This is a genomic window from Caulobacter sp. X, assembly GCF_002742635.1.
GTDB lineage: Bacteria > Pseudomonadota > Alphaproteobacteria > Caulobacterales > Caulobacteraceae > Caulobacter.
Genome location: NZ_PEGF01000002.1, coordinates 1894273 through 1948715, shown reverse-complemented (window position 1 = coordinate 1948715; position 54443 = coordinate 1894273). Strand labels below are relative to the sequence as shown.

General features: G+C 67.1%; 58 protein-coding genes, 5 tRNA genes and 1 pseudogene (1 of these 64 running past the window's edge). 19 read left to right on the top strand and 45 right to left on the bottom strand.

What is annotated here, in order from left to right; all coding sequences use genetic code 11:
- Positions 1–30 precede the first annotated feature (30 nt).
- The 4 genes from CSW60_RS21745 to CSW60_RS21735 form a co-directional block, all read right to left on the bottom strand.
- Positions 31–363 carry a DUF3768 domain-containing protein gene (locus tag CSW60_RS21745; protein ID WP_096034751.1) on the bottom strand — a complete coding sequence of 111 codons (333 nt, stop codon included), beginning with the start codon at positions 361–363 and terminating at the stop codon, positions 31–33.
- Positions 364–892: 529 nt separating this feature from the next.
- A complete protein-coding gene (locus tag CSW60_RS23320; RefSeq protein ID WP_125469919.1) occupies positions 893–1204 on the bottom strand; it encodes a hypothetical protein in 312 nt (103 codons plus the stop codon).
- 78 nt (positions 1205–1282) lie between these two features.
- Positions 1283–2401, bottom strand: coding sequence for a helix-turn-helix domain-containing protein (locus tag CSW60_RS21740; RefSeq protein ID WP_062094543.1), 1119 nt, complete (start codon positions 2399–2401; stop codon positions 1283–1285).
- Positions 2402–2435: 34 nt separating this feature from the next.
- Positions 2436–2810: an MmcQ/YjbR family DNA-binding protein gene (locus tag CSW60_RS21735; protein WP_096033003.1), complete on the bottom strand. Its 375-nt coding sequence runs from the start codon at positions 2808–2810 to the stop codon at positions 2436–2438.
- A 390-nt stretch (positions 2811–3200) separates the two neighbouring features.
- On the opposite strand from CSW60_RS21735, the gene CSW60_RS21730 reads away from it, so the two are divergent.
- From CSW60_RS21730 to CSW60_RS21715, 4 genes are all read left to right on the top strand, one after another.
- The gene (locus CSW60_RS21730; RefSeq protein ID WP_062093957.1) at positions 3201–3521 is read left to right on the top strand and encodes a hypothetical protein; all 321 of its coding nucleotides are present in this window, start codon (positions 3201–3203) and stop codon (positions 3519–3521) included.
- A gap of 182 nt (positions 3522–3703) precedes the next feature.
- Positions 3704–3997 carry a hypothetical protein gene (locus CSW60_RS21725; protein WP_062093956.1) on the top strand — a complete coding sequence of 98 codons (294 nt, stop codon included), beginning with the start codon at positions 3704–3706 and terminating at the stop codon, positions 3995–3997.
- Between the two features lie 240 nt (positions 3998–4237).
- Positions 4238–4441 carry a hypothetical protein gene (locus tag CSW60_RS21720; protein ID WP_062093955.1) on the top strand — a complete coding sequence of 68 codons (204 nt, stop codon included), beginning with the start codon at positions 4238–4240 and terminating at the stop codon, positions 4439–4441.
- A gap of 89 nt (positions 4442–4530) precedes the next feature.
- Positions 4531–5124: a hypothetical protein gene (locus CSW60_RS21715; protein ID WP_062093954.1), complete on the top strand. Its 594-nt coding sequence runs from the start codon at positions 4531–4533 to the stop codon at positions 5122–5124.
- Here CSW60_RS21715 and CSW60_RS21710 read toward each other — a convergent pair.
- Entirely contained in the window at positions 5121–6113 is a 993-nt protein-coding gene (locus tag CSW60_RS21710; RefSeq protein WP_231737306.1) for a glycosyl hydrolase, read from the bottom strand. The genes CSW60_RS21715 and CSW60_RS21710 overlap by 4 nt on opposite strands.
- Positions 6114–6486: 373 nt before the next feature.
- Between CSW60_RS21710 and CSW60_RS21700 the strand changes: the two genes are divergently transcribed.
- A complete protein-coding gene (locus tag CSW60_RS21700) occupies positions 6487–8157 on the top strand; it encodes a recombinase family protein (protein ID WP_099539213.1) in 1671 nt (556 codons plus the stop codon).
- Here CSW60_RS21700 and CSW60_RS21695 read toward each other — a convergent pair.
- The 13 genes and pseudogenes from CSW60_RS21695 to CSW60_RS21635 form a co-directional block, all read right to left on the bottom strand.
- Positions 8116–8192, bottom strand: a tRNA-Arg gene (locus CSW60_RS21695). The genes CSW60_RS21700 and CSW60_RS21695 overlap by 42 nt on opposite strands.
- 28 nt (positions 8193–8220) lie before the next feature.
- Positions 8221–8526 (bottom strand): ETC complex I subunit, encoded by a 306-nt coding sequence (locus CSW60_RS21690; protein WP_013078830.1) that lies wholly within the window; start codon positions 8524–8526, stop codon positions 8221–8223.
- 26 nt (positions 8527–8552) lie between these two features.
- Positions 8553–8629 (bottom strand) — tRNA-Pro (locus CSW60_RS21685).
- Between the two features lie 59 nt (positions 8630–8688).
- A pseudogene (locus tag CSW60_RS21680) lies at positions 8689–9292 on the bottom strand (DUF192 domain-containing protein).
- On the bottom strand, positions 9222–9815 hold the full coding sequence (cspD, locus tag CSW60_RS21675; RefSeq protein ID WP_099539104.1) for a stationary phase survival cold shock domain protein CspD: 594 nt from the start codon (positions 9813–9815) through the stop codon (positions 9222–9224). Before cspD ends, CSW60_RS21680 begins: the two are co-directional and overlap by 71 nt.
- Before the next feature lie 171 nt (positions 9816–9986).
- Positions 9987–10061, bottom strand: a tRNA-Glu gene (locus tag CSW60_RS21670).
- A gap of 47 nt (positions 10062–10108) precedes the next feature.
- Positions 10109–10183: transfer RNA gene (locus tag CSW60_RS21665), tRNA-Glu, on the bottom strand.
- A gap of 135 nt (positions 10184–10318) precedes the next feature.
- Positions 10319–12133 carry a single-stranded-DNA-specific exonuclease RecJ gene (recJ, locus tag CSW60_RS21660; protein ID WP_099539103.1) on the bottom strand — a complete coding sequence of 605 codons (1815 nt, stop codon included), beginning with the start codon at positions 12131–12133 and terminating at the stop codon, positions 10319–10321.
- A gap of 67 nt (positions 12134–12200) precedes the next feature.
- The gene (locus tag CSW60_RS21655; protein ID WP_099539102.1) at positions 12201–13178 is read right to left on the bottom strand and encodes a class 1 fructose-bisphosphatase; all 978 of its coding nucleotides are present in this window, start codon (positions 13176–13178) and stop codon (positions 12201–12203) included.
- A gap of 61 nt (positions 13179–13239) precedes the next feature.
- Complete coding sequence (glpX, locus tag CSW60_RS21650) at positions 13240–14193, bottom strand: class II fructose-bisphosphatase (RefSeq protein ID WP_099539101.1); 954 nt, start codon at positions 14191–14193, stop codon at positions 13240–13242.
- 74 nt (positions 14194–14267) lie between these two features.
- On the bottom strand, positions 14268–15557 hold the full coding sequence (locus CSW60_RS21645; RefSeq protein ID WP_099539100.1) for a homoserine dehydrogenase: 1290 nt from the start codon (positions 15555–15557) through the stop codon (positions 14268–14270).
- A gap of 37 nt (positions 15558–15594) precedes the next feature.
- A complete protein-coding gene (locus CSW60_RS21640; RefSeq protein ID WP_099539099.1) occupies positions 15595–16815 on the bottom strand; it encodes an LL-diaminopimelate aminotransferase in 1221 nt (406 codons plus the stop codon).
- A gap of 109 nt (positions 16816–16924) precedes the next feature.
- Positions 16925–17365 carry a hypothetical protein gene (locus tag CSW60_RS21635; protein ID WP_099539098.1) on the bottom strand — a complete coding sequence of 147 codons (441 nt, stop codon included), beginning with the start codon at positions 17363–17365 and terminating at the stop codon, positions 16925–16927.
- A gap of 90 nt (positions 17366–17455) precedes the next feature.
- Between CSW60_RS21635 and CSW60_RS21630 the strand changes: the two genes are divergently transcribed.
- Together CSW60_RS21630 and CSW60_RS21625 are read left to right on the top strand one after the other, a co-directional pair.
- Positions 17456–19411 carry a class I poly(R)-hydroxyalkanoic acid synthase gene (locus CSW60_RS21630; RefSeq protein ID WP_201723099.1) on the top strand — a complete coding sequence of 652 codons (1956 nt, stop codon included), beginning with the start codon at positions 17456–17458 and terminating at the stop codon, positions 19409–19411.
- The gene (locus CSW60_RS21625; RefSeq protein WP_236634327.1) at positions 19408–20310 is read left to right on the top strand and encodes an alpha/beta hydrolase; all 903 of its coding nucleotides are present in this window, start codon (positions 19408–19410) and stop codon (positions 20308–20310) included. The genes CSW60_RS21630 and CSW60_RS21625 overlap by 4 nt, the downstream gene beginning before the upstream one ends.
- Before the next feature lie 4 nt (positions 20311–20314).
- Here the strand turns inward: CSW60_RS21625 and argC are convergent, their stop codons facing one another.
- The 3 genes from argC to rplM form a co-directional block, all read right to left on the bottom strand.
- Positions 20315–21265, bottom strand: a complete 951-nt coding sequence (gene argC, locus CSW60_RS21620) for an N-acetyl-gamma-glutamyl-phosphate reductase (protein ID WP_099539096.1) — start codon at positions 21263–21265, stop codon at positions 20315–20317.
- A 97-nt stretch (positions 21266–21362) separates the two neighbouring features.
- Positions 21363–21836, bottom strand: a complete 474-nt coding sequence (gene rpsI / locus CSW60_RS21615; RefSeq protein WP_099539095.1) for a 30S ribosomal protein S9 — start codon at positions 21834–21836, stop codon at positions 21363–21365.
- A 3-nt stretch (positions 21837–21839) separates the two neighbouring features.
- On the bottom strand, positions 21840–22313 hold the full coding sequence (rplM, locus tag CSW60_RS21610; protein WP_013078819.1) for a 50S ribosomal protein L13: 474 nt from the start codon (positions 22311–22313) through the stop codon (positions 21840–21842).
- Between the two features lie 235 nt (positions 22314–22548).
- Between rplM and CSW60_RS21605 the strand changes: the two genes are divergently transcribed.
- Entirely contained in the window at positions 22549–23949 is a 1401-nt protein-coding gene (locus tag CSW60_RS21605; RefSeq protein WP_099539094.1) for an alkaline phosphatase PhoX, read from the top strand.
- Between the two features lie 721 nt (positions 23950–24670).
- Here the strand turns inward: CSW60_RS21605 and CSW60_RS21600 are convergent.
- Both CSW60_RS21600 and CSW60_RS21595 read right to left on the bottom strand, forming a co-directional pair.
- Positions 24671–26167: an alkaline phosphatase gene (locus tag CSW60_RS21600; RefSeq protein ID WP_099539093.1), complete on the bottom strand. Its 1497-nt coding sequence runs from the start codon at positions 26165–26167 to the stop codon at positions 24671–24673.
- 78 nt (positions 26168–26245) lie between these two features.
- Complete coding sequence (locus CSW60_RS21595; protein ID WP_099539092.1) at positions 26246–27277, bottom strand: COX15/CtaA family protein; 1032 nt, start codon at positions 27275–27277, stop codon at positions 26246–26248.
- 141 nt (positions 27278–27418) lie between these two features.
- On the opposite strand from CSW60_RS21595, the gene CSW60_RS21590 reads away from it, so the two are divergent.
- On the top strand, positions 27419–27670 hold the full coding sequence (locus CSW60_RS21590; RefSeq protein ID WP_099539091.1) for a GlsB/YeaQ/YmgE family stress response membrane protein: 252 nt from the start codon (positions 27419–27421) through the stop codon (positions 27668–27670).
- Complete coding sequence (locus CSW60_RS21585; protein ID WP_099539090.1) at positions 27667–27894, top strand: DUF2842 domain-containing protein; 228 nt, start codon at positions 27667–27669, stop codon at positions 27892–27894. Before CSW60_RS21590 ends, CSW60_RS21585 begins: the two co-directional genes overlap by 4 nt.
- Before the next feature lie 65 nt (positions 27895–27959).
- Here CSW60_RS21585 and CSW60_RS21580 read toward each other — a convergent pair.
- From CSW60_RS21580 to CSW60_RS21550, 7 genes are all read right to left on the bottom strand, one after another.
- Positions 27960–28036, bottom strand: a tRNA-Pro gene (locus CSW60_RS21580).
- 83 nt (positions 28037–28119) lie between these two features.
- A complete protein-coding gene (locus CSW60_RS21575) occupies positions 28120–28545 on the bottom strand; it encodes a MerR family transcriptional regulator (RefSeq protein ID WP_099539089.1) in 426 nt (141 codons plus the stop codon).
- 10 nt (positions 28546–28555) lie between these two features.
- A complete protein-coding gene (locus tag CSW60_RS21570) occupies positions 28556–28858 on the bottom strand; it encodes an integration host factor subunit alpha (protein ID WP_066686891.1) in 303 nt (100 codons plus the stop codon).
- A 199-nt stretch (positions 28859–29057) separates the two neighbouring features.
- Positions 29058–30035, bottom strand: coding sequence for a beta-ketoacyl-ACP synthase III (locus CSW60_RS21565; RefSeq protein ID WP_099539088.1), 978 nt, complete (start codon positions 30033–30035; stop codon positions 29058–29060).
- Positions 30032–31117, bottom strand: coding sequence for a phosphate acyltransferase PlsX (gene plsX, locus CSW60_RS21560; RefSeq protein WP_099539087.1), 1086 nt, complete (start codon positions 31115–31117; stop codon positions 30032–30034). The genes CSW60_RS21565 and plsX overlap by 4 nt, the downstream gene beginning before the upstream one ends.
- Positions 31118–31212: 95 nt before the next feature.
- Positions 31213–31752, bottom strand: a complete 540-nt coding sequence (locus CSW60_RS21555) for a DUF177 domain-containing protein (RefSeq protein ID WP_099539086.1) — start codon at positions 31750–31752, stop codon at positions 31213–31215.
- Positions 31737–32267, bottom strand: a complete 531-nt coding sequence (locus CSW60_RS21550; RefSeq protein ID WP_099539085.1) for a ubiquinol-cytochrome C chaperone family protein — start codon at positions 32265–32267, stop codon at positions 31737–31739. Before CSW60_RS21550 ends, CSW60_RS21555 begins: the two co-directional genes overlap by 16 nt.
- Before the next feature lie 121 nt (positions 32268–32388).
- On the opposite strand from CSW60_RS21550, the gene CSW60_RS21545 reads away from it, so the two are divergent.
- Positions 32389–32874 carry an outer membrane protein assembly factor BamE gene (locus tag CSW60_RS21545; protein ID WP_099539084.1) on the top strand — a complete coding sequence of 162 codons (486 nt, stop codon included), beginning with the start codon at positions 32389–32391 and terminating at the stop codon, positions 32872–32874.
- Between the two features lie 250 nt (positions 32875–33124).
- Positions 33125–33679, top strand: coding sequence for a response regulator (locus tag CSW60_RS21540; RefSeq protein WP_099539083.1), 555 nt, complete (start codon positions 33125–33127; stop codon positions 33677–33679).
- A 65-nt stretch (positions 33680–33744) separates the two neighbouring features.
- Here the strand turns inward: CSW60_RS21540 and CSW60_RS21535 are convergent, their stop codons facing one another.
- The 7 genes from CSW60_RS21535 to glyA all read right to left on the bottom strand — a co-directional run bounded on the left by CSW60_RS21535 (position 33745) and on the right by glyA (position 40462).
- Positions 33745–35883: a sodium-translocating pyrophosphatase gene (locus CSW60_RS21535; RefSeq protein WP_099539082.1), complete on the bottom strand. Its 2139-nt coding sequence runs from the start codon at positions 35881–35883 to the stop codon at positions 33745–33747.
- Between the two features lie 259 nt (positions 35884–36142).
- Complete coding sequence (locus CSW60_RS21530) at positions 36143–36631, bottom strand: hypothetical protein (RefSeq protein ID WP_099539081.1); 489 nt, start codon at positions 36629–36631, stop codon at positions 36143–36145.
- Positions 36632–36679: 48 nt separating this feature from the next.
- Entirely contained in the window at positions 36680–37738 is a 1059-nt protein-coding gene (gene thiL, locus CSW60_RS21525) for a thiamine-phosphate kinase (RefSeq protein ID WP_099539080.1), read from the bottom strand.
- A complete protein-coding gene (nusB, locus tag CSW60_RS21520) occupies positions 37698–38147 on the bottom strand; it encodes a transcription antitermination factor NusB (protein WP_099539079.1) in 450 nt (149 codons plus the stop codon). The genes thiL and nusB overlap by 41 nt, the downstream gene beginning before the upstream one ends.
- On the bottom strand, positions 38144–38608 hold the full coding sequence (gene ribH / locus CSW60_RS21515) for a 6,7-dimethyl-8-ribityllumazine synthase (RefSeq protein ID WP_099539078.1): 465 nt from the start codon (positions 38606–38608) through the stop codon (positions 38144–38146). The genes nusB and ribH overlap by 4 nt, the downstream gene beginning before the upstream one ends.
- Before the next feature lie 61 nt (positions 38609–38669).
- On the bottom strand, positions 38670–39143 hold the full coding sequence (gene nrdR / locus CSW60_RS21510; protein ID WP_099539077.1) for a transcriptional regulator NrdR: 474 nt from the start codon (positions 39141–39143) through the stop codon (positions 38670–38672).
- Positions 39144–39175: 32 nt separating this feature from the next.
- Complete coding sequence (glyA, locus tag CSW60_RS21505) at positions 39176–40462, bottom strand: serine hydroxymethyltransferase (protein WP_099539076.1); 1287 nt, start codon at positions 40460–40462, stop codon at positions 39176–39178.
- 164 nt (positions 40463–40626) lie between these two features.
- On the opposite strand from glyA, the gene CSW60_RS21500 reads away from it, so the two are divergent.
- Complete coding sequence (locus tag CSW60_RS21500; protein ID WP_099539075.1) at positions 40627–41073, top strand: MucR family transcriptional regulator; 447 nt, start codon at positions 40627–40629, stop codon at positions 41071–41073.
- A 115-nt stretch (positions 41074–41188) separates the two neighbouring features.
- On the opposite strand, the gene hemA is transcribed toward CSW60_RS21500, so the two are convergent.
- The 6 genes from hemA to CSW60_RS21470 all read right to left on the bottom strand — a co-directional run bounded on the left by hemA (position 41189) and on the right by CSW60_RS21470 (position 47238).
- A complete protein-coding gene (hemA, locus tag CSW60_RS21495; RefSeq protein ID WP_099539074.1) occupies positions 41189–42415 on the bottom strand; it encodes a 5-aminolevulinate synthase in 1227 nt (408 codons plus the stop codon).
- 172 nt (positions 42416–42587) lie between these two features.
- Positions 42588–43484 carry a 3-hydroxyisobutyrate dehydrogenase gene (gene mmsB, locus CSW60_RS21490; RefSeq protein WP_099539073.1) on the bottom strand — a complete coding sequence of 299 codons (897 nt, stop codon included), beginning with the start codon at positions 43482–43484 and terminating at the stop codon, positions 42588–42590.
- Positions 43485–43552: 68 nt separating this feature from the next.
- Positions 43553–44362 carry a class I SAM-dependent methyltransferase gene (locus CSW60_RS21485; RefSeq protein WP_099539072.1) on the bottom strand — a complete coding sequence of 270 codons (810 nt, stop codon included), beginning with the start codon at positions 44360–44362 and terminating at the stop codon, positions 43553–43555.
- A 58-nt stretch (positions 44363–44420) separates the two neighbouring features.
- Positions 44421–45473, bottom strand: a complete 1053-nt coding sequence (locus CSW60_RS21480) for an enoyl-CoA hydratase/isomerase family protein (RefSeq protein ID WP_099539071.1) — start codon at positions 45471–45473, stop codon at positions 44421–44423.
- Positions 45474–45482: 9 nt separating this feature from the next.
- The gene (locus CSW60_RS21475; protein WP_099539070.1) at positions 45483–46091 is read right to left on the bottom strand and encodes a histidine phosphatase family protein; all 609 of its coding nucleotides are present in this window, start codon (positions 46089–46091) and stop codon (positions 45483–45485) included.
- 7 nt (positions 46092–46098) lie between these two features.
- A complete protein-coding gene (locus tag CSW60_RS21470) occupies positions 46099–47238 on the bottom strand; it encodes an isobutyryl-CoA dehydrogenase (RefSeq protein WP_099539069.1) in 1140 nt (379 codons plus the stop codon).
- Between the two features lie 257 nt (positions 47239–47495).
- Between CSW60_RS21470 and CSW60_RS21465 the strand changes: the two genes are divergently transcribed.
- From CSW60_RS21465 to CSW60_RS21450, 4 genes are all read left to right on the top strand, one after another.
- On the top strand, positions 47496–47960 hold the full coding sequence (locus CSW60_RS21465; RefSeq protein WP_099539068.1) for a DUF2147 domain-containing protein: 465 nt from the start codon (positions 47496–47498) through the stop codon (positions 47958–47960).
- A 134-nt stretch (positions 47961–48094) separates the two neighbouring features.
- Complete coding sequence (locus CSW60_RS21460) at positions 48095–49594, top strand: NAD(P)/FAD-dependent oxidoreductase (protein ID WP_099539067.1); 1500 nt, start codon at positions 48095–48097, stop codon at positions 49592–49594.
- A 78-nt stretch (positions 49595–49672) separates the two neighbouring features.
- Complete coding sequence (gene hemB / locus CSW60_RS21455) at positions 49673–50677, top strand: porphobilinogen synthase (RefSeq protein WP_099539066.1); 1005 nt, start codon at positions 49673–49675, stop codon at positions 50675–50677.
- Between the two features lie 10 nt (positions 50678–50687).
- Positions 50688–51083, top strand: coding sequence for an NUDIX domain-containing protein (locus tag CSW60_RS21450; RefSeq protein WP_099539065.1), 396 nt, complete (start codon positions 50688–50690; stop codon positions 51081–51083).
- Here CSW60_RS21450 and CSW60_RS21445 read toward each other — a convergent pair.
- Positions 51080–51706 carry a TetR/AcrR family transcriptional regulator gene (locus CSW60_RS21445; RefSeq protein ID WP_099539064.1) on the bottom strand — a complete coding sequence of 209 codons (627 nt, stop codon included), beginning with the start codon at positions 51704–51706 and terminating at the stop codon, positions 51080–51082. The genes CSW60_RS21450 and CSW60_RS21445 overlap by 4 nt on opposite strands.
- Positions 51707–51760: 54 nt before the next feature.
- On the opposite strand from CSW60_RS21445, the gene CSW60_RS21440 reads away from it, so the two are divergent.
- The gene (locus CSW60_RS21440) at positions 51761–52603 is read left to right on the top strand and encodes a metal-dependent hydrolase (protein ID WP_099539063.1); all 843 of its coding nucleotides are present in this window, start codon (positions 51761–51763) and stop codon (positions 52601–52603) included.
- A gap of 117 nt (positions 52604–52720) precedes the next feature.
- Positions 52721–53698 (top strand): c-type cytochrome, encoded by a 978-nt coding sequence (locus CSW60_RS21435; RefSeq protein ID WP_099539062.1) that lies wholly within the window; start codon positions 52721–52723, stop codon positions 53696–53698.
- 67 nt (positions 53699–53765) lie between these two features.
- On the opposite strand, the gene glyS is transcribed toward CSW60_RS21435, so the two are convergent.
- Positions 53766–54443, bottom strand: the 3' end of a protein-coding gene (glyS, locus tag CSW60_RS21430) for a glycine--tRNA ligase subunit beta (RefSeq protein ID WP_099539061.1). 1521 nt of this gene lie beyond the right edge of the window; the window shows 678 of its 2199 coding nt (coding positions 1522–2199); its start codon lies beyond the right edge, outside the window; its stop codon occupies positions 53766–53768.

Below are 54443 nucleotides of genomic sequence, written 5' to 3'. Positions count from 1 at the left end.
GGCGGCCAGGCCGCCCCAGCCCCGGCCCCGTCAGTATTCCTCGGCCAGCATCAGGGTCAGGACCCGCTTGGTCACGGCCGGGTCGGCCGGATCGGGCGAGGCCATACAGAGGTCGAGGTCGTAGTAGTCGATCTTCCAGAACAGGCGCGCGCCCCCGACCTCGAAGGCGCCGAAGTCGCGCTCGCCGTGGGGGTCGTTGTCCTCGGAAAAGTCAGCGAAGGCGGTGACCCCGGCCAGGGCCTGGGCCAGCTTGGCCTCGGGCAGGGTTCGCACCCCAGGGGTCAGGGTCCAGCCCGCGCCGGGCTCGGCGCGGCAGGCGTCGTTCAGGGCCGCGATGGCGGCGGCGTGGTCTTCCTCGGTCATGAAAGCCTCCTTGGGCTGACGGGTTCGAGCGCAAAAGGCGCGCTCGAACCCGGCGCCCGTCGGCGAGACCGGGGGCAAACGGAGGGGCGGCTTCGCGGGGACCCGGCTGCAGGGCGCGCCTGTCCGGATGCCCGATCGCCGTCTCACGCCCGAAGCTGGGCGGAAGCCGATCCGAAGTGCGCTAGGGGCAGAGCCCCAGCACGCGGCCGGCCGCCAGGCCGGCGCCCTAGCAAAGATGAAGCCTGCAAGGAGCCCGCGTCCGGCGCGGGCGGGAAGCGGCGTCGAGCGGCCGGCGGCGGCGCCAGCCGCCCGAAGGGGCGCGCCCGAGGGAGCGGCGAAAGCCGCGGGACCGAGCGTGCCCGCCGGTCGCTCTCCGTAGAGGGGGAAGCCCGGCGCGAAAGCGCCGGGCGGAACCCTATCTGGCCCGTTCCCACGCCTGATCGAGCGAACGCCAACTCGGCGAACGGCGTTAACCAAGCTTGACAAGGGGCAAGTTATGTGATAGTATATAGGTACGGTTGGAATTCCTCTACCCGTTTTCAGCGCCCTTCAAACCGACGGCTGAGAAAGAAATCAAATGAACTGAAATCAATAAGGACAAAATAGATTGTATAATCCATTCATTCAACAAATTTTCCGCTCTCGACAAGCTCGCAACGGCGGGCTCGTCCGCCGCAATATCGGCTGGGTCAATTTCCACGCTTCTATGGCGCTGCTGGAGGCCGAGGTCCGTCGCCGAGGCTTCCACATGTTCGTTGTGGGCGACCAAGCGTTGATCCTCTGCAATAGCGGAGGCCTCGCCGTGGTCTGCTAAGGTACTGAAGGGCGTCTTGGGCTTCACTCCAAGACGCCCGTCGCCTAGCCGCCCAGCGCCCTGCCGAGGACAGCGCGCTCACGAGCACCAAGTCGAACCGCCCAGCTAGTCGACCTTCCACATCCGTGGATCCTCGACCCCGAATAAGCGCAGGAACGCAGCCCACAGGGGTTCGAGGCTGTCATTCGCCAGCGTGTCGTCCAGGACCTCGCCCAGATAGGCGATATTCTGGAAGGCGGGTCCGGCGGAGAAGTCGTAGCCACCGATCAACATGAAGTCGCGCACGCCCAACACCGTGGCCATGAGTGTCCAGGGGCCCTCGACCCCATGATTCCGGAGCCGCGTCAGGCCATGGCGCACGGTCCCGAACAGGGCCTCACGAAAGCGCTGAGGCCAGACGCGCCCCTGCCCCTCCCGCGTGGCGCCGATGACCGTCGCCACATCGATGTAGCCGCGACGATGGTTCACAGCCCAGCCGGTGGTCGCCTCCTCAGTGTGCCCGAGGGGAACGAAGGCGATCACCCCATCGAGCCCCACCGCCATGTCGTAACCCCGACCGTGCAGCGGCGGCAGCAGCGCATTTTCCGCCAGATCGCGGGGTTCGCGTAGGATCGACAGGGGCGCCAGGGTCAGGACCAAGGCCGGACCAGCCTCCAGCCGACAAGGCATGTTCTCGCCAGAGATCGCCTGAACCGCCGCTGTGTGCAGGTCGCGCAGCTTGCGGGGCGTCTGGTCCGAGGCCGCAAAGGCCAGACGCAGCTCACCGGTGTCCATCTCGTATTTCCCCCGGCTGTTTCGCGCGAAGAAGCGGCTCGTGCCCTTGAGGGTGACGCGATGCGGCGCCACCAGGCTCGCCCCGACCCGAGCGATCAGCGCCACGCGATCACCTTCCAACGGCGTTACGTGGAAGCGCACCCGTGGCACGCGCGGATCCATGCCATCGCGCACCAGGCTCTCCAGCCGCAGGATCTCGCCATCCAGACCCTCGGTCGGCAGGCCCACCAGTTCCGCGGCGACGCCTTCAACGTCACGCATGCCGTAGATCAGATCGCCGCCATCGGTATTGGCCAGGGCGGTGATGTCGGCCAGGAACTCCTTGGTGTCGGCGTCGCCCCGTCCAGGTAGCGTCAGCTTGTAGTCGAGCCGCCGACCTTCAGGTCGTCCAGCTTCGATCAGACGAGCCAGATCCGCCGCGTCGATGTCGTCCAGGGTCCGTTCGATCATGCCATCCCCCTGTGCTGCGTGACCTGCGCCGCGCCTATCCCCGCCCGGCCAGGACAACACCCTCTTCGCCGGTCCGCCGCCCCCGCCCCCGCCCAGCCTGGCGGTAGACCTCGCCGAACGCGGCGACCAGCATCTCGGCCATCAGGTCCTCGTCCACGCCCTGCAGCCGCACCAGGGTCACGCCGGTGTTGCGCCGCCGGCCTGGCTCGACGGTGACCGCGTCACTGCGACCCAGGACGCGGGCCTGGTCCTTGCGGCTGAGTTTGATCACCGCCCAGCCCGCCGCGGGCCATCCCAACGTCGCGAAAGCCTTGTCGCCGATCCGGAATTGAACCGCGTCGAGGATCGGACGGACCTGAACACCGGAGCCCAGGCGGCAGGCGAGATCGGAGAAGGCTTCAGGCGTCATAACCATCCTCGCACGGAGCGACGCCCTTCATGGCCATGAGTCGCGTCCTGGTCGCAAAGCTGACGGCGCTCTGCGTCAGAAACGGTCGCCAGGGTCGAGCGCCGTCGGCCCTGCGCGCGCGCGACAGCGAGCGCCCATGACAATGGAGACTGCAAGGAGACCGCGCAAAGCGCGGTCGGGAAGCGGCGCCGAGCCGCCGGCGGCCGGCCAAGGCCGGCCCGCAGGGGCGCGCCCGTAGGAGCCGCGAGCGGAGGCGGCGCCCGCCAGGGCGCGCGGCGGGACCGAGCGTGCCCGCCGGTGGCTCACCATCCAGGTCGCTGGTCCCGATTTCGGCAAACGCTGCCGTTGCGGAAACTTGGCCTTAAGCCGGAGCCACCTAGAGCCTCGCCGATGTCCAAGGATCTGGAGACCTTCATCCGGGCGGCCCACGCCGCGGGGGTCGGGCGGCGCCTCGCCGACCTGGCGCAGGAGGTCGACGCGGTCATCGCCAGCTATCCACGCTACGGCGGCGCCCGGTACCTAACTCGGCTGACAGAGCAACGCCGTCGCCTCGCTGAACCGGATCTGCCGCTGATCGCGCACCTGACCGCCGAACTCTGCGGCCAGGACGCGCGGGTCCTGGCCGCCCTGTTGCCGCTGGCCCATCGCCTGGCGCCCGGTCACGCCTGCCTGCGCCGGGTCATCGCCTTGGCCGGCGCCCCGCGACACTAGCCCCTACGCCCAACCTGGCCGGAAAACTGTGCGCGGCCTGTGGACGTCGTCGTCGGCTCGACTTGCGGACGATTGACGCGCCGCCCTGGCGAAACGAGAACATTTAAAGAACACACAACCCCATCGCTTGCCTCGGCGGATCGTCCTTCGCCGGGATCGAGCCCCTGCGTCCGGATCTCGCCATGCTGCAAGCCCAGCCCGCCTCGCCCAAGGCGCCCCGCATCCACCGCCAGGCCATCGAGAAGCTCACGCGCCGGACCTGCCAGGATGTCATCGACGGCAAGCTCGTCCGCCGCACCCTGCATTTCACCTTTCCCGGCGGCCGCAAGAACCGGCGCTCCAGCGTCAGCTTCATCGATCCCGAGCAGGTGCCGCCGTTCGAGGGCGATGAGGCCTGGTTCCTGATCGAGCTGGTGATCGCCAAGCCCTGGTCCTACTGGCGCGCGGTGCGTCAGGTCGAGCCACCCCAGGCTTGACCCCCGCGCCACCGACCACCGCAAGACCGAAGCGGCTCGACCTGGGAAGCTGAATGTAACGGTGGTCGAAACGCACAAGGTCGAGAGCGGGGACGAGGGACAATTCCGGCGCCACGAGACCGGCGTGCGCGATTCAAGAGAAATATCCGGAATCGGACGCAAGTTTTCCGTTTGACGCGCCCCCGGAACAGCCCGACAAAACCTTCGGTCTTTCGTTTCCTTAAATGAAAGGCTGTGTCGATGACCTCCCAACAATCCAAAGACGACAAACCGGCGCACGCCATCACTGTGCGCGCCTGGCCGCTCGAAGTCAGCGGTCAAGGCCTGGGCATTATTGGAGTTCTGGCGGTGATCGCGTTGGTCCTGTGGTTCTTCAAGCCCGATATCACGACGGCGCTTCAACACATCAAGGACAGGCCGGCTGCTGTGGAGACCCGGCCATGACCCTTGGCTCCGACTTACCGATCATGGGCGAACTTGGGGCGGTCGCTGCTCCATTGGCCGTCGCGCAACAGCCTGGCTAGGGTGCGGCCATGGACACCAAAACCATCATCGGCCTGATCCTGGGCTCATCGGTCATCGGCGGCGTCATCAGCGGCCTGATCGCCCAGGGCGCGCCGTGGTTGCGCGAGAAGATGGCCAACGACAAGACGGCGGCGTTCTCGGCGCTGCGCCTGGCGCTGCTGCTGGAGGAGTTCGCGGGCGACTGCGCGAGCGTCTATGGCGATCACGATACCCATCGCTCTTCGCGCGGTGGCGCGGGCGAGCTGGCGACACGGCTGCCGGCGCTCAAGGACTATCCCGACGATATCGCCTGGCAGGCGCTGGGCACGAAGCTGGCCACCAAGGTCCTGCATTTTCGCGTCGCCCGCTCGGACGCCGGCGCCGAGATCACCGCTGACGCCGAATTCGCCGACCAGTGGGACCATTCCCAGCTCATCGCCGAAACCGCCCTGAAGCTGGGCCTTCAGGCGCTAGGCGTCGCCCATACCCTTCGAACAGAACGGAAGTTGGACCCCGCCCACAGCTCGCCGGATCATTCGACGGAAGACTACCTGACCCGCTCACTGGCCGCCGTGGCGGACCGAAAAGCCAAGCTGGCGCTCCAGAGCCACGACGAGATCTAGACGCCGGACCTCAACTCGTCCTTCGTCAGATAGCGGTCCGACGCATAGAACGCCTTCAGCCGCTCCGGATCGTTCTGGCCAGGATCCATCAGCCAGCGCGTGTGCCAGGTCATGAACCAGAGCCAGTCGGCCTGCGGACCAAGAAGCGCCGGATCCGGGATCGGCCCGTTCTCGTGCAGGCAGATCGGGATAGTGTCGCCGACGATAGCCTTCATCGCTCCGAACATCGGCGCCAGCGCGCCGTGGTCGTCAGCGTAGATGTCGGCGCCGGCGATATCGACCTGGCCGCGCCCAGGATGCCAGGCTGGATCGACGTTCTGCCCGGCCCAGCCCGCCACCCAGATCAGGTTGTCGAGACCGCGGCGATGGGTGAACTCGTCGTACATCAGCGCCCAGAGCGCCTTGAACGCGGCCGGGCCGTGCTTGCCCCACCAGAACCAGTCGCCGCTGAACTCATGAAGCGGTCGCCACAGCACAGGCACCTTGTGATCGCGAAGCTCGGTCAGCAGATCACCGATTCGCGCAAGATCACGATGCAGAGCCAGGTTCTGGGCCGTGCCGGGCTGCAGGGCCGCGGTGAGGTCGAAGTCCTTCTTGGAATTCTCGTAGCCCGGACCGATGTCCGGCGCCCCCCAGTGCCAGCAGATCGTGACGATGCCGCCAGAACGGCTCCAGGCCGTGGCGCGATCATTGACCCCGGCGTTCAGGCGCGGCTCGATGTAGTCCAGGCCCAGTATCGCCGGCAACCGACCCGTTGCCTTCTCGATATAGTCCAACTCGACGTCGGGCCTCGCCACGCCCTCTTGCTGACCGGTCAGGGTCTTTCGGCCGTAGAACCGCCAGAGCAGAGTATAAAGCGCCCGAGCTTCGGCCGATGCGTTCGGATTGCTCAGCTGACGCGACGACGGCGTGGACCGCGCCATGCCCGGCGCCATCGCGAACGCCAGACCCGCCGTCATCGCCGCCCTTCGCGTGCTCTGCCCGCTCATCGCCACCCTCTCACACGACGTCGATCGCGACGCCCCGCCGATTTCCGCCGATCGCCAGTCTCTCTACGCCCCGACCGCGCCGCCTCTTGTTCCATGCGCCCAGCTGGCGCGTCCATGCGTCATGTCCCGCCGAAAGCCCAAGCTGAACCGTAGCGCCGTGGGCGACCTCTACGATTATTTGTCTCCGGAACTACCAACCCCTGCCCGTCCGAACGTCTCACCCAAACGCAGGGTGATCCGGCTTCCCTCTGTTTCCGACGATTGGCCCGACGTGGTGCCGATCTCCGAAGCGGAGTTGCGGATCACCGAGGCGTATTTGGAGAAGGTGCTGGCCGAACTGCTCGGACCCCTGCCCTGATCCACAGGGAAAACGATGGCCAAGCGTAAGACACCTCCCCCGCCCACCGCACCGAGCGCGGCGCTTTATCTCCGGGTCTCGACCGGCCGGCAGGCCGAAAGCGACCTTTCCATTCCCGATCAGGGCCGACAACTTCGAGCCTACTGCCAGGCCAAGGGCTGGCCCGTCGCCGAAGAGTTTGTCGAACCGGGCAACTCGGCCACCGACGACCGCCGCCCGGCGTTCCAGCAGATGATCGACACGGCGACCGCCAAGCCGCCGCCGTTCAACGTCATCCTGGTCCACTCGTTCTCGCGCTTCTTCCGTGACCAGTTCCTCTTCGAGTTCTACGCCCGCAAGCTGGCCAAAAACGGGGTCCGCATCGTCTCGATCACCCAGGAGGTTGGCGACGATCCGATGGGGATCATGGTGCGCCAGATGATGAACCTCTTCGACGAGTACCAATCGCGCGAGAACGCCAAGCACACCTTGCGCGCGATGAAGGAAAACGCGCGCCAGGGCTTCTGGAACGGCTCCCACCCGCCGCTCGGCTATCGGGTCATCACGGCCGAACAACGCGGTGAGCGGATCAAGAAGAAGCTCGAGATCGACCCCATCGGCGCCGAGACCGTGCGCCAGATCTTCCGCCTGGCGCTGCACGGTGTCGAAAACAGCGGCCCCATGGGTTTGAAGTCGATCGCCACCTATCTCAACGACAAGGGCATCACCACGCGCGGCGGCGGCCGATGGGGCGTAGGCACCGTCCACCATACCCTGACGCGGACGACTTATATCGGCGAGCACGTCTTCAACAGCCGCAACTGGGCCAGCCAGGAACCCAAGGACGACACCGAGCATGTCGTGATGGCCGTGCCGCCGCTGATCGAGCGCGACACGTTCGAGGCCGTGCAGCGCGCCATGTCGCTGCGCAATCCCAGGGCCATGGCCCCACGCTTCGTGAACAGCTCGATCCTGCTGGGCGGCATCTGCTTTTGCGGGCTCTGCGGCAAGGCGATGACGCTGCGGACCGGCAAGGGCGGCGCCTATCGCTACTACACCTGCTGCACCAACGCGCGTCAGGGTCCGGTCGGTTGCGAAGGCATGGCCGTGCGGATGGATCTGCTGGACGCCTCGGTGATCGACCACCTGGAGAACCGTCTGCTCAATCCCGAACGACTGGCCACGATGATGGACAACATCATCGACCGCCGGTCGGAGTGGATTGAACGCCGGCATCGGCACGTCGCCGACCTGCGCAAGCGCGCCACCGAAGCCGACCAGCGGCTTCAGCGTCTCTACCTTTCGATCGAGCAAGGGATCATCGATCCAGGCGATCCATCGCTCAAGCAACGGGTCACAACCCTGAAGGCCCAGCGCGACAAAGCCGACGGCGACGCCCAGCGCGCGGCTAAGGCCATCGACGGGATCACGCCCGCGCTGACGCCGGACTTGCTGCGCCGGTTCTCTGAAGCGACGCGGGAAATGTTCAGGGACGAAGCCGGCGCCTATCGCCGGGATCTCATCCGGGCCGTTGCCCAGAAGGTGGAATTGCTGTCCCCGCATGAGGCGAGGATCTGTGGCTCAAGGGTGGAATTGCTCCGAACCCTGGCGAGCAACAATGGCGTACAATCGGCGGCGTTAGCGCTGCCGGGTTTTGCACCAGGGTGGCGCGCCCTGCAGGATTCGAACCTGCGACCGCTCGCTTAGAAGGCGAGTGCTCTATCCAGCTGAGCTAAGGGCGCGCGCTGGCCGGCTTATTCCGCGAGCGCCCTAGTGCGTCCAGGGCTGCTTGCGGTTGGCGGCGAAGTTGTCGGCGTAGGCCTTGATGATCCGCTTGGGCGTCTTCGGCTCGAACAGCTGGAACGCGATCTCGTGCCGCTGCGCATAGGCCACGGCCTCGTCCCGGGTGTCGAAGGTCAGGCGGATCTGGCCGTTCATGTCGCTGGACTGGGTCCAGCCCATCAGCGGGTCGGGCTTGCGGGCCGAGGCCGGTTCGAACTCCAGCACCCAGTCCTTGGTCTTGGCCTTGCCGGACTGCATGGCGTTCTTGGCGGGGCGATAGATGCGGGCCAGCATGGACCTCTCCCAAAGTGCCTTACCGATGGTCGGAGCGGCAGGATTTGAACCTGCGACCCTCTGCTCCCAAAACAGATGCGCTACCAGGCTGCGCTACGCTCCGAAACATCGGCAGGCGGCTGCTCTACAGGGGTTCGGCGCGCGGATCAACGGACGCGAGCCTTATCCTTTCGGGAAGATCCTGTGCAAAACCCGGTCGCCCGGCAATATGCCGAGCTGCGCGGCCCGCCCGCCGGCGATTTCGAGCACGCCAAGGACGAGGCCGCCGGACGGCAGAGGCGTCTCGTCGTGGGGACGCGCGTTGCGGACGATCGACAGAATGCGCCCGTCTGGCTGGATGAAGATGATGTCCAGCGGGATCAGCGTGTTCTTCATCCAGTAGGCGGCTGGTTGCGGCCGTTTGTAGGTGAAGAGCATGCCGCGGTCGGGAGCCAGCGCCTTGCGGAACATCAGCCCCCTCGCCTGCTCGGCCTGGGTGGCGGCGATCTCGACCTGAAAGCGTGCGCGGCCACGGCTGGTGACGACCTCGACCGTCTCCAGCCTGGTTCCCGCCGCCCGCGCCTGGTCAAGGCCAAGCGCCCACGCGCCTCCCGCCAAGGCGAGAATCGCGCGCCTATCGATCATACGCTCCGCCACACGTCACCTCGTCCGAAAGCTCGCCAAGAAGACTAGCTTCCGGATCAGGGCGGCGAAAGTCAGGCGTCCCCGGCGGTGATCTCGGCCACCACCAGCCCCTTAGGACCGCGGGCGAACCGAACCAAGACATCGTCGCCGGGCTGGAGATCTTCCAAGCCCCCGCGCCGCAGCGTCTCGATATGGACGAAGATATCGCCCGGCTCGGCGTCGCGCACCACGAAGCCGTAGCCCTTGGTCCTGTTGAACCACTTGACCTTGGCGTGCTCGGCCGGCCCCTCCGGGACCAGCGCGCCACGGCCATGGCCGTCCGGGCGCGGACCGTCACGCCGCGGCGGACCGTCGGCGAAGGTTCGCCTCTGCCGTTCGATCGGCATGGGCGCTGAGCTTTCGTCGAGATTGACGACCTCGCTGACCTGCCAGCCCTTGGGCCTTCGAACCACGTCGCAAACGATGACCGCGCCTTCCATGGCGGTTTCGCGTCCGCAATTGCGTAGCGACGTCACATGCAGAAGCACGTCCTTCAGCCCAGTCTGGCCTGGATCATCGGGTATGATGAACCCATAGCCCTTGCCGGCGTCGAACCACTTCACCTTGCCGCTGATGCGCACGAACTCCTCGTGCGCCGCGGCGTCCTCGAAATCGTAACCAGACATCCCACCCCTCTGGCTCGCTTGATCAGCCCATCGGAGCGAGCACACGAGAACAGTGTTCTCGCGTAAGGAGAACCGTCAATGACGAAATCGCGTCAAACGGCCACGCAAGCGTCATCCGCGACATTTCGCCGCAGACACAATCCAGAAACACTCTGAAATACAACCGAGGAATGGCAGTCCCTAGGGGAGTCGAACCCCTCTCTCCAGATTGAAAATCTGGCGTCCTAACCGATAGACGAAGGGACCACGTAACCGCCCTGGGCGGGAACATCGTCGAGATATGGCCTCGCGGGTGGCAGTCCCTAGGGGAGTCGAACCCCTCTCTCCAGATTGAAAATCTGGCGTCCTAACCGATAGACGAAGGGACCACGGCCCCGCGAGGAAGCGGGTGTATAGCCGCGCCTCTTGGGCCGCGCAACCCGCTGGAAATCATTTTTTCGCTCCGTCCACATCCTCTGGCGCGGCCCAGGGGGGATGGACGCGCGAGGCCGTCGGACATGCGATCAGGCGTAGCGCGCCCGCGGGTCATGAGCGTCTTCGATCTCGAACTGCACGCCGTTACGGCCCATGTAATCGTCCGGCTTGAGTCGACCTGCGACATCCAGCGCGCCGCCGCCGGCGAGCAGCCGCCGCCCCAGCGGCGTTTCGGCGCTGCGCCAGCTGACGGCCTTGATTCGATCGCCGGTGGGTCCGACGAGATCCAGCCTCACATGTCCGCCCTTCAAGGCCGTCACGCGATCGGGCCGCACCTGGGTCATGGCGAACATGGGCTCGGGGTTGCCGGGACCGAAGGGCGCGAGGCGCTGGAAGTCGTCGTGCAACGCCCGACTCGCGGCGCGGGGCTGGAGCAGGACGTCGATCTCGACCGCCTCGGCGCCCGCCGCCTCCATCTCGCCTGCCAGTCGCTCCTCGAGGAAGGCGCGAAACTCGGGAATCATCTCGGGACGAATCGACAGCCCCGCCGCCATCGCGTGCCCGCCACCGGCCATCAAGAGCCCCGCCTCGAAGGCGGCCTGGATCGCGCGCCCCAGATTCACACCCGGCTGCGAGCGGCCAGAGCCTTTGCCGACATTGGCCGCGCGGTCGATCCCGATCACCACCACCGGCTTGCGATAGCGCTCGCGCAGGCGGCCGGCGACGATGCCGATCACGCCAGGATGCCAGTCCTCACCGGCGACAACGATGACCGGCGCGCCGGGGTTGAGATTGCCGCGCTCCAGCATGGCGGCGGCTTCCTCGACCACAGCCGCCTCGACGGCCTTGCGCTCGGTATTGAGGCCGTCCAGCTCTTCCGCCAGGGCCCGAGCCTCGATCGGATCGTCCGTGGACAACAGGCGCGCGCCCAGGTCCGAGCGGCCGATGCGGCCGCCGGCGTTGATCCTGGGGCCCAGGATGAACCCCGCGTGGAACACCGACGGCGGCCCAGAGCCCTTGCCCACCTCGAACAGCGCCTTGAGCCCGGGGTTGGCCCAGGCGCCCATGGTCCGCAGGCCCAGCGCCGTCAGGGCGCGGTTGAAGCCGACCAGCTGGGTCACGTCGCAGACCTCGCCCAGGGCGACGAGGTCCAGCCACTGGCGCGGGTCCGGTTGGGGCCGTTCTTCGGTGAACAAGCCCCGCTTGCGCGCTTCGCGATTGAGAGCGGCCAGCAGCACGAAGGTGACTCCGGCGGCGGCCAAGACGCCCTGGCCGCTCTGGCAGCCCGGACGGTTCGGATTGACGACGGCGGCCGCGGCGGGCGGATCCTCGCGCATCAGGTGGTGGTCGATGACCACGACCTCGAGTCCGATCTCCCCGGCGCTGGCGATGGCGTCATAGGCGGCCGCGCCGCAGTCCAGCGTCACGACCAACTCCGCGCCGCTCTCGCGGATCTTGCGGAAGGCGGCGGGACTGGGTCCGTAGCCCTCGGTCAGGCGGTCGGGGATGTAGATCGGCAGCTCGACGCCCATGTAGCGGAACCACCGGACAAGCTGGGCGGCGCTGGTCGCGCCATCGACGTCATAGTCCGCGAAGACCATGGTCGGCCGCCCCTGTTCCAGGGCGTCGATCAGGATCTCGGCGGCCCGGTCCATGTCGGTGAAGCTGGACGGATCGGGAAACAGCGCCTTCAGGGTCGGGCGCAGATAGTGCTCGGACTGCTCAAGAGAGACGCCGCGCGCCGCCAGGGCGCGCGCCAAGGGCTCGATCAGGCCGTGCCGCTGCTGGATGTCGCGCACCACCAGCGGATCGGCGGCGCGCTCGCGCCAGGCCCGACCGCTGAGGGAGCGTTCAACGCCAAGGAAGGCGCTGGGAACGAGATTCGAGACACCGTCGGCGGCCATGGCGGCAGAGTATCCGGTCATGCGGATTCGCTCCATGCGACACCGCTATGACAGTCGCGGACGCAGCTCAGCCCCGCAGCGTCTCCGCGCGGACCTCTTCGACCTCGTTGGCCGAGCCCAGGACCACCGGCACGCGCTGGTGCAGCTTGGTCGGCTGGATGTCGAGGATGCGCTCGACGCCGTCGGTCGCCTTGCCGCCGGCGCGCTCGACCACGAGCCCCATGGGGTTGGCTTCGTACATCAGGCGCAGCTTGCCGGGCTTGCCGGGCTCGCGGGCGTCCCAGGGGTACATGAAGATCCCGCCGCGCATCATGATGCGGTGGACGTCGGCCACCATCGAGGCGATCCAGCGCATGTTGAAGTTCTTGGCCCGAGGACCTTCCTTGCCCCTCAGGCAGCCGTCGATGTAGCGGCGCACCGGCTCGGCCCAGTGGCGCTGGTTCGACATGTTGATCGCGAACTCGGCGGTGTCGGGCTTGATGCTCAGATCGGGATGGGTCAGCAGCCACTGGCCGTCGGCGCTGAGCGTAAAGGCGTTGACCCCGCTCGACAGCGTCAGGACCAGCATGGTCTGCGGACCATAGACCGCGTAGCCGGCGGCGACCTGGTTGCGGCCGGGCTGCAGGAAATCGGCTTCGGTCGGCGCATGGCCGGTCGGCGCCGGCAGCACCGAGAAGATCGTGCCGACCGAGACATTGACGTCGATATTGCTGGAGCCGTCCAGCGGATCGAAGGTGACGAGATAGCCGCCGACACGGCCGGTCGGCTCGACCTCTTCTAGCTCTTCCGAGGCGAGGCCCGCGACGGGGCCGCAGGCCTTCAGGGCGTCGCTCAGCATGTCGTTGGTGATGACGTCGAGCTTCTTCTGTTCTTCGTCCTGCACGTTGGTGCTGCCCGCGGCGCCCAGGCTGCCGGACAGCGCGCCAGAGGCCACCACGCGGCTGATCTGCGCGCAGGTCGCCGCAACGGTCTGGACGACTTCCTTCAGGGCGGCGTCCGCCGGCTCCGCCGCGAGCCAGGCGGCCAAGTCGACAAAGGTGGTCATGGGCAACCTCTAAACCAGAGCAGGACGGCCGCCTCTAGCGGACGACCGTGACAGGAAGGTTTCAGACCTTCCGCTTCATGCGGACCTCGCGGACCGTGCCCGTCGAGGAGTTCATCACCAGGGTGTGGGTGTGGACGCAGCCGTCACGGAAGACGACGCCGTCGACCAGCCCGCCGCGCGTGACGCCGGTGGCGGCGAAGATCGCCTCGTCGCGGACGATCTCGTGCAGGTCGTACTTCTTGTCGAGATCAGTCACGCCCCAGCGCGCCGCGCGAGCGCGCTCGTCGGCGCTGCGGAACAGCAGACGTCCCTGGAACTGGCCCCCGACGCACTTCAGCGCCGCGCAGGCCAGCACGCCTTCGGGCGCGCCGCCGGAGCCGAGGTAGAGGTCGATGCCGGTGGACGGATCGGTGGTGTTGATCACGCCGGCGATGTCGCCGTCGGTGATCAGGTGGATACGGGCGCCGGCGGCGCGAACCTTGGCGATGATCTCGGCGTGGCGCGGACGGTCCAGCACGCAGACCGTGATTTCGGTCGGGGCGACGCCCTTAGCTTCCGCGAGCGCCTTGACGTTCTCAGCCGGAGAGCGGTCCAGGTCGATCACGCCAGCCGGCAGGCCCGGCCCGCAGGCGATCTTGTCCATGTAGGTGTCGGGCGCGTTCAGCAGCGTGCCCTTGGGCGCCCAGGCCATGACCGTCAGCGCGTTGGGCTGGGCCTTGGCCGCCAGGGTCGTGCCTTCCAGCGGGTCCAGGGCGATGTCGATCTGGGGCCCCTTCCCCGTCCCGACCTTCTCCCCAATGTAGAGCATCGGCGCCTCGTCGCGCTCGCCCTCGCCGATGACGATCTCGCCGTCGATGTTCAGCTCGTTGAGCGCATTGCGCATGGCGTCGACGGCGGCCTGATCGGCGGCCATCTCGTCGCCACGACCCAGCATCGTCCAGGAGGCGATGGCGGCGGCCTCGGTCACGCGAACGGCGTCCAGGACCAGCGAGCGGTCCAGGGTGTTCGAACTCATCCGTTTCTCCTAGCCCCCGCAGCCGGAGGCCTAGTTCCCAATGTCGCCTTCAGCGCCCGGATTTTTCCAGGTCGTTAGATGCGCGCGACGCGCAGAAGGCGGGGACGCTCTAGCACGGTCTGCAGCTTTTCGATGCGGCTAATCGCATCCAGCAGCTTCGATTCCGGGGTCGCATGGGTAACGAGCACGATCGGCACCCCGCCCGCGCCTTCGATGGGCTTTTGCAGGAAGCTGTCGATCGAGACGCCGCATTCGGCCAGGGTTTCCGAGATCGCCGCAATCACGCCGGGCTGGTCCTGGACCATGATCCGCAGATAGGCCTTGCCCACCGCGCGGGCCGGGTCGATGGCGATGAACGGCTTCAGCTGTCCGGCCGGGGCCTGGAAGACGGGGCGCACGGCCTTGGTCATCACGTCGGCGATGTCGGCGGCGACGGCGGCGGCGGTCGGCCCCGCGCCCGCGCCCGGCCCCTGGATGAAGATGCGGCCAATCCGCGTGCCCTCGATGAACAGCGCGTTCAGCGCCCCGCCCGCCTGGGCCAGCGGATGATCCAACGGCACCAGCGACGGATGCACCTTCACCGCCACGCCATCCTCGGCCTTGGCCGCGCCGGCGATCAGCTTGATGCGGTAGCCCAGGTCCTTGGCCAGCTTGATGTCGAGCAGGTCGACGTCGCTGATCCCCTCGATCTCGGCGGCCTCGAAGTTCGGGGCGCAGCCGAAGGCCAGGGCGGCCAGGATGCTGATCTTGTGGCCGGCGTCGAAGCCGCCGACATCCATGGTGGGGTCGGCCTCGGCATAGCCCAGGCCCTGAGCCTCGCGCAGCACGTCGGCGAACGAGCGGCCGGTCTTCTCCATCTCCGAGAGGATGAAGTTGCAGGTGCCGTTGAGGATGCCGGCGACGCTGACGACGTCGTCGCCGACCATGGCCTCGCGCAGCATCTTCACCGCAGGGGTGCCGCCCATGACGGCCGCCTCGAACAACAGCGGCACGCCTTGAGACTCGGCGAGCGCGGCCAGCTCGGCGCCGTGGACGGCGATCAGGGCCTTGTTGGCGGTGACCACCGGCTTGCCGGCCTTCAGCGCGGTCTCGACGGCGGCCTTGGCCGGGCCGTCGGAGCCGCCGATCAGTTCGACGAACAGGTCGATATCCGGCGAGCCGGCCAGGGCCACCGGATCGTCGAACCAGGCGAGGCTCGAGATGTCGACCGTGCGCGGCCGCGACTTCGACCGCGCCGAGACAGCGGTCACAACGGCCTTGTCACCCGCCGGCGCGAAGCCGGGGCGGTCGGCCAGGAACTGCAGGAGGCCGCCGCCCACGGTGCCCAGGCCCGCGACGCCGACGCGCCAGGTCTTGTTCGTCATCTTCGAGTCCTCGTTACGCCGTCGGGAAAGGCCTGCCTCAGGCCTGTTCCATCTTGTTGTGGGCCTTGGCCAGGATGGAGTCGGCGTTGGCGATGAATTTCTTCACATTGCGCGCGGCTTGGCGAATGCGGTGCTCGTTCTCGACCAGACCGATCCGCACATAGCCCTCGCCGTACTCACCAAAGCCGATGCCGGGAGCGACGGCGACGCCGGCCTCCTCGATCAGCAGGCGCGAGAACAGCATCGAGCCCGCCTCGCGATAGGGTTCGGGGATCTTGGCCCAGGCGAACATCGAGGCCGGCGGATTGGGGATGTCCCAGCCCGCGCCCTGCATCGACTTGATCAGGGTGTCGCGGCGGCTCTTGTAGATGGCGCGGATCTCGTCGACGCAGTCCTGCGGACCGTTCAGCGCGGTAGCCGCGGCCACCTGCACCGGCGTGTAGGCGCCGTAGTCCAGATAGGACTTCACGCGGGCCAGAGCCGCGCAGATTCGGGCGTTTCCGACCACCATGCCCACGCGCCAGCCGGCCATGGCGTAGGTCTTCGACAGCGAGTTGACCTCGACCGCGATGTCCTTGGCCCCGTCGACCTGCAGCACCGACGGCGGAGGGTTGTTGTCGAAATAGATCTCGCCATAGGCCACGTCGCTGATGACCAGCAGGTCATGCTTTTTGGCGAGGGCGATCGCATCCTTGTAGAAGTCGAGGTCCACCCACTGGGCGGTCGGGTTCGACGGATAGGACAGGATCAGCACGCTGGGCGGCGGCACCGAGTGCTTCACCGCGCGGCTGATGTTGGAGAGATATTCCTCGGGCGACAGAGCGGGCACGTGGCGGATGATGCCGCCAGCCATGATGAAGCCGAAGGCGTGGATCGGATAGGCCGGGTTCGGGCAGATGATCACGTCGCCCGGCCCGGTCAGGGCCTGGGCGAGGTTGGCGAAGCCTTCCTTGGAGCCCAGGGTCGCGATGACCTCGGTGTCGGGGTTCAGCTTCACGCCGAAACGGCGGCCATAGTAATTGGCCATGGCCTTGCGCAGGCCCGGGATGCCCTTCGACGCCGAGTAGCGGCCGGCCTTCGGGTCCCTGGCGGTCTCGATCAGCTTGTCGACGATGTGCTGCGGCGTCGGCATGTCGGGATTGCCCATGCCGAAGTCGATGATGTCCGTCCCTTCAGCGCGCAAACGCGCCTTGATCTTGTTGACCTCTTCGAAAACGTACGGCGGCAGGCGGCGGATACGGTGAAAATCGGTGCTCATGACGGCTCGTTGCGCCGCGTCGGCGCTTTGGGAGCGAAAAGTCGGGCATGGATAGACCCCGAGCGGGGTCAAGCCAAGCCGGTTCAAGGAAGATTATGCCTCCGTCGCCCTATTGGGGCTGTGACGGAGGCGCGCTAGCTCGGCCGCGGGCTGCGCGGGCGAAGGCTTCGGTGTTGGCGCGGTCGGTGTCCGTCGGCGCTTCGAAGGCCGGCGGCGTGACCTCACGGCGCGCTTTGGCGGCGTAGGACTCGGTGTCCTTGAGCTCCCAGGTCGACGGCGCGGTGGCGCGCGTCACGGCGTCGCCGGCGGCTTGCTGCTGGGCGACGGCGCCGCGAATCTGGTCGGCGCTGGGGATGTCGCTCGGGATCACCGGGATCTCGGAGAGCTTGAGACGCCCGCCCTTGGTCTTGGCGGCGCTGGCGACGGCGGCGGCCACGGGTGAGCTCGGATCCACCGGCGCGGTCTTGAACGGGCTCGCACAGGCGCTCGCGCCGGCCGCCAAGCCGACGATAAGACCGAAACGCAGGATTTTGCGGGTTTCGCCGTTCATTGGTTCTGGTCTTATGCGATGATCGCGGCGAGCGGAAGGCGTTCGACGTCGCTTTTCGCGAACTGGCTTTGGACAAGCGGAGGAAACCTCATGGCCACGGCGAAGGCCGCCCCCAAGCCCAAGAAGAAAGCCGCGCCCAAGACCGACAAGAGTCAGGCCAAGGCCCCGTCAAAGACAGCCCCTTCGCCAGAGACCAAGCCGCCGCCGAAGATCGAGTCGCCAAATCCGGCGGCGGGCGTCCCGCCCCTGCCTCCGTTCGACACGCTGCTGTCGCCCGAGCAGGTGAAGCTGGTCGAGACCCTGTCGGCCAATCTCGCCCGCGCCGCTGTCACCGCCCAGGGCGCGATCGCCGAGGCGGCGCTGCGCCAGGCTGATCGCCCCGCCGCCCTGACGCCCGATCCCTTCCACGTCGCGCCGGCCCTGAACGAGGTGATGACCCGCCTCGCCGCCCAGCCCGAACGCTTGATGCGGGCCCAGGCCGATCTCTTCAGCCGCTATATGGACCTCTGGCAGTCGGCGGCCCGCCGCGCGGCGGGCGAGGAGGTCGCGCCGGTGGTCACGCCGGTCGCCGGCGACAAGCGGTTCAATGATCCTGAGTGGGCGTCGAACCCGATGTTCGACATGATGAAGCAGTCCTATCTGCTGTCGTCGAACTGGCTGAACAGCCTGGTGGCCGAGGTAGATGGCGTCGATCCGGCCACCAAGCGGCGCGTCGAGTTCTTCACCAAGATGCTGACCGACGCCTTCTCGCCGTCGAACTTCCTGATGTCCAACCCGGCGGCCCTGCGCGAGGCCGTGCAGACCCAGGGCGAAAGCATCGTCCGGGGGATGGAGAACTTCGCCGCGGATCTGGAACGCGGCGGCGGTCAGCTGGCGATCAGCCAGACGGACCTGGCCAAGTTCAAGGTCGGCGAGAACGTCGCCACCGCCCCCGGCAAGGTCGTCTATCAGAACGACATCCTGCAGCTGCTGCAGTTCGATCCGACGACCGAGACGGTCTGTGAAATCCCGCTGCTGATCTTCCCGCCCTGGATCAACAAGTTCTACATCCTGGACCTGCGCCCGGAGAACTCGATGATCCGCTGGCTGACCGGCCAGGGCTTCACGGTCTTCGTCGCCTCCTGGGTCAATCCGGATCGGAAGCTCGCCGACAAGACCTTCGAGGACTACATGATCGAGGGCGTCTATGACGCCACCCAGCAGGTCATGACCCAGTGCGGCGTCGATAAGGTCAACACCGTCGGCTACTGCATCGGCGGCACCCTGCTGTCGGTCGCCCTGGCCCACATGGCCGCGCGCGGCGATGCGCGGATCAACTCGGCCACCTTCTTCGCCGCCCAGCAGGATTTCGCCGAGGCCGGCGATCTGCTGCTGTTCACCAACGAGGAGTGGCTAAGCGAGATCGAGCAGCGGATCGACCAGGCCGGCGGCTTCCTGCCCAGCCAGTCGATGGCCGACACGTTCAACGCCCTGCGCGGCAACGACCTGATCTGGTCGTTCTTCGTCAGCAACTATCTGATGGGCAAGGAGCCCCGCCCCTTCGATTTGCTGTTCTGGAACGCCGACCAGACGCGGATGCCCAAGGCGCTGCACCTCTTCTATCTGCGCAATTTCTACAAGGATAACGCCCTGGCCAAGGGCCAGCTGACGATCGGCGGCGAGCGGCTGGACCTGTCGAAGGTCAAGGTCCCGATCTTCGTACAGTCCTCCAAGGAGGACCACATCGCGCCCTATCGCAGCGTGTTCCGCGGCGCGAAGCTGTTCGGCGGCCCGGTGACCTTCATGATGGCGGGCTCCGGCCACATCGCCGGGGTGATCAACCCGCCGGGGGCCAACAAGTACCAGCATTGGATCAACGAGCAGAAATGCGAGTCGGTCGAGGTCTGGCAGGCCGGGGCGAAGGAATTCCCGGGCTCGTGGTGGCCCTATTGGGGCGAATGGCTGAAGGCGCGCTCGGGCGGCCAGGTTCCCGCGCGAGATCCGGCCAAGGGCAAGTTGAAGCCGCTGGAGGACGCGCCCGGCAGCTTCGTGCTGGTGAAGTCGTGAAGCGGTCGCTGGCCCTGCTGGTCGCCCTGGCCGGTCTGGCCGCGACGGCGCCCGCCGACGCCCAGCGCCTGCGCGATCGGCTCGCCGAGCGGGCGGCCGCCCGGGCGGAGGCCAAGCTGACCGCCACCCCGGCGCCGGAAGGCGTGCTGCGCGACCTCAACGTCTCGTATGGACCCGACAAGGCCCAGGTCTTCGATGTCTATCGCCCCAAGGCCGCCCAGGGCGCGCCTATCGTGGTGATGGCCCACGGCGGCGGGTGGCGGATCGGCGACAAGGCCATGGGCAAGGTGGTCGACAACAAGGTCCCGTGGCTGACCGGCCAAGGATTCATCTTCGTCTCGGTGAACTATCGGATGCTGCCGGACGCCGACGTGGCGACCCAAGCGCGCGACGTCGCCCGGGCGATCGCCGCGGTTCAAGCCAAGGCCGCCGCCTGGGGCGGCGATCCGTCGAAGGTGGTCCTGATGGGCCATTCGGCCGGCGCGCATCTGGTCTCCCTTCTGGCCGCCGACCCGACGATCGCCGCGAGGGAAGGCGCCAAGCCCTGGCGCGGCGTCGTGGCCCTGGACAGCGCGGCGATGGACGTGCCGTCGATCATGAGCCAGCGCCACATGAAGCTCTATGACGAGGCCTTCGGGAGCGATCCGGCCGTCTGGAAGGACCTGTCGCCGCTGGCGCGCATGAAGGCCGCGCCCGCGCCGCTGATGATGGTGTGCTCCTCGCGCCGCGCCGAGTCCTGCCCCCAGGCGCAGGCTCTGGCCGACAAGGCCAAGAGCCTCGGCGGCCAGGCGTCGGTGCTGCCGCAAGACCTCAGCCACGGCGAGATCAACGCCAAGCTGGGAGAGCCCGGCGCCTATACCGACGCCGTCGCTCGGTTCCTCGCGTCGGTGGTCCGCTGAGCCCTTAGAGGCCTGCGTTCTCTTTCAGGCCCAGGGCGATGTTCAGGTTCTGCACCGCCGCGCCCGACGCGCCCTTGCCCAGGTTGTCGAGCAGCGCCACCAGCCGCGCCTGGCCGCTGGCGTCCGAGCCGAATACGAACAGCTTCAGGCGGTTGGTGCCGTTCAGGCCTTCCGGATCCAGGGTCGTCAGCGCCTTGGCCTCGTCCAGCGACGCGACCTCGACGAAGGCTTCGCCCTTGTAGTGCTTTTCGAGCACGGCATGGATGTCGGCCAGTGACGCGCCGTTCAGGGTCGAAAGGTGCAGCGGCAGCTCGACGATCATGCCCTGGGCGTAGCGGCCGACGGCGGGCGCGAAGATCGGGCGCGTCAGCAGGCCACCATGCTTTTGCATTTCCGGCACGTGCTTGTGGCTCAGCGACAGGCCGTAGATGAAGTACGGGTCGCGGGTGTAGTTCGGAGAGGTCTCGTCCTCGAACTGGGCGATCATCGCCTTGCCGCCGCCGGTGTAGCCCGAGACGGCGTTGTACGAGACCGGCAGCTCGGCCGGCAGAATGCCCGCGCTGACCAGCGGCCGCGTCAGGGCGATCGCGCCGGTCGGATAGCAGCCGGGATTGGAGATCCGCTTCGACGCCGCGATCTTGGCCCGCTGGTCCTTGTCGAGCTCAGCGAAGCCATAGGTCCAGTCCTCGGCGGTCCGGTAGGCCGTCGAGGCGTCGATGATCACCGTGTCGGGATTGCTGACCAGCGACACGGCCTCCTTAGCCGCGTCGTCGGGCAGGCACAGGATCACCGCGTCGGCGCCGTTCAGCATCTCGGCGCGGGCGTCCGCGTCCTTGCGCTTGTCGGGATCGATCGAGACCAGCTGGAGATCGGCGCGGGCCAGCAGGCGCTCGCGGATCTGCAGGCCGGTGGTGCCGGCTTCGCCGTCGATGAAGACCTTGGGGGCGCTCGCCATGGGCGGACTCCGATCCAGAGAGAACAAGGGAATAGACCAAGAAAAAGGGCGCTTCGGAGACCCGAAGCGCCCTCTTCCAAACGCGTACGAACCGCGCTTAGCGCTTCGAGAACTGGAAGCTGCGGCGGGCCTTGGCCTTGCCATACTTCTTACGCTCGACGACGCGGCTGTCGCGGGTCAGGAAGCCGTGCGGCTTCAGGACCGGGCGCAGGCCGGGCTCGTAGTGGGTCAGAGCCTTCGACAGGCCGTGACGGATCGCGCCGGCTTGGCCCGACAGGCCCGAGCCTTCCACGGTCACGACGACGTCGAATTGACCGAGGCGATCGGTCACTTCCAGCGGCTGGGCGATCATCATGCGCAGCACCGGACGGGCGAAGTAGACTTCCTGGTCACGACCGTTGATCGTGATCGAGCCCTTGCCCGGCTTGATCCAGACGCGAGCGATCGCGTTCTTGCGCTTGCCGGTCGCGTAGGCGCGGCCTTGGGCGTCGATCTTCGGTTCGGCCGGAGCAGCCGCTTCCGGGTTGCTGGACAGGCTGGCCAGCGCGTCAAAGCCTTGAGCGTCAGTCATAGCTTAGAGGCTCCGGATGTTCTTGGCGTTGCGGCCCGCGAAGTCGACGACTTCGGGGTTTTGCGCTTGGTGCGGGTGCTCGCCGTTGTTGTAGATGAGCAGGTGGGTCAGCTGCTTGCGAGCCAGCGGGCTCTCCTTGGGCAGCATGCGCTCGACGGCCTTTTCCAGGACGCGCTCGGGGAACTTGCCGCCCAGCACCTTGCGGGGGGTGGTTTCCTTGATGCCGCCCGGGTGACCGGTGTGACGGTAGTAGACCTTGTCGTCCAGCTTCTTGCCGGTGAACTTCACCTTGTCGGCGTTGATCACGACGACGAAGTCGCCGCAGTCGACGTGCGGGGTGTAGTCAGGACGGTGCTTGCCGCGAAGACGCATGGCGATGAACGAAGCCAGACGGCCGACAACGGCGTCCTGGGCGTCGACCACGATCCACTTCTTCTCGACCTCGGCTGGCTTCAAGGAAGCCGTGATCTTCTGCATGGGATTGATCCGTAATTTCTAGGCGTCCGACCCCGAGAAATCCGGTTTCGTCCGTGTGAGGCGCGGCATGTACGGGAGGGTTCGCGCCCTGTCAACAATCGCAACACAAAAACTTACAAAGCTCAATGAAAACAGCGCGTTAATTGATGCGGTAATATAATACCTCAACCCTGCGCTCAAATTGTCATGAAAGACGTGCATAGCCCTCTACGTTACACTTTAACAGGGGCGCTCCATGACCTTCTCCCGCCGCGGCTTCCTGGGCGCGACCGCCACCAGCCTGGCCTTCGCCGCCTTTTCGGCCCGCGCCCAAGAGGAAGCCGTCGAGGCCGAGACCTATCTGAACGAGGTCGAGGGCTATGGCGCGCTGATCCCCGACCCCAAGGGCATGATCGATCTGCCGCCGGGCTTCCGCTACCAAGTCATCTCCCAGGCCGGCGAGACCATGAGCGACGGCCTCCTGGTGCCCGGCAAGGCCGACGGCATGGGCTGTTTCGCGGTCGACGCGGAACGGGTCCTGCTGGTCCGCAACCACGAGCTTTCGGTCAGCGACATCCACAACGGCGCCTTTGGCCTCTCCGAGCGGCTGATCGACCGGATCGACCGGTCCAAGGTCTGGGACTTCCAGAACGGCCAGCGCCCCCTGCCCGGCGGCACGACCACCCAGCTCTACAATCTGAAGACCGGCCAGACCGAGCGCCAGCACCTGTCGCTGGCCGGCACCCTGATCAACTGCTGCGGCGGCGTCACGCCGTGGGGGTCGTGGCTGACCTGCGAGGAGACCACGCTGGAAGCCGGCCTCGAGGTCGGCAAGGACCACGGCTGGGTCTTCGAGGTGCCCTCGGCCCATGTCGGCCTGGTCGAGCCGGTGGCCCTGAAAGGGCTGGGCCGCTTCAAGCACGAGGCCGCCTGCATCGATCCGCGCACCGGCGTCGTCTATCTGACCGAGGACGTCGCCGACGGTCTGTTCTACCGCTTCCTGCCGAACGACCGGCGCAACCTGGCCGCTGGCGGGCGGCTGCAAGCCCTGGGCCTGGTCGACGCGCCCGAAGGCGGCGACACCCGCAACCAGGAGGAAAAGAGCTTCCCGATCGGCGGCTGGAAAGCCGCGCATTGGGTCGACCTCGACGGCGTCGACAACCCCTACGACGACCTGCGCCGGCGCGGCCACGCCAAGGGCGCGGCGATCTTCTGCCGGGGCGAAGGCGTGTTCTTCGGCCAGGGCGAGCTCTACTTCGCCTGCACCGCCGGCGGCGCGGCCGGCTCGGGCCAGATCTTCCGCTATGTCCCCTCGGCCGTCGAAGGCCAAGCCGGCGAGAAGGACCAACCCGGCAAGCTGCAGCTGTTCGTGGAAAGCCAGAACGACCGGGTGCTGGACTACGCCGACAATCTGGTCGTCGCGCCTTGGGGCCATGTGATCATCTGCGAGGACCGCTATTCCGACACCCTGCGCAACCACCTGCGGGGCGTGACGCCCCAGGGCAAGATCTACACCCTGGCCCGCAACGTCTTCACCGGGAACTCCGAGTTCGCCGGCGCCTGCTTCTCGCCGGACGGCGGCACGCTGTTCGTGAACCTGCAGAACCCGGGCGTGACCTTGGCGATCAGAGGTCCCTGGGCGAGCGTGAAGGCCTAGGCCGGACATGGGTCGTCATCCTCACGCGGCTTGCCGCTGAAGGGATGGAAGGGGACGCGGAGCGCCGGACATCCGTCCGGAGGTTTGAAGTGTGTGTACCGTTTCGACGAAGCCAGACGCTCCGCGTAGCCGTTATCCGGTGAGCCAGCGGGGCGCGGGGTTTTAACCCGCTCCCGACAGTCGGCCCCCGACGGGCGGGCCGAGGCGACGAACCCCGGTCCCGGAACGCCCGGGCGATTTCAGCCCGGACCTGTCGCGCCGCCGAAGTCTCCGCCGCCAGGGCTTCGTCCCGATTTTTCAGGGAGCCTGCCGCTGGATCCGCCGCGAAGACGCCTTCCCAAGCTCGGGAAGACCGGCGAGCGCTTCCCGCTCGACCACCCCCGACAGCCGTCACGATCGCCGGCCGGACGTCCCTTCCGCGCTGTTGGGTGAGATCAGTATGGAGGCGGTTTTTACACGGATCACAGAGCGACGTGTAAAAGTGAGAAGTGTTTGATTTCGTTTGGTTCGATTCCGGATACGCCGAGCACGGAGCGCCGCGAACGCTCGTAAAATCCTCCCCCTAGCAGGGGAGGTGTCCGCGAAGCGGACGGAGGGGAAGTCCTGCTGACCTTGCCTCTTCCCCCTCCGTCGTCGCTACGCGCCGACACCTCCCCCATGGGGGGGGAGGATTTGTGGGCGCGGCGGCGCCTCACTCTGTCGGAAGCCACGCACCCAGCCCTCAGCGCTTCTTGGCCGCCTTGTCATCAAACCCAAACGCATAGCGCATGACCTGGAAGATGTAGCTCTCCTCCACGACGCCGCGCAGCAGATAGGCCTGGGGACCGTCGGCGAAGACGCCGACATCCTCGCCCGCGTGGGCGGCGCTGGGCAGGTTCACGACGGCCTGCTGGTGGTAGTCGACGTCGTCCAGGTCTTCCTTGGCCGGATCGGCGCGGGTGTCATTGCCCAGCGGGCCGCCGGGGCCGGTGGCGAACATCAGGGTGGTGTAGGTCTTGCCGTCGGCGGCGATGGCCGGCTCGCCCTCGTTGCCCGAGACGCCCAGGATCGGCGAGTTGCGCGGCGCGTAGCCCGAGATGACCAGACCGTGGCTGTGGTCGGCCGTCACCACGACCAAGGTGTCCTTCAGGTCGACCTTGGCCAGGACCGCGTCGATGGCCTTGGAGAACTCGACCGTCTCGCTGAGGGTGCGCTTGGCGTTGCCCAGGTGGCTGCCCATGTCGATCTTGCCGCCCTCGACCATCAGGAAATAGCCGTTCGGGTTCTTGGACAGCACGTCGACGGCCGCCGTCGCCATCTCGGCCAGGGTCGGGACGCCCTGCCCCAACACCGGCCGCTCGACTTCGTAAGGCAGGTGCTCGGCGGCGAACAGGCCCAGCACGTGCTTGGTGTCGGCGGGCAGCGCCTTCAGTTGATCGACCGTGGTGACGTAGGCCGAGCCCTGCCCTTCGGCCTTCAGCCACTCGGCGGTGAGGTCGCGGCCGTCGGCGCGCTTGCCATCCTTGGCCTCGGGCAGGAAGCGCGAGCGGCCCCCGCCCATGACGACGTCCAGGCGCAGGGCGTCGGGCGCCTCGACCAGCTGGCGGGCGATGTCCTTGCAGCCGCCTTGGATGGCCTCGACCGGCATGTCGCTGTCGCCTTCCCAGTCGCGATAGGCGGTGTGGGCGTAGGCGCCGGCCGGGGTGGCGTGGGTGACGCGGGTCGTGGTGACCGCGCCGGCCGCCTTGCCGTTGGCCTTGGCCAGCTCGGCCAGGGTCTGGACCGCATTGCCCTTCTCGGTCTCGCACTTCTCGCCGATCGCCGCGCCCGTCAGGCCGATGATCTTGTTGCGGGTCTTCACGCCGGTCATGATCGCCGTGATGCCGGCGGCGCTGTCGGTGACCTGGGTGTCGTGGCTGTAGGTCTTGGAGAGCGCCGAATAGGACAGCTTCTCGAAGGACAGGGAATTGGACTCGCCGTCGACGCCCTTCTGCTGACCGTCATAGATGCGGCCGGCCGTCACCGTCGAAATGCCCATGCCGTCGCCCAGGAACAGGATGACGTTCTTGGCGCGCCCCGTGTTCGGAACCACCGTCAGCTGTCGCGCCAGAGCCGCTTCACCGGCCTTGTAATAGGGATCAGCGGCGCTGACCGCCGCCATCGGGCCGGCGGCCTGGGCGCAGGCGAAGGTCGAGATCGAAGCGGACGCCACGAGGGCGAGAACAAACGGGCGGATCAAGGCCAAGCTCCATGAGGAATCGGCCCGATTTGCTCCCAGCGTGTGACAGTTTTTCCGTCGCCCGCGACGGATCGCGCTTTAGGCGCGTCGCACGCGCCAGGCGAAGGCGGTCGCCACGGCCAGCAGCACCGCGGCCCCCGCCTGGTGCAGAACGCCCAGGGTGATCGGGACGGCCGCCATCAGGGTCCAGACGCCCAGCGAGGCCTGCAGGACGACAATCACCGCCAAGGCTGTCGCGATCGCCTTGCTGCCAGCCGCCAGGGGCCTGTCGCGCCGGGCGATCACCGCGATGGCGATCCCGGCGACGAACAGAGCGTAGGCCATCAGACGGTGGTGCAGCTGCACCGCGCCGTGGCTATGGGCGATCGTGCCCCACAGGCCGGCGCCGAAATAGTCGGCCGGGAAGAGGCGCCCGTTCATCAGCGGCCAGTCGTTATAGACCAGGCCCGCGTCGTTGCCGGCCACCAGCGCGCCCAGCAGGCTCTGGAAGAACACCGCGCCCAGGAAAGCCAGCGCCCAGCCGCGCCAGGGCGAACGCTCCTCGACGCGCGGCGCGCCGTTCCAGGCGTCCAACGCGGTCCAGATCAGGACCACGAACAGCGCCAGGGCCAGGCCCAGGTGCGTCATCAGGCGTTCGGGCGCGACCGAGACCCGCTCGGACAGGCCGCTGGAGACCATCCACCAGCCGACCAGGCCCTGCAGGCCGCCCAGGCCCAGCATGACGGCGCAGCGCCAGATCAGGCGGCGCGGGATGTCGCGGCGGATCAGGAAAACGATGAACGGGATCGCGAAGGCGACGCCGACGGTCCGCCCCAGCAGACGGTGCGCCCACTCCCACCAGAAGATGCCCTTGTAGCCCTCCAGCGTCATGTCCGGATTGACCAGGTGGTACTGCGGGATCTGCTTGTAGAGCTCGAAGCTCTCGCGCCAGGCCTGGTCCGACATCGGCGGCAAGGCGCCCATGATCGGCTGCCACTGGGTGATCGAAAGCCCCGAGTCGGTCAGGCGGGTCGCGCCGCCGACGACGACCATGGAGAACACCATGGCGGCCACGATGAAGAGCCAGATGGCGACGGGACGCGAGCGGTCGGAACGCAGGAAAGACGTCATGGAGTCGGAAAAGCGTCACTTCTGGGCCGAAATGCGGCCGCGCCATCCCTACGCCCGCCGGACGCGCGCATCAATGTCTGTATGCCTACGCATGACGACGCGCGCGACGCGTGGCACAAAGCCCCGCGCAGGAGGACTTTGATGAGCGGTACGGGCGTCTTCGCGGCGGCGATCGTCGGCATTATCGCCGGCTGGATCGCCGATTTCGGGCTCGACCGCCGCCACTCCCTGTTCATCAAGCTCTTGATCGGCGTGATCGGCGCGTTCATCGGAGCGTTCGTGGCGACTCGCATCGATCTTCACGTCAGCGGATTCGTTGGCGAGCTGATCGTCTCCAGCGTGGGCGCCGTCGTGTTCCTGGCCGTGCTCGGCCTCTTCCGGAGACCCGCGTGAGCGCTCCCCTTATCCCGGCCCGCCTCCGCAAGCTGATCGGCTCGATCGCCGTGATGGCCGTCCTGTTCGCCTGGATCTGGATCTTCACCAGCCTCTACGACCACCTGCCCCAGAACCGCTTCGTGCACCTCGTCTATTTCGTGGCGCTGGGCATGGGCTGGATCCTGCCGGTGATTCCGCTGATCTCGTGGATGGGCAAGGCCGACAAGCCAGTCGTGAAGTAGGTTTCGGACATGAAAAAGGGCCGCCTTTCGGCGACCCTTTCGGCTTCCGCTGTTCCCGAAGGAAATGGTCGGAGCGACAGGATTCGAACCTGCGACCCCTTGACCCCCAGTCAAGTGCGCTACCAGGCTGCGCCACGCTCCGACGCGGAAGAGGCGCTCTTATAGGCGCCGGTCCGGGGTTGGGCAACTGCCATTTCGGACGAAATCGCCGCTCTCGGAACAGCCCTAGCGGGACAGCAGTCCATCGAGGCGCGATTTGACCTCCGTGAGGTCGCGCAACATGAAGGCCAGGCGCTCGCGGGCCTCGCCCTCCAGCCGTCGCGCGCCCTGGTCGAGGGCGCCATAGTCGATATCGGCCGCCAGCTTGGCCGAGCCGTTGGAGCCCAGCCCCGCGGCGATCACCTGCGCCAGGCCATGGTCGCGATGCAGCTTCTGCACGCCCTTGATGGTCAGGCCTTCGCTGTGGAGCAAGGTGCGGACGCCGTTCAGCACGGCCACGTCCTGCGGACGATAGAAGCGCCGTCCGCCGGCGCGTTTCATGGGGCGAATGAAGGAGAACTTGGTCTCCCAGAATCGCAGGACGTGCTGCGGCACGCCCAGCTCCTCGGCGGCTTCGGAAATCGTGCGGAAGGCGTTCGGCCCCTTCGCCACCGCACGAATCCTAGTCGCCCAGGGCGCGGTCGATTCGCGCCTTCATGACCTGGGAAGCGCGGAACCCGATCACGCGCCGGGGCTCGATCTCGGCGGGCTCGCCCGTCTTGGGATTGCGCCCCATCCGAGCCCGCTTGGCGCGAACCTGGAAGACGCCGAAACCGGAAAGCTTGACCGTCTCGCCCTTCTCCAGGGCCTCGGCCACCAGATCCAGGGTGCGTTCGACGAGGCCGGCGCAGTCCTGACGGGTCAGACCGACCTCCTCGTGGACCGCCTCGCATAGGTCGGCCCGGGTCAAAGTAGAGCCCTTCATGCAACCCCCTCCACGCGTATCCTGGCGGCCAGCAGACCACCTCCGATAGAGCACTCGCGGCGAACAAGAGCCTGATGCGGCCGCCCTCAACCAGCCGCGCCCTCACCCACCGATGACCTCATGCCGTGATTATCGCGTGAAGTCAAAGGCTCAAGGTCAACAGTTCATGCCGCTCGCGAAGCTTGCGCCATGATGCGCGTCAAAGACGCAGAACGCAGGCGCCCCAGGTCAGACCGCCGCCCATCGCTTCCAGCAGCAAGAGGTCGCCCTTCTTGATCCGCCCGTCCTTGACCCCGTGGGCGAAGGCCAGCGGGATCGAGGCGGCCGACGTGTTGGCGTGAATGGCGACCGTCGAGATCACTTTGTCCTCGTCTATGCCGCAGCGATGGGCCACGCCCTGGAGGATTCGCTGGTTGGCCTGGTGCGGGATGAACCAGTCGACGTCGGCGACCGCGACCCCCGCCTTGGCGGCGGCGGCGTGGATCGCTTCGGAGATGTTGACCACGGCGTGCTTGAAGACCTGGTTGCCCAGCATCCGCAGCTTGCCGACCGTGCCCGTCGTCGATGGGCCGCCGTCGACATAGAGCAGGTCCTGCTTGGTCCCGTCGGCGCGCAGAGCAAAGCCCAGCATGCCGCGATCGTCCGTGGTCCCCTCGCCTTCACCGGCTTCGAGCACGACCGCGCCGGCGCCGTCGCCGAACAGCACGCAGGTGCCGCGATCGCTCCAGTCCATCAGGCGGGTCATGGCTTCGGCGCCGATCACCAGGGCGCACTTGGCGTTGCCGCGCGCCACGAAGCCGTCGGCGACGCTCAGCGCGTAGACGAAGCCCGAGCACACCGCCTGGACGTCGAAGGCGATGCCGACCGGCGCGCCCAGCTTGCGCTGGACGATCGTGGCGACCGCCGGGAAGGTAAGATCGGCCGTCGTGGTGGCGACGATGATCAGGTCGACGTCGGCGGCGGTCTTGCCGGCCGCGGCCAGCGCTTCCTTGGCGGCCTCGACCGCGAGGTCCGAGACCGGCTGGTCGTCGGCGGCCTGGTGACGCTGGCGGATGCCAGTGCGCTCGACGATCCATTCGTCGCTGGTGTCGACGAACTTGGCCAGATCGTCATTGGTCACGACCTTGGGCGGCAGATAGGCGCCGACGCCGGTCACTACGCTACGAACTACGCTCACTCGGCCGCTCCCTGGGGATCCACGCCGGGATCGGGCGCCTCGCCGGAGGCCCCGTCCTTGGCCGCGGCGGCGGTCAGGCGTTTCAGATTTCTGTCGATCTCGGCGCGGAAATCGCTGCGCGCGAGGTTGGTGGCGACCCGGATCGCCGAGGCGAAGCCGCCCGCGTCCGCGCCGCCGTGGCTCTTGACCACGATCCCGTTGAGGCCCAGCAGCGGCCCGCCGTTCACCCGGCCCGGATCCAGGCGCTGGCGCATCTTCTTCAGCGCGCCCGAGGCGATGGCCGCGCCCAGCATGGCCAGCGGCGTCGAGGTCAGGGTGCTCTTGATCTCGTTCGAGAAGAACCGCGCCAGCCCCTCGGCGGTCTTCAGGGCGACATTGCCGGTGAAGCCGTCGGTGACGACCACGTCGACCGTGCCGTAGGCGATGTCGTTGCCCTCGACGAAGCCGTGATAGTCGAAGTCCAGCTTGGTCTCGCGCAGGATGGCGTGCGCCTCGCGCACCTCCTCGTGGCCCTTCTGCTCCTCGGAGCCGACGTTCAGCAGACCCACGGTCGGCCGGTGCGAGCCATGCACCGCGTGGTGGAAGGCCGCGCCCATGATCGCGAACTCGACCAGCTGGGCCGCGTCGCTCTCGACATTGGCGCCGACGTCCAGAACCGCCGTCACGCCCTTCATGGTCGGCCAGTTGGCGACGATGGCCGGACGCTCCAGGCCCGCGCCCATGCGCAGGATCAGCTTGGAGATCGCCATCAGCGCGCCGGTGTTGCCGGCCGAGACGCAGGCCTGGGCTTCGTTGTCGCGCAGCGCCTCGACCGCGTTCCACAGGCTGGAGCCCTTGCCTCGGCGCATGGCCTGGGCGGGCTTTTCGTCCATGCCGATCGCCTTGTCGCAGTGGCGGACTTCGCTCACGGCCTTGGCGGCGGGACATTTGGCGAGCTCGGCCTCGATGGCCGCGCCGTCCCCGTGCAACAGGAAGCGCACGCCGGGCAGCGCCTGGGCCGCGAGCGCGACGCCGGGCACGACGATCGAGGGGCCATGATCGCCGCCCATGGCGTCGATCGAGATGACGACGGATTGAGTCACGTGGCGCTGAGAGCTCCGGCAGGCGGCCCGGCCGCCCTCAAGGCGGCGGACGATACATCCGCGTGAATATCACGCAAGCGGTCGAGTCGGGGTGTTTAGCCCTGATCGTCCTTCAAATTCAGCCCCTTCAGCGCCGCGAACGGGGACAATTCCACCGGTTCCGGCGGCTGGACGAACACCGCGCCGGGCTTGCGGGGGAACGGATCCAGCTCCAGCGCCAGGTGCTCGACGACGTAGCCGGACACGTCCACGACTTGGCCTTCCAGCACGTCGGGCGGATCATCGCCATCGGGGTCTGCGCCAAGGTCGCCAAACTCTTCCTGCGGGGCGTTTTCGCTGTTGGCGGGCAAAACGCGGAGGCTGAAGCGCGCGTCGATCGGCGTTTCGAAGTCGTCGGCCGTCGCGCTGCAGGTCTGGACGACCCGCGCCCGCAGGACGCCAGAGATCTCGGCGCCGTCCAGCCAGGACGTCAGAAACACCTCGGCCGAGAGCGCCTCCAGGCTGACGAGGCCCAGTTGCTTGGCGATCGCCTTGCATTGGTCGGCGCTGGGCTCAAGGCGCAGCTTCACGGCGCCACGATCGACCTGGGACAGCGGAATCTCGCAGGGCCAGGGCGCGGTCACGGGTTCGGCCAAGTCACGTCTCCTTGCAGCAGGGCGTCCAGCGGCTGGTCCGCCAGGCTCCCGCGCGTCTTGATCAGATAGGTGGTCAGGGCGGCGACGTCGCCCTCGCCTCTTTCCTCGAACGCGGTGCGGGCCAGGAAGTCGCGAGTCGCGGCCTCGTCCGGCAGGCTGGCGACCGCCTCGTCATAGGTCTTCAGGCGGCCGTAGAAGGCGCCCGCCAGCTTCTTCATCTTCTTGCCCACGGCCGTATCGGCCACGCCGATCTCCCGGAAGGCGTCGTCCAGGCCCTTCACATAGGAATCGAACACCGCCTGCGAGGTCTCGGCCGCGGCGTCGCCCTGCCCCTTCAGCCGCTCGATCAGGAAGATCACGTGCAGGCTGAACAGCTCGAAGCGGCCCTCCATCGAGTCGCGAACGCCGAAATCGCGGTAGAAAGCCGGCGAACGCGCCTGAGCCACGGCCGATGCGTAGAGCTTGGCCCCCGCCGCCTTGGCGGGCCTGGGCTTCAACCACCGATCCAGAAACATTGAAACGCCTCGATTTCGCCGCGACATCCCGCTAGACGCGGGGTCCGCTTTCACGCGGGCATTGAACTAAGCTCCCGCGGGCGATAGGTCAAAGTCTGCATTTTTCCGGTTCGGAGCCTTGATGTCTCGCCCCGCCGTTTTCGCCGCCGCCGTCTTGGCCCTGGCGTTCGCTACTTCGGCCTGTACGCCGCTGACGAGCTATTCCGGCTTCCAGGCCATCGAGGCCAAGCCCGCCGACATGAAGGTCGGCGAGGACAGCAAGTCCACGCTGATGGAAAAGCTGGGTTCGCCGTCGGCCGTTTCGACCTTCGACAACAACACCTGGTACTACATCTCGCAGACCACCGACCGGGTGGCCTTCTACTATCCGCGCGTGATCAAGCGCGACGTCGTGGCGATCAAGTTCAACCCGGCCGACGAAAAGGTCGCCTCGGTGAACACCTACACGCTGAAGGACGGCAAGGTCATCGCCTACAACGGTCGCGAGACGCCGACCCGCGGCCGCGAGATGACGATCCTGGAACAGCTGCTCGGCAACGTCGGTCGCGGCGGCATGCTCCCGCAGGACGACGAGGCCCCCGGCCAGCGTCCCGGCGATCGTCGTTAATCGCCCATCGCCTCAAGGTTTACAGAGCCGCTCGCCGCAAGGCGGGCGGCTTTTCTGTTTCCAGCCGCCAGTATTCAAGCTTCACAGTAGGGATACGCCCCGCCATTTACTGTGAATCTAAAATTGACCATGCTTTTTGAGACATATTGTCGCGCCCTAAACACTCCATAAACCCAGTTTGGGCGATCCTCGATTTCTGACGACGCGCTGCGGCGCGCCAGCGAATTCACGGAAGCGGAGGAGGCGCGCTGTGGAAACGACGGACCTTCGTGCGCTTTCCATTCTGCTGATCGACGACAACGCCAACATGCGCAGGGTGATCACAACCATCCTGAAGTCGGCGGGCGTCCGTAAGATCTACGAGGCCGACGACGGCCTGGGCGCTCTGCGGATCTTCCAGTCGAAAGAGATCGACATCATCTTCACCGACCTGGTGATGCACCCGGTCGACGGCCTGGCGTTCGTCAAATGGGTTCGCACCTCGACGGCCAGCCCCAATCGCTTCGTTCCCATCATCATGATGACGGGTCACGCCACCCAGCGCACCCTGAACGACGCGCGGATGGCCGGGGTGACCGAGTTCCTGGCCAAGCCGCTGACGGCGCGGACGGTGATGCACCGCGTCAACGAGATCATCAACAACCCCCGCCCCTTCGTGCAGGCCAAGGAATATTTCGGCCCCTGCCGTCGCCGGCGGATCGATCACGACTTCGTCGGCGTGGATCGCCGCGGCGAGGTGCCGATCGACGTGATCCCCAAGCCCCAGGACGCCCTGGTCGAGATGGATCCCGAAGACGTCTACTGATCGGCTCGAATGAAAACGCCCCGGAGTCTCCTCCGGGGCGTTTCCGTTTCAACGCTTTCGCGTCATCAGCCGCCGTGGGCCAGGACCGCCAGCAGCAGCAGGGCCACGATATTGGTGATCTTGATCATCGGGTTCACGGCCGGGCCCGAGGTGTCCTTGTAGGGATCCCCGACGGTGTCGCCCGTGACGGCGGCCTTGTGGGTCTCGCCGCCCTTCTTGTGCAGGACGCCGTTCTTGTCGGTGAAGCCTTCCTCGATCACCTTCTTGGCGTTGTCCCAGGCGCCGCCGCCGCTGGTCATCGAGATGGCGACGAACAGGCCGGTGACGATGACGCCCATCAGCATGGCGCCGAGGGCGGCGAAGGCGTCGACCTTGCCGGCGATGGCGTTGATCACGAAGAACAGCACCACCGGCGAGACGACCGGCAGCAGGCTGGGCACGATCATCTCGCGGATGGCCGCCTTGGTCAGGATGTCGACGGCGCGGCCGTATTCCGGCTTCACCTCGCCCGTCATGATGCCGGGGTTCTCGCGGAACTGACGACGCACCTCGGCGACGACCGACTCGGCCGCGCGGCCGACGGCGGTCATCGACATGCCGCCGAACAGGAACGGCAGCAGGCCGCCGAACAGCAGGCCGACCACGACGTACGGGTTGGACAGGTCGAAGGTGACCGCGCCCATGCCGTCGAAGAAGCTGCCCGGCGTCGCATTGGCCGAGAAGAACTTCAGGTCTTCGGTATAGGCGGCGAACAGCACCAGGGCGCCGAGACCCGCCGAGCCGATGGCGTAGCCCTTGGTCACGGCCTTGGTGGTGTTGCCCACGGCGTCCAGGGCGTCGGTGGTGACCCGGACTTCCGGCGGCAGGCCGGCCATTTCAGCGATGCCGCCGGCGTTGTCGGTGACGGGACCAAAGGCGTCCAGCGCCACGATGAAGCCGGCCAGCGACAGCATGGTCGTGGTGGCGATCGCGATGCCGAACAGGCCGGCCAGATTATAGGTGACGACGATGCCGACGATGATGGTCAGGGCCGGCAGGGCCGTGGCTTCCAACGACATGGCCAGGCCCTGGATCACGTTCGTGCCGTGACCCGAGACCGAGGCCTGGGCCACCGACTTCACCGGACGGAAGTTGGTGCCGGTATAGTACTCGGTGATCATCACGATGGCGGCGGTGACCGCCAGGCCGACCAGACCGCAGTAGAACAGGCCGTCGGCGGTGTAGGTGCGGGCTTCGGTCACGACCGGAGCCGGGATCAGTTGGTGCAGCACGTACCAGACCGCCGGGATCGACAGCACGCCGGTCACGATCAGGCCCTTATAGAGCGCGCCCATGATGTTCTGGCTCTTGCCCAGGCGGACGAAGAACGCGCCGATGATCGAGGTGACGATGCAGACCGCGCAGATGGCCAGCGGCAGCAGCATCATCGCGCCCACGGCTTCGTGGCCGCGGAAGAAGATCGCCGCCAGGACCATGGTCGCGACCGTGGTCACGGCGTAGGTCTCGAACAGGTCGGCGGCCATGCCGGCGCAGTCGCCGACATTGTCGCCAACGTTGTCGGCGATGGTCGCGGCGTTGCGGGGGTCATCCTCCGGAATGCCGGCCTCGACCTTGCCCACCAGATCGCCGCCCACGTCAGCGCCCTTGGTGAAGATGCCGCCGCCCAGACGGGCGAAAATCGAGATCAGCGAGGCGCCGAAGCCCAGGGCCACCAGGGCGTCGACGACGCCGCGGCCGGTCGGCTCGAGGCCCAGGACGTCGGTCAGCACCCAGTAGTAGCCGGCCACGCCCAGCAGGGCGAAGCCCGCCACGAGCATGCCGGTGACCGCGCCCGAGGTGAACGCCAGCGACAGGCCCTTGGCGAGGCCTTCCGACGAGGCCTGGGCGGTGCGGACGTTGGCCCGGACCGAGATCAGCATGCCGGCGAAGCCCGCCGCGCCCGACAGCACCGCGCCGACCAGGAAGCCGAGGGCGGCCCAGGGGCCGATCAGCAGATAGACGGCGACGAGGATGACCGCGCCGACGATGGAAATGGTGAGATATTGCCGCCGCAGATAGGCTTGAGCGCCCTCCTGGATCGCCGCGGCGATCTCCTGCATGCGTGCGTTGCCGGCCGAGGCCCGCATCAGACTGGCCGTCTGCACGGCGCCATACAGCACCGCCAGAAGCCCGGCCCCGATGGCCAGATAAAGCCAAAGACTCATTAGGTTCTTCGCCCCTTCGCGCTTCTTTGCAACGAGGGGACGCCGATCCGTCGGCGGCGACCTTGAGCCAACTCAAACAAGCCAACTCAATCGCCGTCGAGGTCGACAGGCGGGCCTTATTGGCCTCGTGCCCCCTCGTTCTCCCTGAAATGACGGCCGAACGGCGTCATCCCAAGGACACTGTCAGATGGCCGGGAGGCGCGCAACCCGCGTCAGAACAAGCGATTCCGCGCGAAAAAGCGTCGGAGCGCGAGGGAACTCAGGGGCTCGGCGTGTCGGGCTTCTGCTGCAGCGCGCGCAGAGCCGCCGCGTTGGGCGGCATGACATGCTGGCGAGGGACCTGCTTGGCGATGTCGACGGCGGCGACCTTGCCCTTGCCGAACAGGACTGCGCACTGACCCAGGACGAAGGCCTGCAGGCGCGGGCCGTCCACCTCTTGCCACGTATCCTGGCGAACAAAGGGCGTGCGATAGGCCGCGCGCATGATGGCGTCGCGCAGCGCCGGCTCCTGGGCCTTGAAGCCCTCGACATCGGCGCCGGAGGTCAGCCTCAGCGTCAGGGCGACAAAGACGTAGTTCACGATGCGACCGTTGGCGATGATCGGGATCGTCATCGAGCCGAGCTTGTAGGTGGGATCGAGGGCCTGTCCCTCCCCTTCCTTCTTCTTCTCGGCGTTCGCGAGCGCGGGCCCGGCCATCGTCGCGACGACGAGGCTCAGCAGAAATCGGCGCGAGAGGGTCGAGCTCATGCCCCGCTTCTAGCAAACGGAGCTTGATATTCCCCTACCGGGGTCCGCCTAGCCGTGCAGCCAGCCCAGGCGGGACGGAGTCACGTCGCGGCCCTTGTAATAGGCCGACACGCCCTCGCCCTCGACGAACTCGCCGATCTCGCTGACCTTGACGCCGGCGGCGGCCGCGGCGACGCGGAAGGCCCAGGCCTCGTTGGGATCGACGGCGCAGACGATCTCGTAGTCGTCGCCGCCGGACGCCAGGGAGATTCGCCCCTCGACCTGTTCGGGCTGGATGTCCAGCCAGGCTTGGCCGCCGGGCGACAGCGGCAAGCGCTCCAGGTCGACCCGGACCCGGCAACCGCTGGCCTTGGCGATGTGGCTGCTGTCGGCCAGCAGGCCGTCGGAGACGTCGGCGGCGGCCTTGGCGTGCTGACGCATGGCGTCGCGCAGGCCGATGCGCGGCTCGGGCTGGCGATAGCGGCGAAGCAGCGCGCCATCGGGATCGGCAACCTCGCCCCACTGGGCCAGCAGGCCCAGCCAGCCGTCGCCGATCGTGCCGGACACCATCAGGCGATCGCCCGGCTTGGCGCCGCGGCGCAGGATCGCTCCGCCCTCGGGCACCCAGCCCAGCAGGGTCGCCGACAGCACCAGCGGACCGGAGGTCGTCACCGTGTCGCCGCCCAGCAGCGAAATGTCGAAGAAGGCGCCGTCTTCCGCCAGGCCGCGGGCGAAGGTCTCGCGCGAGGTGACGTCCGAGCCCGAAGGCCAGCCGACGGACAGGAAATAGCCGTAGGGCTCGGCGCCCTTGGCGGCGAGGTCGGACAGATTGGTGCGCAGCAGCTTGCGCGCGACCATATCCAGCGCCTCGTCGACGAGGAAGTGCACGCCGCCGACCATGGCGTCCTTGGTGATCACCAGGTCATAGCCCGGGCGCGACGGCAGCACGGCCGCGTCGTCCAGGAGCTCCAGCGCGGCCGGATCGCCACGCGTCAGAGGCCGCAGGAGCCGTTCGATATGGTCGAATTCGGTCGCGGGCGCCACCGCTGTGGATGGCGCCTCGTCTTCAGCGAACCAGTCTTCTTCGTCAGTCTCTTGCATCACGGGCGATCGCGTCGAGGGCGCCATTGATGAAGCCTGACTCAGGACCCTCAAAAAAGGATTTCGCTATCTCGACATACTCATTGATGACCACTTCGGTCGGAACGTCCGGCCGATACATCAATTCGTAGGCGCCCGCGCGCAGAACAGCGCGCGCCGTGGCGTCCAGGCGCTCAAGCCGCCAGCCCGAGGCCAGGCGCTTGACGATTCCCTGATCCACCTTGGCCTGATGGGCCACGACGCCCTTGGCCAGCTCGGCGAAGAAGGTTTCGTCGGCGGCGGCGAGGCGTTCGCCCTCGACGTCGCGGTCGAAGCGATGCTCGGAAAACTCGCGGATGACCGAGTCGACGCCGGCCCCCGAAACTTCCATCTGATAGAGCGCCTGAACAGCCGCGAGGCGCGCGACCGAGCGGGGTTGGGTGCGGGGTGCGCTCATCTGCCGCGCCCCAGAAGCTGGCGTTTCAGCGCGATGGTCTCGAGACACGCCTTGGCGGCCGCGCCGCCGCGATCGCCTTCGCTGACCTTGGCGCGCGCCCAGGCCTGCTGCTCGTCGTCGACGGCCAGAACGCCGAAGCCGATCGGCAGACGCCGACCGATGCCCAGATCCTGGAGCCCACGGGCCGTCTCGTTCGAAACGAGCTCGAAATGGTAGGTCTCGCCGCGGATCACGCAGCCCAGGGCGACATAGCCGTCATAGCGCACGCCCACGGGACCTTGGCCGGCGTCTTCCGCCAGGGCGATGGCCGTCGGGATCTGAAGCGCGCTGGAGACCGTGATCACGTCGTATTCCGCGCCATAGGCTTCGATCGCCTGAGCGGCGCCGCGCAGCAGTTCGTCGGAGACGCCCGAATGGCTTCGGCCCTCCACGATCAACAGGCGGATGTTGTCTTCAACCATCTAGCTCGACTCTCCACGGTCGCGTCGCGCGCGACCAGAAACACACATTAGGCTTAACGGACTATAGCTCTTCCTCGACGCCGTCGCTCAGTCCCTCTTCCGTGAGGAACTTGGCGAAGTCGCCGGTTTCCTTGAAATCGCGATAAACCGAGGCGTAGCGGACATAGGCCACGTCATCGAGGGATTTCAACGCCTTCATGACCATTTCGCCGACCGTCGAGGACGGGAGCTCGGTCTCGCCCATGCTTTCCAGCTGACGGACGATGCCGTTGATCATCCGCTCCACCCGTTCCGGATCCACCGGACGCTTCTGTATCGCCAGGTTGATCGAGCGCACGAGCTTGTCGCGATCGAACGGCGAACGACGCCCCGATCGCTTCAGGATGATCAGCTCGCGCAGCTGGACCCGTTCGAAGGTCGTGAAACGGCCCCCGCACTCCGGGCACATCCGGCGACGGCGGATGGCCGCCCCGTCTTCCGACGGACGGCTGTCCTTGACCTGGCTTTCGGCGTGGCCGCAGAAGGGGCAGCGCATGATGTGGCCCCTCCCGCGGCGCCTAGACCATATTAGTTGTAGATCGGGAACCGACCCGTCAAGGCCAGCACTTCCTGGCGCACCTTGGCCTCGACCTCGGCGTTGCCGTCGGGACCGTTGGCGGCCAGGCCGTTGACCACTTCGCCGATCAGCTCGCCGACGCGGGTGAACTCGGCTTCCTTGAAGCCCCGCGTCGTGCCGGCCGGCGTGCCCAGGCGGATGCCCGAGGTGACCGTGAACGGCGCGGTGTCGAACGGCACGCCGTTCTTGTTGCAGGTCATGTGGGCGCGCTCGAGGCTGTGCTCGGCGTCGCGGCCCGTCACGCCCTTCGGCCGCAGGTCGACCAGCATCAGGTGGCTGTCGGTGCCGCCCGAGACGATGTTGACGCCCGACTTCAGCAGGGCTTCCGACAGCGCGCGAGCGTTGGCGACCACCTGCTTGGCGTAGGCCTTGAACTCCGGCCGCAGCGCCTCGCCGAAGGCCACGGCCTTGGCGGCGATCACGTGCTCAAGCGGACCGCCTTGCAGGCCCGGGAACACGGCCGAATTGACCTTCTTGATGATCGCTTCGTCGTTGGTCAGCACCATGCCGCCGCGCGGACCGCGCAGGGTCTTGTGCGTGGTGGTGGTCACGACGTGGGCGTGCGGGATCGGGTTCGGATAGGCGCCGCCGGCGATCAGGCCCGCATAGTGAGCCATGTCGACCATCAGATAGGCGCCGATGCTGTCGGCGATCTGGCGGAACTTGGCGAAGTCGATCTCGCGGCTGTAGGCGCTGCCGCCGGCGATGATCAGCTTGGGCTTTTCGCGCTGGGCGATCTCGGCCACGCCGTCATAGTCGATCAGTTGGTCCTGCTGGCGAACGCTGTAGGAGATCGGCTTGAACCACTTGCCCGACTGGTTGGCGGGAGAGCCGTGGGTCAGGTGACCGCCGGCGGCCAGGTCCATGCCCAGGAACGTGTCGCCCGGCTGCAGCAGGGCCATGAACACCGCCTGGTTGGCCTGCGAGCCCGAGTGCGGCTGGACGTTGGCGAATCCGGCGCCGAACAGCGCCTTGGCGCGTTCGATGGCGATGGTCTCGATCTCGTCGACATATTCGCAGCCGCCATAATAGCGCTTGCCGGGATAACCCTCGGCGTACTTGTTGGTCAGGATCGAGCCCTGAGCCTCCAAGACGGCCTTGGAGACGATGTTCTCCGAGGCGATCAGTTCGATCTGGTTCTGCTGCCGATCCAGTTCGCGACCGATACGATCGAAGATGTCACGGTCGGCGGTGGCGAGGTCCGCGCCGAAAAAGGCGCTGAGGTTGTCTTGGGTCATCACGCTCTCCTGGCGCTGCGGGGAGTCGGCAGAGGCGCCCTCTTTAACGAGATAGGCGCGGCAATCAATCTTGGAACCACAGGCGAAGCTGTGCGTTGCAGTCGCGCAGGGCGGCTCCATCCCCCTGCGAAATAACAACGACAGCAACGAGAGTGGGATATCTCATGGCGTCTCAGGGCGGCGGCACTTCGGACACGGCCAGCACCAACAGCCTCGACATCCTGGGCCTTAGCGCGGAAATCGTGGCGGCCTATGTAAGCCAGAACACCGTGTCGCAGACGGCCATTCCCGAGCTGATCCGGACGGTGCACGACGCGCTGACGTCGTTGAACAACGGCGGCGAGCCGCCGCGCCCGGTGGAGAAGGCCAAGCCGGCGGTGCCGGTGGGCCGGTCGGTGCAGCACGACTACATCGTCTGCCTGGAGGACGGAAAAAAGCTGAAGATGCTGAAGCGCTACCTGCGCTCGCACTACGACATGAGCCCGGAGGAGTACCGTCGCAAGTGGGGCCTCCCGCCCGACTATCCGATGGTGGCTCCGGCTTACGCCGCCCGGCGCTCGGACTTCGCCAAGAAGATCGGCCTGGGCAAGGGCGTGCGGCGCGGCAGCTGACCGCCGCCAAGTCTTTGTCTGGATGCCTTCCGGGCACGCGAACGCCGCCGGACTCCGGCGGCGTTTTTCGTTTCGACGATGGTTGGGCTGGTCGAAGCTGAAGTGCGTTGTGTCCTTAAGCGGCGTGACCGCCCATGCGGGCGACGTTGCAATGGGCCCACAGCTTTTCCATGGCCGAGACCAGCTTGCGCATCATCTCGTCGGTGTGGAACGGCGTGGGGGTGAAGCGCAGGCGCTCGGTGCCGCGCGGAACGGTCGGATAGTTGATCGGCTGCACATAGACGCCGTGGTCGGCCAGCAGCATGTCGCTGATCATCTTGCAGTGGACAGGGTCGCCGACCAGCACCGGGACGATGTGGCTCTCGCTGTCCATCACCGGCAGGCCGGCGGCGCGGAACATGGCCTTCAAGGTCGCGGCGCGCTCCTGGTGGATCTCACGCACTTCCGGGTGCTGCTTCAGCCAACGGACGCTGGCCAGCGAGCCGGCCACCAGGGCCGGCGGCAGCGAGGTCGTGAAGATGAAGCCGGCGGCCATCAGGCGGATGGCGTCGATCACCTCGGTGTCGCCGGTGATGTAGCCGCCCATGACGCCGAACGCCTTGCCCAGCGTGCCTTCGATGATGTCGATGTCGCCCATCAGGCCTTCGCGCTCGGCGACGCCGCCGCCGCGCGGGCCGTACATGCCGACCGCGTGGACTTCGTCCAGATAGGTCATCGCGCCGTACTTCTTGGCGAGCGCGATCGTGCCGGCGATGTCGGCGATGTCGCCGTCCATCGAATAGACGCTTTCGAAGGCGATCAGCTTGGGCGCGTCGGCCGGCGCGGCCGCCAACAGTTCTTCCAGGTGCGCCAGGTCGTTGTGCTTGAAGATCTTGCGCGGGCCGCCGCCGTTGCGGATGCCGGCGATCATCGAGGCGTGGTTCAGCTCGTCCGAGAAGATGATCAGGCCCGGCAGGATCTTCTGGACCACCGACAGGCTGGCTTCGTTCGAGACGTAGCCCGAGGTGAACAGCAGCGCGGCTTCCTTGCCGTGCAGATCGGCCAGTTCCTGCTCCAGCAGGACGTGGTCGTGATTGGTGCCCGAGATGTTGCGGGTGCCGCCCGAGCCGGAGCCGTGCGCGTCGACCGCGCCCTTCATGGCTTCCAGCACGACCGGGTTCTGGCCCTGGCCGAGATAGTCGTTGCTGCACCAGACCACGACTTCGCGTTCCGAGCCGTCCTGACGGGTCCAGGTGGCCCGTGGAAACTGGCCGCGCTGGCGCTTCAGGTCGGCGAAGACCCGGTAACGGCCCTCGTCGCGAATCTGATCGACGGCGCTGCGGAACGCGGCTTTGTAGTCCATAGCGATCTCTAAACCGACGGCCCGACGGTCGGCGGTCCCCTTGATTATTGGTTGGGCTTTTCGCACCAAGCGCCACGAGTGTCCATCTAAGGGCGTTTACCTAGCAAATAGAAATACCGGATCCGCGGACCTGATTTTGTCGATAAACGCTCTGATCGAGGCCTCCCCGGCGTCAGGCCAGTTCGCTCAGCCTACCCCGTAGAAGCTGGATCACGGCCGAGAAATCCTTGCCGCCAAAGCCATTGGCGGCGAACAGCGCGTACAGCGCCTCGGCCTGCGCGCCCAGCGGCGTCGACGCCCCAGCCTGGGCGGCCGCGCCTTGGGCCAGCTTCAGGTCCTTCAGCATCATGGTCGTGGCGAATCCGCCCTCGTAGCCGCGATCGGCCGGGGTCTGGGGGCCGACGCCCGGCACGGGGCAATAGGTGCTGAGCGACCAGCACTGCCCCGATGACTTATTGGCGATGTCGAAGAAGCGATCGGCCGCCAGGCCCAGCTTCTCGGCCAGGGCGAAGGCCTCGCAGACGCCCAGCATCGAGATCCCCAGCAGCATGTTGTTGCAGATCTTGGCCGCCTGCCCCGCCCCGTGATCGCCCGCCCGGATCGTGGCGCGCGACATCGGCTCCAGCGCCGCCTCGACCGCCGAGAAATCGGCCTCGTCGCACCCGACCATGAAGGCCAGGGTCCCGGCCTCGGCGGCCATCACCCCGCCGGACACCGGCGCGTCGGCGAAGCGGAAGCCCGCCTCCCCCGCCTGGCGCGCCACGTCGCGGGCGGTCTCGACGTCGATCGTCGAGCAGTCGATCAGCAGGGCGGACTTCGGCGCGCTGTTGAACACCTGCTCGCCATAGACCGAGCGCACGTGCGGACCGGCGGGCAGCATGGTGATCACCACCTCGGCGTCGGCGACCGCCTCGGCGACCGAGGCCGCGGCCTGGCAGCCAGCGGTCGTCGCGCGCGCCAGGGCGTCCGCCGACAGGTCGAAGGCGCGGACCTGATGGCCGGCGCCCGCCTGGTTGGCGGCCATGCCGCCGCCCATGTTGCCCAGCCCGATGAACGCGACGCGGGTCATCCGCTACTCCCTGCAAAGACGAACCGCGCCTCGTTGGGCGCGGCTCTTATGGTTATGGCTCGCGCCCGTCAGCGCGCCGAAGCGGGCTTGCGGAACTTGTAGACGAACTGGTCGGTCTTGCCGCGGATCGACGGGTCGAAGACGCTGGCCTTGCGGGTGTCGGCGGGGTCGCGCAGCACCTTGCTCTCGCCTTCGAAGATGAAGCCCGCGGCGGTCACTTCCGACTTCACCACCGCCGAGTCGATGCGGTGCAGGTCCTCGGTGTTGCGCAGGCCCGAGCCCGGCTCGGCCGAGTGGTCGATGACCAGATAGACGCCGCCCGGCTTCAGGGCCTTGAAGATCTGCCGGTTCACGACCGACAGGTCGGCGGGGCCCATGAACTTGTCGTGCATGTCGTGATAGTTCTGGGCCGTGAACACCAGGTCCAGCTTCTCCGGCGTGGCGAAGTTGGGCAGCGTGTTCAGGATCACCGTCACGTTCGAATAGGCCGGATCGCGGGCGATGGCGTTCACCGCCGGCTCGCGCTTGGCCAGCTTGGTCAGTTCGTCTGGCACATAGGCGTAGACCTTGCCCTTGGGACCGACGGCCTTCGAAAAGATCCGCGTGAAATAGCCGCCGCCCGGAATCAGGTCGGCGACCTTGGCGCCCGGCTTGACGCCCGCGAAGGCCAGGACCTCGCCCGGATGGCGGGCCTCGTCGCGCACCATGTCGGCGGCCGGACGCGACGGGTCGCTCAGCGCGGCGGCGATATTGGCGGGGATGGAGATCGCAACCGCGCCGGAAGGCGGCGGCGGCGGCGGCGGCGGTCCCAGCATCGGTTGCGTGGCGCAGGCGGCGAGGCCGAGCACGGCGACGAGACTGAGAAGCGGCTTACGCATGGCGATCCTTCCAAACCGGCACTTTATCGTTGTCACATACGTTAGCGCACGACATCCGCTACGTCAGCGGCGTCCATTCCTCGTCCGCCGGTAGGGCTGAGAAAATCTCGTCCAGCATGGCGTCGGTGACGTCCTCCAGACGCGCCGGATTCCAGCGCGGGGCGTTGTCCTTGTCGACGATCACCGCCCGCACGCCCTCGATGAAGTCGTGCCTGCGCACGACGCGCGAGCCGATCCGATATTCCATGGCCATGTTATCGGCGAAGTCGGTCATGGCCGCGCCGCGCTTCAGCTGCTCGAAGGCGACCTTCATCGTCTGAGGCGACTTGGTCTTCATGACCTCCAGCTGGGCCTTGCCCCAGTCGCTGGAGTCGAGGGTCAGGAACTCGACGATTTCCTCGACGCTGTCGCCGACGAAGAGGCGGTTCAAGTCCTGCTCGAAGCCCAGCAGGGCGGCCTTGCCGGCGTCGGCGCGGTACTTGCGCAAGGTCTCATCGATACGGCGCGGATCTGCGACGATCGCCTTCTTGAGCCCCTCGACGGCGCCGAACTCCACGAAGTGGGTGGCGATGCCCAGCCGCATGCAGTCCGCGCCCTTGATCCGGGCGCCGGTCAAGGCCAGCCACAGCCCCGCCTTGCCCGGCAGGCGCGGCAGGTACCAGCCGCCGCCGACGTCAGGGAACAGGCCGATGCCGGTCTCGGGCATGGCGAAGGTCGTGCGCTCGGTCGCGATCCGCACGTGGGCCGGCATCGAGATTCCGACCCCGCCGCCCATCACCACGCCGTCCATGATCGCCACGACGGGAATGTCATAGGTGAACAGCAGGTGGTTCAGCCGGTACTCGGTGTGAAAGAACTTGCGGGCCTCGACACCGTCCTTGGCCCCGCTCTCGGCCAGCATGCGGATGTCGCCGCCCGCGCAGAAGCCGCGCTCGCCCGCGTGGTCGATCAGCACCATGTAGATCTCGGGGTCTTCCTGCCAGTCCAGCAGCGCGGCGATCATCGCCTCGCACATGCCCAGGGTCAGGGCGTGCAGAGCCTTGGGGCGGTTGAGCGTGATGCGGCCGACATTCTTCTCGACGCGGATCAGGACTTCGGAGTCTTCGGTCATGGGCGGCCTTCAGGCGGGTTCGGCGGGTTCGGCGACCGGCGCGCAGTCGATACGCTCGATCCGGCCTCCGGCGAGACGGAAGATGGCGTCCTGCGGGATGTCCTGGCGCAGGGTCTCTTCCTTCGAGAGACGCGCGTAGAGGCCGCGCAGTAGGCGGCCCGCGACGCCGTGGCTGACGACGATCAGGCGGCGCTCCGGCTCAGCCGCCTGCTGCGCCAGCCAAGCGTCAAGACGCGCGGTCATGGCCTCGTAGGTTTCGCCGCCCGGCGCGTGGAAGCCCCAGGCGTCGTCTCCGTGCAGGTGCGGGTTCTCGCCCCTCACCTCCTCGCGGAGCCGTCCGGACCATTCGCCGACGTCGATTTCCACGAGGCGCTCATCGAACTCCACCGCCAGACCCAGGCGCTCGCCGATCGCCTCGGCGGTGTGGCGCGCCCGGCGCAGCGGGCTGGCGACCAGCCGCCACGGTCCGCGCTCGTGCGGGGCCACCAGATGGTCAAGAAGCGCCGCCATGGCCCGCGCTTGCGCCTGGCCCAGCGGCGTCAGGTCCGACTCCATCCGCCCCTGCAGGCGGCCTTCGCGATTGTGGAAGGTCTGGCCGTGGCGGCAGAGATAGATCATCCGACGCTCACTGGCGGAACATCTCGCGGGCGATGATGACGCGCATGATCTCGTTGGTCCCTTCCAGGATCTGGTGCACCCGCAGGTCGCGCACGATGCGCTCCAGCGGATAGTCCTGGAGGTAGCCGTAGCCGCCATGCAGCTGCAAGGCGTCATTGGCGACCTGGAAGCCCGCGTCGGTGGCGAAACGCTTGGCCATGGCGCACAGCTTGGTCGCCTCGGGGTGCTTGCTGTCCAGCGCGTGAGCCGCGCGGCGCACCATCAGGCGGGCGGCTTCCAGCTCGGTCGCCATGTCCGCCAGCTTGAACTGCAGCGCCTGGAAGTCCTTCAGCGGCCGGCCAAACTGGTTGCGGGTCTCCAGATACGTCTTGGCGGTGTCGAGGGCGAACTGGGCGCCGCCCAGAGAGCACGAGGCGATGTTCAGCCGCCCGCCGTCCAGGCCCATCATGGCGAAGCGGAAGCCCTCGCCTTCCTGGCCGATGCGGTTCTCGATCGGCACACGGCAATTGTCGAAATTGACCTGGGCGGTGGGCTGGGCGTTCCAGCCCATCTTGCGCTCGTTGGCCCCGAAGCTGAGGCCCGGCGTCCCCTTCTCCACCACGAAGGCCGAGACGCCCTTGGCGCCCTCGCCGCCCGTGCGCGCCATCACGACATAGACGTCCGAGACCCCGCCGCCGGAGATGAAGGCCTTGCCGCCGTTCAGGACATAGTGGTCGCCGTCCAGCTTGGCCGTCGTCCGCATCGCCGCGGCGTCCGAGCCCGAGCCCGGCTCGGTCAGGCAGTAGCTGGCGATCAGCTCCATGGACGTCAGGCGCGGCAGATAACGCAGGCGCAGGTCCTCCGAACCAAACCGGTCGATCATCCACGAAGCCATGTTGTGGATGGTCAGATAGGCCGCCACCGGCACGTCGCCGTAGCTCAGCGCCTCGAAGATGATCGAGGCATCGAGGCGCGACAGGCTGCTGCCGCCGACGTCCTCGTTCACATAGATGCCGGCGAAGCCCAGCGCGGCGGCCTGGCGCAGGACATCGACAGGGAAATGCTTCTGCTCGTCCCATTCGGCCGAATGCGGGGCAAGCTGTCCCTCGGCGAACGCGCGCGCCGCATCTTGAATTGCGACCTGATCCTCGTTCAGCGCGAAATCCATGCGCGACTTCCTCCCGATCGGGGCAGAACGGCCCTCACTTCTTTTCGCCTGACTGCGGCAGAGACAGGCGGCTGTCAATCACGCCCGGCGCCCGCATCGGAACCTTTCGCCGGCTTGCGAAGGGTGTGGCCTGAAATCCTCCGTTACACGACTTGAATCGGCGGAACGGCCACACCCCTTGATAACGATACGCATTCAGCCCAAATGGCGATCTTCGAGTCTGACCGTTCTCAACATAAAAAATTGCATCGACGACCATGCGTTTCGTGAAGTTCGTGAAGGCCGCTCTGGCGGCGGCTTTGGGAATGACCGTTATCACCGCTTCGGCCCACGCGGCTGACGGCGGCGATATCTCGCGCAGCTATGGCGTCTGGCGCAATCCGAAGAACAGCGTCCACCTCGAGATCAAGGACTGCGGCCCCAGCACCTGCGGCGTCGTGGTGTGGGCCAGCCCCAAGGCCGAGGCCGATGCGCGCAAGTCGGGCACGGACACCCTGGTCGGCAAGCAGCTGCTGCGTGACTTCGAAGCCCAGAACAACGGCTCGCTGAAGGGCCGCGTCTGGGTTCCCACCCTGAAGGTCACGCTGGTGGGCACCGCCGACATCGTCGACGCCAAGACCATGCGCGCCAAGGGCTGCGTGATCGGCAACTTCCTGTGCAAGTCGCAGCTGTGGACCCGCATCGACGGCCCAGCGGTCCTGGCCTCGCGCGCGGCCCCCTAAAACACGCTCCGCGGCTTTTGCTTGATTCAGCGCAAGAGCCGCGCGACCCTCTAAGTGTACAGTGATCACTTGAGCGTCCGACAGAGACGCCGAGCGATCCAGGCCGCACGACGGCCGGCACGGGAGGAACGAGCATGGACGAAGCGGCGACGCTTCAAACGACCGCGCGCGGCGCGGCGAGCGAGCATTTCGACGTCATCATCGTGGGCGCCGGCATATCCGGCGTCGGCGGCGCCTATCACCTGACGCATCAGAGACCCGGAACGCGCTTCCTGGTGCTGGAGGCTCTGGAGAGCTTCGGCGGCACCTGGCTGACCCATACCTATCCCGGCATCCGCTCGGACAGCGACCTCTACACCTTCGGCTATCGCTTCAAGCCCTGGGTCGGCCCGCCGATCGCCACGGCCGGCGAAATCCTCAGCTACATGGGCGAAGTGATCGACGAGAACGATCTGGCGCGCCACATCCGCTATCGCCGCCGGATCACCAACGCCGTCTGGTCCAGCCAGGACAAGCTCTGGACCCTGACCGTCGACGGCCCCGACGGCGTCGAGACCTACGCCACCAACTTCCTTTGGATGTGCCAGGGCTATTACCGGCACTCGGTCGGCTATACGCCCGATTGGCCCGACATGGACCGCTACAAGGGCCGGATCGTCCATCCGCAGACCTGGCCCAAGGATCTGGACCTGAAGGGCAAGAAGGTCGTCGTGATCGGCTCAGGCGCGACCGCGGCCACCCTGGTCCCGAACATCGCCGGCGACTGCGCCCACGTCATCCTGCTGCAGCGCTCGCCGACCTATTTCGTCCCCGGCCGCAACGAGAACGAGCTCGCCAACACCCTGCGGCAGCTGGACGTTGACGAGACCTGGATCCACGAGATCGTCCGCCGCAAGGCCCTGTTCGACCAGCACGAGTTCACTCGCCGCGCCGTCGAGGAATCCGACGCGGTGAAGGCCGAGTTGCTGGAGGGCGTGAAGATGTTCCTCGGCGAGGACGTCGATATCGCCAAGCATTTCACGCCGCGCTATCGCCCCTGGCGCCAGCGGATCGCCTTCGTCCCCGATGGCGACCTCTTCCAGGGCATCGCCTCGGGCAAGGCCAGCGTCGTCACCGACGAAATCGAGCGCTTCACCGAGAAGGGCCTGCTGCTGAAGTCGGGCCAAGAGCTTGAGGCGGACGTCATCATCACCGCCACGGGCTTTGATCTCAGCGTGCTGGGCGACATCGCCTTCGAGATCGACGGCAAGCCGCTGGATTTCGCCGAGACCGTCACCTATCGCGGCATGATGTTCACCGGCGTGCCGAACCTGGTCTGGGTGTTCGGCTATTTCCGCGCCAGTTGGACCCTGCGCGCCGACCTGATCGGCGACTTCGTCTGCCGCCTGCTCACGCACATGCAGAAGACCGGCAAGAAGCAGGTCGAGGTCGCGCTGCGGCCCGAGGACAAGGACATGAAGATCGGCGGCTGGATCGATCCCGAGGACTTCAATCCCGGCTACCTGATGCGCAACATGCATCTGCTGCCCAAGGCCGGCGACAAGCCCGAGTGGCGCCACACCCAGGACTATTGGGCCGAGAAGGAGATCTTGCCAAAGATCGACCTTACCGACCCGGCGTTCCGCTATTCGTGATCGCGTGATCGACGCGGAGGGCGGCCTTAAGGGGCCGCCCGTCTTGCCTCGGCGAGCGGCTCGGTCCAAATCAACGGCATGACCACGCCTCCCCTCGCCCCCTATCCGCACACCCGCCTGCGCCGCGTGCGCCAGGCCGATTGGGTCCGCCGCCTCGTCCGCGAGACCGAGGTGCGGCCGTCCGACCTGATCTGGTCGATGGTGGTGCACGAGGGCGAAGGAACCATCCCCGTGGCCTCGATGCCGGGCGTCGATCGCCTGTCGGTCAAGGAAGCCGCCAAGGCCGCCGTCCGCGCTCGCGATCTGGGCATCCCGGCCATCGCCATCTTCCCGCACATCGACGGCTCGCGGAAGGACGCGGCCGGCTCGATCGCCGCCGATCCGGACGGCGTGATCCCGCGCGCGGTCAAGGCCATGAAGGACGCCGCCCCCGAGGTCGGGATCATGTGCGACGTGGCGCTGGACCCCTTCACCGACCACGGCCACGACGGCGTGGTCGAGGGCGGCAAGATCCTCAACGACGCCACCATCGACCGCCTGATCGAACAGGGCCTGATGCAGGCCGAGGCCGGCGCCGACATCCTGGCTCCGTCCGACATGATGGACGGCCGCATCGGCAAGCTGCGCGCGGCGCTGGAGAGCGCCAACCATCAGGACGTGATGATCATGTCCTATGCGGCCAAGTACGCCTCGGCCTTCTACGGCCCGTACCGCGACGCCATCGGCTCGGCCAAGCTGTCGGCCGGCCAGGGCGACAAGAAGACCTACCAGATGGACCCGGCCAATACCGAGGAAGCCATTCGCGAGGTCGCCATGGACATCGCCGAGGGTGCGGACATGGTCATGGTCAAGCCGGGCATGCCGTATCTCGACATCGTCCGCCGCATCGTCGACGAGTTCCGCATGCCGACCTACGCCTTCCAGGTGTCGGGCGAGTACGCGATGATCATGGCCGCCGCCCAGAACGGCTGGATCGACAAGGACCGCGCCATCCTGGAAAGCCTCACCGCCTTCAAGCGCGCCGGCGCGGCGGGGATCATCACCTACTTCGCGCCGTGGGCGGCGGAGAAGCTGGGCGCTTAAGGCCGGCGCCATGAGCCGCGTCCTCGATATCGTCACCGCCGTGATCCGCGATGACGCGGGCCGCATGCTGCTGGTCCGCAAGCGCGGGACCTCGACCTTCATGAAGCCTGGCGGCAAGCGCGACGCGGGCGAGGACGACCTGACCACCCTGGCTCGCGAGCTCGAGGAGGAGCTGGGCTGCCGCCTGGTCGCCGCCGACCTGCTCGGCCATTTCAGCGCGCGGGCCGCCAACGAGGCCGGCTTCACCGTCCAGTCGGCGACCTATCTGGCGACCGTCGAGGGCGAGATCGCGGCGCGGGCCGAGATCGAGGAGCTCATCTGGATCAGTCCAGCGGCGCCTGGCGATCTGCGCCTGGCGCCGCTGCTGATCGAGCAGGTGCTGCCCGCCTTGCTGGCTCGCGCCTAGCCCTTCGCGGCCAGGGCGCTGATGCGTCCCTGAACCATGTCGAGCGCCAGCTCTCGCGCCCGCTGCGGAGGCCGCCCCAGCAGCTCGGACAAGGTCGGTCCGAACAGTCCGACCCCAACCGCCAGGATGATGTTGAGCAGGATGAAGTCGACGATCGCCTCGCGATCCAGGCCGACCGCCTGAGCCACGCGTGTGTCGACGACCTCGTCGACGACGTCGCGGACCAGGGTCATGCGCCGGCTCTCGCCCGTCAGCTCCAGCCACGCCGCCAGACGGGCCGCGCCCTTGGCCTCGAAAGCCTCGAACAGCGCCTGGGCGCCGAATCCGGCCGTCGCGCCGCCGACATTGAAGCCCTCGATCACCCTGTCGGCCAGGGCGCGGATCATCCGTTCCATCAGCGCCGTCTCGACCCCCGAGATCGAGCCGAAATGGTGGATGACATTGGCGTGGACCACGCCCGCGGCCTTGGCCACATCCGCCAGCTTCAGCGCCTGAGGCCCTTGCTCCACAAGGATCGCCTCGGCGGCGGCTAGGATGTTCTCGCGCGCGGCCTCGGGCGAGCGACGGACTCGGGGCGGACGGGGCGCGGACGCTTCTATTGACATTTTTGTCAGTATGACCAAGTCTGAGGCTCAAGGCCGATGTCCAAGCCCTAAACCGGCGGAGCCCAGAACGCCATGTCCGAGACCAAGCATACGCCCGACGACCTCCACGTCGCCCCGCGCGATATCCGTTTCAACCTCGACAGCGCCCGCCAAGGTCACTGGCTGGGCGGCGATCCGGTCGGCACGGCGGTGTTCAACGCCCTGTCCCTGACCTTCCCCGACGGCGAGCGGATGTTCATGGACGCCGTGAAGGCCTATCGCGACCGGCTCACCGGCAAGCTCGCGGAAGACGCCCGGGGCTTCATGGTCCAGGAAGCGATCCACTCGCGCGAGCACCACCAGCTGAACAGCCTGATCGACCGCGACCGCTATCCAGTGGCCGAGATCGAGGAGACGATCCGCGGCCGCGTGAAGATGGCCCGCGATCGCGGCCCGATGGGCATGCTGATCTCGACCATCGCGCTGGAGCACTTCACCGCCATGATGGCCGAGATGCACGCACGCCATCGCGACCTCTTCGCCACCACCGATCCCGAGATCGAGAAGCTGTGGCGCTGGCACGCCATGGAGGAGACCGAGCACAAGGCCGTCGCCTACGACGTCTTCCTGGAGGTGACCAAGGACTGGTCGCCGCTGAAGCGCTACTACGTCCGCTGCCGGGCCATGGCCCTGGTGACCTATATGTTCACCCGCAACATCACCCGCTACGCCGCGCGGCTGCTCGAAACCGACGGTTATTCGCCGGAAGACGCGCTGAAGGCGGTGAAGCGCTATGTCTGGCGTGAGCCGGGCATCTTCAGTCGCGGCGCCAAGACCTATTTCGCCTGGTACCGCCCCGGGTTCCACCCGTGGGACCAGGATGATCGCGCTCAGTTCGCCGACTGGAAAGCCGAGTTCGACGCGGCGGCCGCATGACGCTTGCCCCGCGAACAGCCGTTCGGTAGGGCTTCGCGCCGCCGCCCTCAAATCCCGCGAGCTTGAGCGTCGGCGCCAGAGCGCGCCATAGCCGCTCGTCACGCTGGGGGCTTTGAGATGCGGTTGAGCGCGGTGTCGTCGATGATGGTCCTGGGCGGCGCTGTGCTTTGCCTGGCCGCCTGCCAGCCCAAGCCAACCGCCGCGCCGGGAGCCCTGCTCGGCTGGGCCTATCCGCAAGGCCAGAAGTCCAATCTGCCGCCCTATCCGACCGGCCCTCAGCATATTCCCGGCAGCACGGTGACCTATACCGGCGAGGCGCTGAACAAGGGCGCGGGTCCGCCCGACTGGTTCCCCGACAGCCATCCGCCCGCGCCCGAGGTGGTCGCCCAGGGCCGCAAGGGCCTGATGGCCTGCGCCGAATGCCACCAGATCGGCGGCGGCGGCTCGCTGGGCACGCCGAACCTGGCGGGGCTTTCCGAGGAATACATTGTCCAGCAGGTGCGCGAGTTCCGCGAGGGCCGACGTACGTCGTGGAGAGCCAACTGGCCCACGAACCAGGACATGATCAAGGTCGCCAAGACCGTCACGGACGAGGAGCTCGCGGCCGCCGCGGCCTATTACGCCGCCCTGCCCTACAAGCCGCGCGTCCGCGTCGTGGAAGGAACCACCGCGCCGGCGACCAAGCCGAACTATTACGGCTGGCTGGATCTCGACCCCGACAAGCCGGATCAGCCGCTGAACGGCCAGGTGATCGAGGTCGCCGAGGACTGGCCGCGCATGCTGCTGGCCGATCCGAACGCGGTGATCGTGGTCCATGCGCCGGTCGGATCGACGGCGCGGGGCGAGGCGCTCGCCAAGTCCGGCGGCCCCGGCGGCCAGGTCTGCGCGGCCTGCCATGGCGAGAGCCTGAGGGGCTCCCCCGTCGCCCCGCCCTTGGCGGGACGCTCGGCGGCGTACCTGGCGCGGCAACTTCTGGACATCAAAACGGGCGCGCGAAGCGGTCCGTCGGTGAGCCAGATGCAGGGGCCGGCAAATGGCCTGAGCGACGAGCAAATCCGAGACCTGGCGGTCTATGCGGCGTCGTTGAGGCCTTAAAGGCAATCGCCCTCCCGCGCGGGACGCGGGAGGGCGAAGCATGCTTCGAAAGGGGTGCGAGAGCGCCCTACCCCGCGATCAGGCCAAAGTCCGCCACCTGGCCCATCGCGTCCCGCACGGCCGCCAGCGTCCGCAGGCGGTTGTCGCGGTGCTCGGGTTCATTGACGAAGACGCCGTCCAGATAGGCGTCGACCGGACCGCGCAGTTCGGCCAGCTGGGTCATGGCGCCGGTGAAGTCTTCGTTGGCCAGGGCGTCCTTCAGCGGCTTATCCAGCAGGCGCAGGGCGTTGTAGAGACCCACCTCGGCGGCGCTGTCGGCGGTCGGCGCCTGCATCTCGCCGGTCGGCAGCGGGCCCTTCTTCTCCTCGGCCTTGAGGATGTTGGAGGCGCGCTTGTAGCCGGCCAGCAGGTTCTTGCCGTCGTCGGTCTTCAGGAAGCCGTCCAGGGCCTCGACGCGCGCAACGATCCGCGCCAGGTCGTCGTCGCCCAGGGCGAACACGGCGTCGACGAGGTCATGGCGCTTGCCCTGATCGCGCAGGGTGACTTTCAAGCGGTCGGCGAAGAAGGGCAGCACGCCGAATTCATCTTCAAGAACCGGCCATGCGTCGATATCTTCGCCACGCAACTTCGAAAACGCCTCAAGGTGCTCTTTGAAATTTGCGTAAGACTTCCTAAGCGAGTTCACAACGTCAGCGCTCGCCTCGGCCAGCTCAGCGTAGCTTCCCGCAACGCTAGAAGACATCTC

Coding starts and splice junctions, on each gene's coding strand:
- CSW60_RS21745 (WP_096034751.1), bottom strand. CDS start 363: ATGACCGAGGAAGACCACGCCGCCGCCATCGCGGCCCTGAACGACGCC.
- CSW60_RS21740 (WP_062094543.1), bottom strand. CDS start 2,401: ATGATCGAACGGACCCTGGACGACATCGACGCGGCGGATCTGGCTCGT.
- CSW60_RS21735 (WP_096033003.1), bottom strand. CDS start 2,810: ATGACGCCTGAAGCCTTCTCCGATCTCGCCTGCCGCCTGGGCTCCGGT.
- CSW60_RS21730 (WP_062093957.1), top strand. CDS start 3,201: ATGTCCAAGGATCTGGAGACCTTCATCCGGGCGGCCCACGCCGCGGGG.
- CSW60_RS21725 (WP_062093956.1), top strand. CDS start 3,704: ATGCTGCAAGCCCAGCCCGCCTCGCCCAAGGCGCCCCGCATCCACCGC.
- CSW60_RS21720 (WP_062093955.1), top strand. CDS start 4,238: ATGACCTCCCAACAATCCAAAGACGACAAACCGGCGCACGCCATCACT.
- CSW60_RS21715 (WP_062093954.1), top strand. CDS start 4,531: ATGGACACCAAAACCATCATCGGCCTGATCCTGGGCTCATCGGTCATC.
- CSW60_RS21710 (WP_231737306.1), bottom strand. CDS start 6,113: ATGAGCGGGCAGAGCACGCGAAGGGCGGCGATGACGGCGGGTCTGGCG.
- CSW60_RS21700 (WP_099539213.1), top strand. CDS start 6,487: ATGGCCAAGCGTAAGACACCTCCCCCGCCCACCGCACCGAGCGCGGCG.
- CSW60_RS21690 (WP_013078830.1), bottom strand. CDS start 8,526: ATGCTGGCCCGCATCTATCGCCCCGCCAAGAACGCCATGCAGTCCGGC.
- cspD (WP_099539104.1), bottom strand. CDS start 9,815: ATGTCTGGTTACGATTTCGAGGACGCCGCGGCGCACGAGGAGTTCGTG.
- recJ (WP_099539103.1), bottom strand. CDS start 12,133: ATGGCCGCCGACGGTGTCTCGAATCTCGTTCCCAGCGCCTTCCTTGGC.
- CSW60_RS21655 (WP_099539102.1), bottom strand. CDS start 13,178: ATGACCACCTTTGTCGACTTGGCCGCCTGGCTCGCGGCGGAGCCGGCG.
- glpX (WP_099539101.1), bottom strand. CDS start 14,193: ATGAGTTCGAACACCCTGGACCGCTCGCTGGTCCTGGACGCCGTTCGC.
- CSW60_RS21645 (WP_099539100.1), bottom strand. CDS start 15,557: ATGACGAACAAGACCTGGCGCGTCGGCGTCGCGGGCCTGGGCACCGTG.
- CSW60_RS21640 (WP_099539099.1), bottom strand. CDS start 16,815: ATGAGCACCGATTTTCACCGTATCCGCCGCCTGCCGCCGTACGTTTTC.
- CSW60_RS21635 (WP_099539098.1), bottom strand. CDS start 17,365: ATGAACGGCGAAACCCGCAAAATCCTGCGTTTCGGTCTTATCGTCGGC.
- CSW60_RS21630 (WP_201723099.1), top strand. CDS start 17,456: ATGGCCACGGCGAAGGCCGCCCCCAAGCCCAAGAAGAAAGCCGCGCCC.
- argC (WP_099539096.1), bottom strand. CDS start 21,265: ATGGCGAGCGCCCCCAAGGTCTTCATCGACGGCGAAGCCGGCACCACC.
- rpsI (WP_099539095.1), bottom strand. CDS start 21,836: ATGACTGACGCTCAAGGCTTTGACGCGCTGGCCAGCCTGTCCAGCAAC.
- rplM (WP_013078819.1), bottom strand. CDS start 22,313: ATGCAGAAGATCACGGCTTCCTTGAAGCCAGCCGAGGTCGAGAAGAAG.
- CSW60_RS21605 (WP_099539094.1), top strand. CDS start 22,549: ATGACCTTCTCCCGCCGCGGCTTCCTGGGCGCGACCGCCACCAGCCTG.
- CSW60_RS21595 (WP_099539092.1), bottom strand. CDS start 27,277: ATGACGTCTTTCCTGCGTTCCGACCGCTCGCGTCCCGTCGCCATCTGG.
- CSW60_RS21590 (WP_099539091.1), top strand. CDS start 27,419: ATGAGCGGTACGGGCGTCTTCGCGGCGGCGATCGTCGGCATTATCGCC.
- CSW60_RS21570 (WP_066686891.1), bottom strand. CDS start 28,858: ATGAAGGGCTCTACTTTGACCCGGGCCGACCTATGCGAGGCGGTCCAC.
- CSW60_RS21550 (WP_099539085.1), bottom strand. CDS start 32,267: ATGTTTCTGGATCGGTGGTTGAAGCCCAGGCCCGCCAAGGCGGCGGGG.
- CSW60_RS21545 (WP_099539084.1), top strand. CDS start 32,389: ATGTCTCGCCCCGCCGTTTTCGCCGCCGCCGTCTTGGCCCTGGCGTTC.
- CSW60_RS21535 (WP_099539082.1), bottom strand. CDS start 35,883: ATGAGTCTTTGGCTTTATCTGGCCATCGGGGCCGGGCTTCTGGCGGTG.
- CSW60_RS21530 (WP_099539081.1), bottom strand. CDS start 36,631: ATGAGCTCGACCCTCTCGCGCCGATTTCTGCTGAGCCTCGTCGTCGCG.
- thiL (WP_099539080.1), bottom strand. CDS start 37,738: ATGGCGCCCTCGACGCGATCGCCCGTGATGCAAGAGACTGACGAAGAA.
- nusB (WP_099539079.1), bottom strand. CDS start 38,147: ATGAGCGCACCCCGCACCCAACCCCGCTCGGTCGCGCGCCTCGCGGCT.
- ribH (WP_099539078.1), bottom strand. CDS start 38,608: ATGGTTGAAGACAACATCCGCCTGTTGATCGTGGAGGGCCGAAGCCAT.
- nrdR (WP_099539077.1), bottom strand. CDS start 39,143: ATGCGCTGCCCCTTCTGCGGCCACGCCGAAAGCCAGGTCAAGGACAGC.
- glyA (WP_099539076.1), bottom strand. CDS start 40,462: ATGACCCAAGACAACCTCAGCGCCTTTTTCGGCGCGGACCTCGCCACC.
- CSW60_RS21500 (WP_099539075.1), top strand. CDS start 40,627: ATGGCGTCTCAGGGCGGCGGCACTTCGGACACGGCCAGCACCAACAGC.
- hemA (WP_099539074.1), bottom strand. CDS start 42,415: ATGGACTACAAAGCCGCGTTCCGCAGCGCCGTCGATCAGATTCGCGAC.
- mmsB (WP_099539073.1), bottom strand. CDS start 43,484: ATGACCCGCGTCGCGTTCATCGGGCTGGGCAACATGGGCGGCGGCATG.
- CSW60_RS21485 (WP_099539072.1), bottom strand. CDS start 44,362: ATGCGTAAGCCGCTTCTCAGTCTCGTCGCCGTGCTCGGCCTCGCCGCC.
- CSW60_RS21480 (WP_099539071.1), bottom strand. CDS start 45,473: ATGACCGAAGACTCCGAAGTCCTGATCCGCGTCGAGAAGAATGTCGGC.
- CSW60_RS21475 (WP_099539070.1), bottom strand. CDS start 46,091: ATGATCTATCTCTGCCGCCACGGCCAGACCTTCCACAATCGCGAAGGC.
- CSW60_RS21470 (WP_099539069.1), bottom strand. CDS start 47,238: ATGGATTTCGCGCTGAACGAGGATCAGGTCGCAATTCAAGATGCGGCG.
- CSW60_RS21465 (WP_099539068.1), top strand. CDS start 47,496: ATGCGTTTCGTGAAGTTCGTGAAGGCCGCTCTGGCGGCGGCTTTGGGA.
- CSW60_RS21460 (WP_099539067.1), top strand. CDS start 48,095: ATGGACGAAGCGGCGACGCTTCAAACGACCGCGCGCGGCGCGGCGAGC.
- hemB (WP_099539066.1), top strand. CDS start 49,673: ATGACCACGCCTCCCCTCGCCCCCTATCCGCACACCCGCCTGCGCCGC.
- CSW60_RS21450 (WP_099539065.1), top strand. CDS start 50,688: ATGAGCCGCGTCCTCGATATCGTCACCGCCGTGATCCGCGATGACGCG.
- CSW60_RS21440 (WP_099539063.1), top strand. CDS start 51,761: ATGTCCGAGACCAAGCATACGCCCGACGACCTCCACGTCGCCCCGCGC.
- CSW60_RS21435 (WP_099539062.1), top strand. CDS start 52,721: ATGCGGTTGAGCGCGGTGTCGTCGATGATGGTCCTGGGCGGCGCTGTG.